This window comes from Citrobacter sp. S46_ASV_140, assembly GCF_018919545.1.
GTDB lineage: Bacteria > Pseudomonadota > Gammaproteobacteria > Enterobacterales > Enterobacteriaceae > Citrobacter > Citrobacter braakii.
Map to the genome: position 1 here is coordinate 54,607 of NZ_JAHLRC010000001.1, position 57,671 is coordinate 112,277.

55 protein-coding genes (2 of these 55 only partly in view) are annotated in these 57,671 nt (G+C 52.4%); 35 read left to right on the plus strand and 20 right to left on the minus strand.

Annotation, left to right across the window (positions count from 1 at the left end; genetic code table 11):
* Positions 1-710, plus strand: partial view of an alpha,alpha-trehalose-phosphate synthase gene (gene otsA, locus KQJ19_RS00350; RefSeq protein ID WP_216403211.1) — the 3' portion only. The gene continues 712 nt to the left of window position 1, outside the view; the window shows 710 of its 1,422 coding nt (coding positions 713-1,422); its start codon lies off the left edge, out of view; it ends in the stop codon at positions 708-710.
* 17 nt (positions 711-727) lie between these two features.
* On the opposite strand, the gene uspC is transcribed toward otsA, so the two are convergent.
* Positions 728-1,156, minus strand: a complete 429-nt coding sequence (gene uspC, locus KQJ19_RS00355) for a universal stress protein UspC (protein ID WP_016153445.1) — start codon at positions 1,154-1,156, stop codon at positions 728-730.
* 792 nt (positions 1,157-1,948) lie between these two features.
* Here uspC and flhD point away from each other — a divergent pair.
* From flhD to cheW, 6 genes are all read left to right on the plus strand, one after another.
* A complete protein-coding gene (flhD, locus tag KQJ19_RS00360) occupies positions 1,949-2,290 on the plus strand; it encodes a flagellar transcriptional regulator FlhD (protein ID WP_016153444.1) in 342 nt (113 codons plus the stop codon).
* Positions 2,287-2,871 (plus strand): flagellar transcriptional regulator FlhC, encoded by a 585-nt coding sequence (gene flhC, locus KQJ19_RS00365; RefSeq protein WP_085951062.1) that lies wholly within the window; start codon positions 2,287-2,289, stop codon positions 2,869-2,871. The genes flhD and flhC overlap by 4 nt, the downstream gene beginning before the upstream one ends.
* Positions 2,872-2,995: 124 nt before the next feature.
* Positions 2,996-3,883: a flagellar motor stator protein MotA gene (gene motA, locus KQJ19_RS00370; RefSeq protein WP_016153442.1), complete on the plus strand. Its 888-nt coding sequence runs from the start codon at positions 2,996-2,998 to the stop codon at positions 3,881-3,883.
* Positions 3,880-4,809, plus strand: a complete 930-nt coding sequence (gene motB, locus KQJ19_RS00375; protein ID WP_016153441.1) for a flagellar motor protein MotB — start codon at positions 3,880-3,882, stop codon at positions 4,807-4,809. The genes motA and motB overlap by 4 nt, the downstream gene beginning before the upstream one ends.
* 4 nt (positions 4,810-4,813) lie before the next feature.
* Positions 4,814-6,880 (plus strand): chemotaxis protein CheA, encoded by a 2,067-nt coding sequence (cheA, locus tag KQJ19_RS00380; RefSeq protein ID WP_153690267.1) that lies wholly within the window; start codon positions 4,814-4,816, stop codon positions 6,878-6,880.
* 20 nt (positions 6,881-6,900) lie between these two features.
* On the plus strand, positions 6,901-7,404 hold the full coding sequence (gene cheW, locus KQJ19_RS00385; RefSeq protein WP_003034638.1) for a chemotaxis protein CheW: 504 nt from the start codon (positions 6,901-6,903) through the stop codon (positions 7,402-7,404).
* A gap of 75 nt (positions 7,405-7,479) precedes the next feature.
* Here cheW and KQJ19_RS00390 read toward each other — a convergent pair whose 3' ends face one another.
* Positions 7,480-8,739, minus strand: a complete 1,260-nt coding sequence (locus tag KQJ19_RS00390) for a dicarboxylate/amino acid:cation symporter (RefSeq protein WP_049283066.1) — start codon at positions 8,737-8,739, stop codon at positions 7,480-7,482.
* Between the two features lie 406 nt (positions 8,740-9,145).
* Between KQJ19_RS00390 and tar the strand changes: the two genes are divergently transcribed.
* Genes tar through cheZ form a run of 6 tightly spaced genes read left to right on the plus strand, consistent with a single transcriptional unit; the run spans position 9,146 to position 15,450 of the window.
* The gene (tar, locus tag KQJ19_RS00395) at positions 9,146-10,801 is read left to right on the plus strand and encodes a methyl-accepting chemotaxis protein II (RefSeq protein WP_046275660.1); all 1,656 of its coding nucleotides are present in this window, start codon (positions 9,146-9,148) and stop codon (positions 10,799-10,801) included.
* Between the two features lie 43 nt (positions 10,802-10,844).
* Positions 10,845-12,446: a methyl-accepting chemotaxis protein IV gene (tap, locus tag KQJ19_RS00400; protein ID WP_181221643.1), complete on the plus strand. Its 1,602-nt coding sequence runs from the start codon at positions 10,845-10,847 to the stop codon at positions 12,444-12,446.
* Positions 12,447-12,465: 19 nt separating this feature from the next.
* On the plus strand, positions 12,466-13,338 hold the full coding sequence (gene cheR, locus KQJ19_RS00405) for a protein-glutamate O-methyltransferase CheR (RefSeq protein ID WP_016153436.1): 873 nt from the start codon (positions 12,466-12,468) through the stop codon (positions 13,336-13,338).
* Positions 13,335-14,384, plus strand: coding sequence for a chemotaxis response regulator protein-glutamate methylesterase (locus KQJ19_RS00410; protein ID WP_016153435.1), 1,050 nt, complete (start codon positions 13,335-13,337; stop codon positions 14,382-14,384). Before cheR ends, KQJ19_RS00410 begins: the two co-directional genes overlap by 4 nt.
* An 18-nt stretch (positions 14,385-14,402) precedes the next feature.
* A complete protein-coding gene (cheY, locus tag KQJ19_RS00415) occupies positions 14,403-14,792 on the plus strand; it encodes a chemotaxis response regulator CheY (protein WP_016153434.1) in 390 nt (129 codons plus the stop codon).
* Positions 14,793-14,805: 13 nt separating this feature from the next.
* Positions 14,806-15,450, plus strand: coding sequence for a protein phosphatase CheZ (cheZ, locus tag KQJ19_RS00420; protein ID WP_029139578.1), 645 nt, complete (start codon positions 14,806-14,808; stop codon positions 15,448-15,450).
* A gap of 103 nt (positions 15,451-15,553) precedes the next feature.
* Here cheZ and KQJ19_RS00425 read toward each other — a convergent pair whose 3' ends face one another.
* The 4 genes from KQJ19_RS00425 to KQJ19_RS00440 form a co-directional block, all read right to left on the minus strand.
* Positions 15,554-16,705: a fimbrial protein gene (locus KQJ19_RS00425; RefSeq protein ID WP_047502118.1), complete on the minus strand. Its 1,152-nt coding sequence runs from the start codon at positions 16,703-16,705 to the stop codon at positions 15,554-15,556.
* Positions 16,692-19,247, minus strand: coding sequence for a fimbria/pilus outer membrane usher protein (locus tag KQJ19_RS00430; RefSeq protein ID WP_216403213.1), 2,556 nt, complete (start codon positions 19,245-19,247; stop codon positions 16,692-16,694). Before KQJ19_RS00430 ends, KQJ19_RS00425 begins: the two co-directional genes overlap by 14 nt.
* A 5-nt stretch (positions 19,248-19,252) precedes the next feature.
* Positions 19,253-19,960 carry a molecular chaperone gene (locus KQJ19_RS00435; protein ID WP_047502122.1) on the minus strand — a complete coding sequence of 236 codons (708 nt, stop codon included), beginning with the start codon at positions 19,958-19,960 and terminating at the stop codon, positions 19,253-19,255.
* Between the two features lie 96 nt (positions 19,961-20,056).
* Positions 20,057-20,659 (minus strand): fimbrial protein, encoded by a 603-nt coding sequence (locus tag KQJ19_RS00440; protein ID WP_103766425.1) that lies wholly within the window; start codon positions 20,657-20,659, stop codon positions 20,057-20,059.
* A gap of 600 nt (positions 20,660-21,259) precedes the next feature.
* Here KQJ19_RS00440 and KQJ19_RS00445 point away from each other — a divergent pair.
* From KQJ19_RS00445 to KQJ19_RS00480, 8 genes are all read left to right on the plus strand, one after another.
* The gene (locus KQJ19_RS00445) at positions 21,260-22,111 is read left to right on the plus strand and encodes a helix-turn-helix domain-containing protein (protein WP_016153432.1); all 852 of its coding nucleotides are present in this window, start codon (positions 21,260-21,262) and stop codon (positions 22,109-22,111) included.
* 106 nt (positions 22,112-22,217) lie between these two features.
* Positions 22,218-23,519, plus strand: coding sequence for an MFS transporter (locus KQJ19_RS00450; protein ID WP_141875333.1), 1,302 nt, complete (start codon positions 22,218-22,220; stop codon positions 23,517-23,519).
* A 24-nt stretch (positions 23,520-23,543) separates the two neighbouring features.
* Entirely contained in the window at positions 23,544-26,210 is a 2,667-nt protein-coding gene (locus KQJ19_RS00455; RefSeq protein ID WP_216403215.1) for an alpha-L-rhamnosidase, read from the plus strand.
* 140 nt (positions 26,211-26,350) lie between these two features.
* On the plus strand, positions 26,351-27,502 hold the full coding sequence (gene flhB / locus KQJ19_RS00460; RefSeq protein ID WP_016153429.1) for a flagellar biosynthesis protein FlhB: 1,152 nt from the start codon (positions 26,351-26,353) through the stop codon (positions 27,500-27,502).
* Positions 27,495-29,573: a flagellar biosynthesis protein FlhA gene (flhA, locus tag KQJ19_RS00465; protein ID WP_016153428.1), complete on the plus strand. Its 2,079-nt coding sequence runs from the start codon at positions 27,495-27,497 to the stop codon at positions 29,571-29,573. Before flhB ends, flhA begins: the two co-directional genes overlap by 8 nt.
* The gene (gene flhe, locus KQJ19_RS00470; protein ID WP_216403216.1) at positions 29,573-29,965 is read left to right on the plus strand and encodes a flagellar protein FlhE; all 393 of its coding nucleotides are present in this window, start codon (positions 29,573-29,575) and stop codon (positions 29,963-29,965) included. The genes flhA and flhe overlap by 1 nt, the downstream gene beginning before the upstream one ends.
* Before the next feature lie 262 nt (positions 29,966-30,227).
* Complete coding sequence (locus KQJ19_RS00475; RefSeq protein ID WP_016153426.1) at positions 30,228-31,814, plus strand: MFS transporter; 1,587 nt, start codon at positions 30,228-30,230, stop codon at positions 31,812-31,814.
* Positions 31,815-32,954, plus strand: a complete 1,140-nt coding sequence (locus KQJ19_RS00480; protein WP_103283734.1) for a glycoside hydrolase family 105 protein — start codon at positions 31,815-31,817, stop codon at positions 32,952-32,954.
* Here the strand turns inward: KQJ19_RS00480 and mrdA are convergent.
* Positions 32,926-34,845: a penicillin-binding protein 2 gene (gene mrdA / locus KQJ19_RS00485; RefSeq protein ID WP_047502134.1), complete on the minus strand. Its 1,920-nt coding sequence runs from the start codon at positions 34,843-34,845 to the stop codon at positions 32,926-32,928. The genes KQJ19_RS00480 and mrdA overlap by 29 nt on opposite strands.
* Before the next feature lie 183 nt (positions 34,846-35,028).
* Entirely contained in the window at positions 35,029-36,762 is a 1,734-nt protein-coding gene (argS, locus tag KQJ19_RS00490; protein WP_016153423.1) for an arginine--tRNA ligase, read from the minus strand.
* Positions 36,763-37,000: 238 nt separating this feature from the next.
* Between argS and KQJ19_RS00495 the strand changes: the two genes are divergently transcribed.
* Both KQJ19_RS00495 and cutC read left to right on the plus strand, forming a co-directional pair.
* Positions 37,001-37,567, plus strand: a complete 567-nt coding sequence (locus KQJ19_RS00495; protein ID WP_047502136.1) for a VOC family protein — start codon at positions 37,001-37,003, stop codon at positions 37,565-37,567.
* Positions 37,568-37,569: 2 nt separating this feature from the next.
* A complete protein-coding gene (cutC, locus tag KQJ19_RS00500) occupies positions 37,570-38,316 on the plus strand; it encodes a copper homeostasis protein CutC (protein ID WP_216403218.1) in 747 nt (248 codons plus the stop codon).
* A 167-nt stretch (positions 38,317-38,483) separates the two neighbouring features.
* Here the strand turns inward: cutC and cmoB are convergent, their stop codons facing one another.
* The 5 genes from cmoB to KQJ19_RS00525 are packed head-to-tail and all read right to left on the minus strand — an operon-like array spanning position 38,484 to position 42,062.
* Positions 38,484-39,452, minus strand: coding sequence for a tRNA 5-methoxyuridine(34)/uridine 5-oxyacetic acid(34) synthase CmoB (cmoB, locus tag KQJ19_RS00505; RefSeq protein ID WP_016153420.1), 969 nt, complete (start codon positions 39,450-39,452; stop codon positions 38,484-38,486).
* Entirely contained in the window at positions 39,449-40,192 is a 744-nt protein-coding gene (gene cmoA, locus KQJ19_RS00510) for a carboxy-S-adenosyl-L-methionine synthase CmoA (protein ID WP_047416592.1), read from the minus strand. The genes cmoB and cmoA overlap by 4 nt, the downstream gene beginning before the upstream one ends.
* Before the next feature lie 40 nt (positions 40,193-40,232).
* Positions 40,233-40,628 (minus strand): MAPEG family protein, encoded by a 396-nt coding sequence (locus KQJ19_RS00515; protein ID WP_016153418.1) that lies wholly within the window; start codon positions 40,626-40,628, stop codon positions 40,233-40,235.
* A gap of 52 nt (positions 40,629-40,680) precedes the next feature.
* Complete coding sequence (locus KQJ19_RS00520; protein ID WP_216403220.1) at positions 40,681-41,499, minus strand: DUF72 domain-containing protein; 819 nt, start codon at positions 41,497-41,499, stop codon at positions 40,681-40,683.
* Positions 41,496-42,062, minus strand: coding sequence for a hydrolase (locus tag KQJ19_RS00525; RefSeq protein ID WP_169330028.1), 567 nt, complete (start codon positions 42,060-42,062; stop codon positions 41,496-41,498). Before KQJ19_RS00525 ends, KQJ19_RS00520 begins: the two co-directional genes overlap by 4 nt.
* A 264-nt stretch (positions 42,063-42,326) precedes the next feature.
* Between KQJ19_RS00525 and aspS the strand changes: the two genes are divergently transcribed.
* The 6 genes from aspS to ruvB all read left to right on the plus strand — a co-directional run bounded on the left by aspS (position 42,327) and on the right by ruvB (position 47,583).
* Positions 42,327-44,099, plus strand: coding sequence for an aspartate--tRNA ligase (gene aspS / locus KQJ19_RS00530; protein WP_016153415.1), 1,773 nt, complete (start codon positions 42,327-42,329; stop codon positions 44,097-44,099).
* Between the two features lies 1 nt (position 44,100).
* Positions 44,101-44,544 carry a dihydroneopterin triphosphate diphosphatase gene (nudB, locus tag KQJ19_RS00535; protein ID WP_016153414.1) on the plus strand — a complete coding sequence of 148 codons (444 nt, stop codon included), beginning with the start codon at positions 44,101-44,103 and terminating at the stop codon, positions 44,542-44,544.
* A 28-nt stretch (positions 44,545-44,572) separates the two neighbouring features.
* Positions 44,573-45,316, plus strand: a complete 744-nt coding sequence (locus KQJ19_RS00540; RefSeq protein ID WP_016153413.1) for a YebC/PmpR family DNA-binding transcriptional regulator — start codon at positions 44,573-44,575, stop codon at positions 45,314-45,316.
* A gap of 34 nt (positions 45,317-45,350) precedes the next feature.
* The gene (ruvC, locus tag KQJ19_RS00545; RefSeq protein ID WP_003034867.1) at positions 45,351-45,872 is read left to right on the plus strand and encodes a crossover junction endodeoxyribonuclease RuvC; all 522 of its coding nucleotides are present in this window, start codon (positions 45,351-45,353) and stop codon (positions 45,870-45,872) included.
* Between the two features lie 80 nt (positions 45,873-45,952).
* On the plus strand, positions 45,953-46,564 hold the full coding sequence (gene ruvA / locus KQJ19_RS00550; protein WP_016153412.1) for a Holliday junction branch migration protein RuvA: 612 nt from the start codon (positions 45,953-45,955) through the stop codon (positions 46,562-46,564).
* Positions 46,565-46,572: 8 nt separating this feature from the next.
* The gene (ruvB, locus tag KQJ19_RS00555; protein WP_016153411.1) at positions 46,573-47,583 is read left to right on the plus strand and encodes a Holliday junction branch migration DNA helicase RuvB; all 1,011 of its coding nucleotides are present in this window, start codon (positions 46,573-46,575) and stop codon (positions 47,581-47,583) included.
* 74 nt (positions 47,584-47,657) lie between these two features.
* Here the strand turns inward: ruvB and purB are convergent, their stop codons facing one another.
* Genes purB through rluE form a run of 5 tightly spaced genes read right to left on the minus strand, consistent with a single transcriptional unit; the run spans position 47,658 to position 51,966 of the window.
* Positions 47,658-49,028 carry an adenylosuccinate lyase gene (purB, locus tag KQJ19_RS00560; protein ID WP_016153410.1) on the minus strand — a complete coding sequence of 457 codons (1,371 nt, stop codon included), beginning with the start codon at positions 49,026-49,028 and terminating at the stop codon, positions 47,658-47,660.
* A gap of 3 nt (positions 49,029-49,031) precedes the next feature.
* Positions 49,032-49,673: a high frequency lysogenization protein HflD gene (gene hflD / locus KQJ19_RS00565; RefSeq protein WP_016153409.1), complete on the minus strand. Its 642-nt coding sequence runs from the start codon at positions 49,671-49,673 to the stop codon at positions 49,032-49,034.
* Positions 49,674-49,707: 34 nt separating this feature from the next.
* On the minus strand, positions 49,708-50,814 hold the full coding sequence (gene mnmA, locus KQJ19_RS00570; protein ID WP_003832402.1) for a tRNA 2-thiouridine(34) synthase MnmA: 1,107 nt from the start codon (positions 50,812-50,814) through the stop codon (positions 49,708-49,710).
* A gap of 53 nt (positions 50,815-50,867) precedes the next feature.
* Positions 50,868-51,329, minus strand: coding sequence for an NUDIX hydrolase (locus KQJ19_RS00575; RefSeq protein ID WP_216403221.1), 462 nt, complete (start codon positions 51,327-51,329; stop codon positions 50,868-50,870).
* 13 nt (positions 51,330-51,342) lie between these two features.
* On the minus strand, positions 51,343-51,966 hold the full coding sequence (rluE, locus tag KQJ19_RS00580) for a 23S rRNA pseudouridine(2457) synthase RluE (protein ID WP_047358300.1): 624 nt from the start codon (positions 51,964-51,966) through the stop codon (positions 51,343-51,345).
* Positions 51,967-52,168: 202 nt separating this feature from the next.
* On the opposite strand from rluE, the gene icd reads away from it, so the two are divergent.
* The gene (gene icd / locus KQJ19_RS00585; RefSeq protein WP_003030769.1) at positions 52,169-53,419 is read left to right on the plus strand and encodes an NADP-dependent isocitrate dehydrogenase; all 1,251 of its coding nucleotides are present in this window, start codon (positions 52,169-52,171) and stop codon (positions 53,417-53,419) included.
* 49 nt (positions 53,420-53,468) lie between these two features.
* On the opposite strand, the gene KQJ19_RS00590 is transcribed toward icd, so the two are convergent.
* Positions 53,469-54,842, minus strand: a complete 1,374-nt coding sequence (locus tag KQJ19_RS00590; protein ID WP_137367351.1) for an MFS transporter — start codon at positions 54,840-54,842, stop codon at positions 53,469-53,471.
* 174 nt (positions 54,843-55,016) lie between these two features.
* Here KQJ19_RS00590 and kdgR point away from each other — a divergent pair, with 174 nt between their 5' ends.
* Positions 55,017-55,808: a DNA-binding transcriptional regulator KdgR gene (gene kdgR / locus KQJ19_RS00595; RefSeq protein WP_003833778.1), complete on the plus strand. Its 792-nt coding sequence runs from the start codon at positions 55,017-55,019 to the stop codon at positions 55,806-55,808.
* A gap of 112 nt (positions 55,809-55,920) precedes the next feature.
* Here the strand turns inward: kdgR and KQJ19_RS00600 are convergent, their stop codons facing one another.
* Positions 55,921-56,160 carry a YobH family protein gene (locus KQJ19_RS00600; protein ID WP_016153403.1) on the minus strand — a complete coding sequence of 80 codons (240 nt, stop codon included), beginning with the start codon at positions 56,158-56,160 and terminating at the stop codon, positions 55,921-55,923.
* A 164-nt stretch (positions 56,161-56,324) separates the two neighbouring features.
* Between KQJ19_RS00600 and mgrB the strand changes: the two genes are divergently transcribed.
* The 4 genes from mgrB to cspE form a co-directional block, all read left to right on the plus strand.
* On the plus strand, positions 56,325-56,468 hold the full coding sequence (mgrB, locus tag KQJ19_RS00605) for a PhoP/PhoQ regulator MgrB (protein WP_016153402.1): 144 nt from the start codon (positions 56,325-56,327) through the stop codon (positions 56,466-56,468).
* A gap of 74 nt (positions 56,469-56,542) precedes the next feature.
* Positions 56,543-56,827 (plus strand): YebO family protein, encoded by a 285-nt coding sequence (locus KQJ19_RS00610; protein WP_016156797.1) that lies wholly within the window; start codon positions 56,543-56,545, stop codon positions 56,825-56,827.
* A gap of 636 nt (positions 56,828-57,463) precedes the next feature.
* Positions 57,464-57,607 (plus strand): DUF2627 domain-containing protein, encoded by a 144-nt coding sequence (locus KQJ19_RS00615; RefSeq protein WP_006684179.1) that lies wholly within the window; start codon positions 57,464-57,466, stop codon positions 57,605-57,607.
* 12 nt (positions 57,608-57,619) lie between these two features.
* On the plus strand, positions 57,620-57,671 hold the 5' end (the start) of the coding sequence (cspE, locus tag KQJ19_RS00620; protein WP_001062678.1) for a transcription antiterminator/RNA stability regulator CspE. 158 nt of this gene lie beyond the right edge of the window; only the first 52 of its 210 coding nucleotides appear in the window; it begins with the start codon at positions 57,620-57,622; the stop codon falls past the right edge of the window.

A 57,671-nucleotide genomic window follows, 5' to 3' on the forward strand; every position in this document is an offset into this window, starting at 1 on the left:
GACCTTTGCCGCCGAAGCTGGCGCAACTGAAAGCAGAACTCAAAAATGTGCAGAATATCTTCTCCGTTGAGCGTCTGGATTATTCTAAAGGTTTGCCGGAGCGCTTTCAGGCCTATGAGGCTCTGTTGGAACACTATCCGCAGCACCACGGTAAAATTCGCTACACCCAGATAGCGCCAACTTCGCGTGAAGAGGTGCAGGCCTACCAGGATATTCGGCACCAACTGGAGACTGAAGCGGGGAGGATTAACGGTAAATATGGGCAGTTGGGCTGGACGCCGCTCTATTATCTGAACCAGTACTTTGATCGTAAATTGCTGATGAAAATCTTCCGCTACTCTGATGTAGGGCTGGTGACGCCGCTGCGAGATGGTATGAACCTGGTTGCGAAAGAATTCGTGGCCGCGCAGGATCCTGCCAACCCCGGCGTGCTGGTGTTATCGCAATTTGCCGGGGCCGCGAATGAGCTAACTGCCGCGCTTATTGTTAATCCTTATGACCGCGACGAAGTGGCTGGCGCATTAAACCAGGCTCTGACGATGCCGCTTGCTGAGCGTATCTCCCGCCACGCTGAGATGCTCGAAACTATCATTAAAAACGATATCGACAACTGGCAGGCGAGGTTCATTTGCGATCTGGAAAAAGTTATCTCACGTCAGAGTAAACAGCCATTGCCAGACAACGTTTCTCCCTGCACTAAACTGGCGTAACGCTCAGAAAACGCAGGTCAATCTCCAGCCAGTGGAACCAGCAGAACATCCACGTGGCTGGCACCGATCACGCTTTTTGCTGAGCAGGACGCGCGCGAAAAGAAGCTGTGGTTATGGTTGCCATAAATGACCAGATCGACCGCGTGTTTACGGCATACATCCAGAATATGTTCATTCAGTGCCCCATAGGTAATAAAGGTATGCTCAATGGGGTACTGTGCTTCTTTGCTGAGCTTGTCGATAAAATCCTGAGTCTCCTCTTGCATCACTTCGCGCAGGTCCTCCAGCATAGGTGCTGCAAACTGATTATACAGTTCAGGGTCTGAGACCAGGGTTATCAGGCTAATACGAGCGTTGACAGGGCGAGCGATTGAAACCGCCTTGGCTAACAACTGCTGGCTTTCAGGGGTGGCGGCAACGGCCACAAGAATGTGTGTATAGCTCATAACTCGCTCCTTTTTTCAAGAATTATGAGAGGGTTTCTCAGCATTGCTCGGCTTACTCCATACTGCAACGTTTCCTTCCCGGATAGTGTGAATGTCATCATGCTTATTCATTAATTATTCTTATAAATAGAATAATTGCGTCATATAACTTGTAAATACGTTCAGCTTACTTAAGTAAAACTCACCGCTAATGAAAACAATGTGTTAATTAAAAATTAACAAAAGTTAACATTTAATGGGTTATCACTACCCGGTATTAATTAATCACCCTTAATATTTAAGTCGTTGTTTATAAAGGATTTAATTGAAATGGTGTTTTACATTAAATATGTGATCAAGCTCGCTATTTCATAACGTGATATTAACGTTTGTGAACAAAATACTATTCGCTTTTATTGCAAGAATATTCGTATGTCAGGAATTGAAATGGCGAATTTGAGGTTAAAAAATAAGCAAAGTAAAAGCTGTGCTGATGGATTTATGTTAAGTGTTTAGCTGGTTTATGTGATCTATGTCACATATTCTTCAAATTCGCAGCATAGCTACGTTGTATGTGTAACGGGCGGCGGGTAGAGTTGCGTCGAATTAGGAAAAATCTTAGACATTTGTAAGAATTGATGTGAGCTTGTAAGGGGCGCGGCTTTCTGAAAAGGGAATGTTTAGACAACGCGTAAGTGCCGTCACGCTGCTATGTATTTGACCTTTTGCTTTTTTTTACCGGGCCTTCCCGGCGACATCACGGGGTGCGGTTTCACCGCATGAAAACAATGTTGGTTATTATGGATGCAAATAATGCATACATCCGAGTTGCTGAAACACATCTATGACATCAATTTGTCATATTTATTGCTTGCACAGCGTTTGATCGTTCAGGACAAAGCATCTGCGATGTTTCGCCTTGGTATCAGCGAAGAAATGGCGGACACGTTGGCAACATTAACACTTCCACAAATGGTCAAACTGGCTGAAACAAACCAACTGGTCTGTCATTTCCGTTTCGACGATCACCAGACCGTTACTCGCCTGACGCAAGACTCCCGCGTTGACGATCTTCAGCAAATTCATACCGGTATCATGCTTTCAACGCGACTGTTAAGCGACATCGATGAAGCAGCGCGCAAGAAAAGGGCTTGATGATGAGCGAAAAAAGCATTGTTCAGGAAGCGCGTGATATCCAGCTAGCAATGGAATTAATCACATTGGGCGCCCGTTTGCAAATGCTGGAAAGCGAAACGCAATTAAGCCGTGGCCGACTTATCAAGCTGTATAAAGAATTACGCGGCAGCCCTCCGCCAAAAGGGATGCTGCCTTTCTCCACCGACTGGTTTATGACGTGGGAACAAAACATTCATGCTTCGATGTTTTGCAACGCATGGCAATTCCTGCTCAAAACTGGTTTGTGCAGCGGCGTGGATGCCGTGATCAAAGCGTATCGTTTATATCTTGAGCAGTGCCCGCAGCCAGAAGAAGGGCCACTGCTGGCGTTAACTCGCGCATGGACGTTGGTGCGTTTTGTCGACAGCGGATTGCTGGAGTTGTCCCGATGCAATTGCTGCGGTGGGAATTTTATTACCCACGCTCACCAACCCGCAGGCAGCTTTGCCTGCAGTTTATGCCAACCGCCATCACGCGCCGTAAAAAGACGTAAACTTTCCCAGAATGCTGCCGATATTATTCCACAACTGCTGGATGAACAGATCGAACAGGCTGTTTAACTGATACGGTGTGGACAAACACTCCAGCAGCGGTAAGCGATTACCGCTGCTTTTTTTTGTCCTGACCTCGAGTTAACTGCCCGACTGCGCATCCTGTCATAGTCAATTGCGAAAGGATGATGTCGTGCTTATCTTATTAGGTTACCTGGTTGTTATTGGTACAGTTTTCGGCGGTTACATGATGACCGGCGGACACCTTGGGGCACTCTATCAACCGGCTGAGCTGGTGATTATCGGTGGCGCGGGTATTGGGGCATTCATCGTCGGCAATAACGGGAAAGCCATTAAGGGGACGATGAAAGCCATCCCGATGCTTTTTCGTCGTTCAAAATACACCAAAGCGATGTATATGGATCTGCTGGCGCTGTTGTATCGCCTGATGGCCAAGTCACGTCAACAGGGCATGTTCTCGCTTGAACGCGATATCGAAAACCCCAAAGAGAGTGAAATTTTCGCCAGCTATCCGCGCATTCTTGCTGATGCCGTGATGCTTGATTTCATTGTCGATTATCTGCGACTGATCATCAGCGGCAACATGAACACGTTTGAAATTGAAGCGCTGATGGATGAAGAGATTGAGACGCACGAAAGTGAGGCCGAAGTCCCGGCCAACAGTCTGGCGATGGTGGGGGATTCATTACCGGCGTTCGGGATCGTGGCGGCGGTCATGGGGGTTGTCCATGCGCTGGCTTCTGCCGATCGTCCGGCGGCTGAACTGGGTTCGCTGATTGCACATGCCATGGTAGGGACATTCCTCGGTATTTTACTGGCCTATGGATTTATTTCTCCGCTTGCCAGCGTTCTGCGCCAGAAAAGCGCTGAAACCACCAAAATGATGCAGTGTGTGAAGATAACTCTGCTCTCCAATCTGAATGGTTACGCGCCGCCAATTGCCGTCGAATTTGGTCGTAAGACTCTGTATTCCAGCGAACGTCCATCGTTTATCGAACTGGAAGAGCATGTTCGTGCGGTGAGAAATCCAACTGCGCAGCAGACGACCGAGGACGCATGAAAAATCAGGCCCATCCCATTATCGTTGTAAAGCGACGCAAGCATAAAGGTCACGGTGGTGGGGCGCATGGTTCGTGGAAAATCGCCTACGCCGATTTTATGACCGCGATGATGGCCTTCTTTCTGGTGATGTGGCTCATTTCCATCTCTAGCCCTAAAGAATTGATCCAGATTGCCGAATATTTCCGTACGCCGCTGGCTACTGCGGTAACCGGGGGAAATCGTATTTCGAATAGCCAAAGTCCAATTCCTGGCGGCGGGGATGATTACACCCAGCAGCAGGGAGAGGTGAACAAGCAGCCGAATATCGATGATCTGAGAAAACGCATGGAACAAAGCCGCTTGAGCAAACTTCGCGGCGATCTCGATCAGTTGATTGAATCTGACCCCAAACTGCGTGCGCTGCGCCCGCATTTGAAAATTGATTTAGTTCAGGAAGGGCTGCGGATACAGATTATCGACAGTCAGAATCGCCCGATGTTTAAAACCGGTAGCGCTGAGGTGGAACCGTATATGCGCGATATCCTGCGAGCCATAGCGCCAGTGCTTAACGGCATTCCTAATCGAATCAGCCTTTCCGGCCATACGGATGATTACCCTTACGCCAATGGTGAAAAAGGGTATAGCAACTGGGAGTTGTCCGCCGATCGCGCTAACGCGTCGCGTCGCGAACTGGTTAGCGGCGGTCTGGATGATGGAAAAGTATTACGTGTGGTAGGTATGGCCGCCACGATGCGTCTGAGCGATCGCGGTCCTGAAGACGCTATCAACCGCCGTATTAGCCTGCTGGTTCTCAATAAGCAGGCGGAAGAGGCCATTTTGCATGAAAACGCTGAAAGCCAGAATGAGCCGGTAAGTGTCTTACAACAGCCAGCGGAACTCCCGCCGGCAAGCGTTCCCACATCGCCACCAGCCAATCCGAGGTGATAGCGTGAGCATGGATATAAGCGATTTTTATCAAACATTTTTTGATGAAGCTGACGAACTGTTGGCTGACATGGAGCAACACCTGCTTGATTTGGTTCCTGAAGCCCCGGATTCCGAACAGCTGAATGCAATTTTTCGTGCTGCGCACTCGATAAAAGGCGGGGCGGGCACCTTCGGCTTTACCATTTTGCAGGAAACGACCCATCTGATGGAAAACCTGCTGGATGAAGCGCGGCGTGGCGAGATGCAGCTCAATGCCGACATTATCAACCTGTTTTTGGAAACGAAAGATATTATGCAGGAACAGCTCGACGCCTATAAAAACTCAGAGGAGCCGGATGCCGCCAGCTTTGAGTACATTTGTAATGCGTTACGACAGTTAGCGCTCGAAGCGAAAGGTGAAACCGCACCGGCAGTCGTCAACACCGCAAAACTGAGCGTTGTTGACAGCGCTGCAATGCAGGAAGAGGCGGTTGCACAGCCTGAGTCCGCAAGCGAAGAGAGCAAGAAACGCATTATTCTCACGCGCCTGAAAGCCAATGAAGTGGATTTACTGGAAGAGGAGCTGGGGAACCTGGCGACCTTAACCGATGTGGTGAAAGGGAGCGACACGTTGTCAGCAACGCTTGATGGCAACCTCGCAGAAGATGACATCATCGCGGTACTGTGCTTTGTGATTGAAGCTGATCAGATTGAATTCGAAACCGTCAGCGCAGCGCCCGTAGCCGTTGAAACTGAAACTGAAGCTGAAGCTGAAGCAGAAGCAGAAACGGTAGCCGTTGTCGCGAAGCCGCAGCCGGTTGCCGTTGCGCCAGCGGCGAAAGCCGCCGCCAGCGAAGCGCCAAACGGACGTGCGGAACGCGACAAACCCGCCCGCGCCAGCGAGTCAACCAGCATCCGCGTAGCGGTTGAGAAGGTCGATCAGCTCATTAACCTGGTCGGTGAGTTGGTCATCACCCAGTCTATGCTGGCACAACGTTCTAACGAACTGGATCCCGTCAATCATGGCGATCTCATCACCAGTATGGGTCAGTTACAACGTAACGCCCGCGACTTGCAAGAGTCGGTGATGTCGATTCGTATGATGCCCATGGAGTATGTGTTCAGTCGTTTTCCGCGTCTGGTGCGTGACCTGGCCGGTAAGCTGGGTAAACAGGTCGAACTGACACAGGTGGGAAGCTCAACCGAACTCGACAAGAGCCTGATTGAACGCATCATCGATCCGTTGACGCACCTGGTGCGTAACAGCCTCGATCACGGTATTGAACTGCCGGAAAAACGCCTTGAAGCCGGGAAAAGCCCAATCGGGAATCTGACGCTTTCCGCGGAGCACCAGGGCGGGAATATCTGTATTGAAGTCACTGATGATGGCGCCGGTCTGAACCGTGAACGAATCCTCGCCAAAGCTATCTCCCAGGGGATGCCGATCCACGAAAACATGAGCGATGACGAAGTCGGTATGCTGATCTTCGCCCCGGGCTTCTCGACCGCTGAACAGGTGACGGATGTCTCTGGCCGCGGCGTGGGTATGGATGTGGTGAAGCGAAATATCCAGGAGATGGGGGGGCATGTTGAGATCCAGTCCAAACAGGGACAGGGGACGACTATCCGAATTCTGCTGCCGCTGACGCTGGCGATCCTCGACGGCATGTCGGTGCGCGTGGCCGACGAAGTCTTTATTCTGCCGCTGAATGCCGTTATGGAATCACTGCAACCGCGCGAAGAAGATCTCCATCCGCTGGCCGGAGGAGAGCGCGTGCTGGAAGTGCGTGGCGAATATTTACCGCTGGTTGAGCTGTGGAAAGTCTTTGAGGTTGAAGGCGCAAAAACCGAAGCGACTCAAGGTATTGTGGTGATTTTGCAAAGTGCAGGGCGTCGCTACGCGCTGCTGGTTGATCAGTTAATTGGTCAACACCAGGTGGTCGTCAAAAACCTGGAAAGCAACTACCGCAAAGTGCCAGGTATTTCTGCAGCAACGATCCTCGGCGACGGCAGCGTCGCGCTGATTGTTGATGTCTCTGCATTGCAGGGATTAAACCGCGAACAACGTGTGGCGATCACAGCCGCCTGATTGAGTGAGAAGGGAATAATATGACCGGTATGAGTAATGTAACTAAACTGGCCGGCGAACCGTCAGGTCAGGAATTCCTCGTGTTTACGCTGGGGGATGAAGAGTACGGTATCGATATCCTGAAAGTGCAGGAAATCCGTGGGTACGATCAGGTGACGCGTATTGCTAACACGCCTGCGTTTATCAAAGGTGTCACCAATCTGCGCGGTGTGATTGTGCCGATTGTTGATCTGCGCGTGAAGTTTAGCCAGAGCGATGTGGATTACAACGAAAACACCGTGGTGATTGTGCTGAATCTGGGTCAGCGGGTGGTCGGAATTGTGGTGGATGGCGTCTCGGATGTGCTGTCGCTGACAACAGATCAAATCCGTCCGGCACCGGAATTTGCCGTAACGCTGTCGACGGAATACCTGACGGGACTGGGGGCGCTGGGTGACCGGATGCTGATCCTAGTTAACATTGAGAAGCTGCTCAATAGCGAAGAAATGGCGCTGCTGGATATTGCCGCCAGTCACGTCGCGTAACCGCTATACCGTATCCGGCCTACAATGATTGCGGTTGTAGGCCGGACACGCGTAGCACATCCGGCAGATTTCCCCTTACGCTTCCCGCTCAACCAGCTCCGGTTCTTCTTCCAGTAAACCTTCATCTTGTGCCAGCATCGCCGTTGCAATCCCGTTACCTAATACGTTGATTGCTGAACGTCCCATATCCAGGAAGTGGTCAATACCCATCAGTAACAGAATCCCGGCAACCGGAATATTAAAGCTCGGAATGGTTGCTGCCAGCACCACCAGCGCAGAACGCGGCACGCCGGCAATCCCTTTTGACGCCAGCATCAGCGTCAGCATCAGGACGGTGATTTCTGCAAAGGAGAGGTGAATGTTATAGGCCTGCGCGATAAACATCGAGGCAAATGAACAGTAAACCATCGAGCCGACCAGGTTAAATGAATAACCGATAGGCAATACAAATGACACGATGTTAGGCGAGCAACCAAATTTGGTTAATTGCTCCAGCGTTTTTGGATAGGCGGCTTCCGAGCTGCTGGTAGTAAATGCGACCAGAACCGGATCTTTCAGCATGCTTACCAGACGAAAAACCTCTTTTTTCAGCATGACATAACCGACCGCCAGCAGAACCAGGCAGGTCAGCAAAATAGCCACATAGTAGCCGCCGATGAACGACGCATAGTTAAGCAGGATCCCCAAACCCTGGGTGGAGATAACGGAGGAAATGGCGGCGAAAATGGCCAGCGGCGCAACGTACATCACGTAGCCAGTCACCTTAAGCATAATGTGGGAGACCACATCCAGCGCGGCAACCAGCGGGGCATTGAACTTCTCACCAAGGGATGCGCCACCAATACCGAAGAACATCGAGAACACCACAATTTGCAGGATCTCATTGTTGGCCATCGCCTCGGCTATGCTGGTTGGGATGGTGTGAGTCAGAAAACCTTTCAGGCTCATGCCGCTCACGGCCAGGCCGGTATCAGTGGCTTCCAGCGGGATCGCCAGGTTCAGCCCGCTGCCGGGTTGCTCAAGAGAAACCACAAACAGACCGACCAGAATAGACAGTATGGAAGAGCTGATAAACCAGATCATCGCTTTGCCGCCTACGCGCCCGATGGTGGACGTTTCCCCCAGGCGCATAATACCGACGGTCAGGGTGCTGAATACTAAAGGTGCGATCACCATTTTAATCAGGCGCAAAAAGATGTCGGTGAGAAGCGTAATATTATCGGCCCAGGCGGTCACTACGCTGGGGGCGGCATAAGAGTGGATCACCGCCCCTGACAGGATCCCCGCCAGCATGAAGATCACGATAAACAACGTGAGTTTGTTTGCATTTGCCACTAAAAAGCCCTCAGTAAGGATTTAACATTTATTGTTCGGTTACTCATTTTTTATATTTATTAATTGGTAACTAAATATTCATCATATAAATTGAATTAAAGCGCCAGCTGATACAACTTTTTTTAATTTTTTATCCATTTTGTTGTGGTGCAGAGGATATGTATTTGTGATCCTGGTCACGAAATAATGACTATTTCATCCAATATGACCGCGTCCACAGATAAATTTGAATGTTATTCACATGATAATTGTGACGTTTTTATGTGAATGATTTGTGGTTGCCGTACACCCGTCTTCCCCTCCTTCCGCGAGGCTTCACGTCCCTTCAGGATTTCCTTTTCGCAAACGTAAAGTTATCTCAGCGACTGCCGATAACGTTGATAACTCGTTTTCAGGAAGGTGCCTTATGTTTAACCGTATCCGCGTTGTCACAATGCTGATGATGGTGCTGGGGGTTTTCGCACTGCTACAGCTTGTTTCCGGTGGTCTGTTGTTTTCTTCATTGCAGCAGAATCAGCAAAGTTTTGTTATTTCTAACGATCTTCGACAGCAGCAAAGTGAACTCACCTCAACATGGGATCTGATGCTGCAAACACGTATCAATTTAAGCCGTTCTTCTGCACGCATGATGATGGACGCGTCCAACCAGCAAAGCAGCGCGAAAAACGATCTGCTGAAGAATGCGAAAGCATCGTTGGCGCAGGCCGAAACACATTACGCAAAATTTAAAAACATCACACCGTTACCCGAGATGGCCGAAGCCAGCGGTAACGTTGAGGAGAAATATCAGCAGTACCATGCGGCCTTAACAGAACTGGTTCAGTTTCTGGAGAACGGCAATATGGACGCCTATTTCGCGCAACCGACTCAGGGAATGCAAAACGCGCTCGGTGAGGCGCTGGGCAAGTACGCCAGCGTTAGCGAAAAGCTTTACGCTCAGGCATTCGATAAAAGTGCGCGGGATTACCACTTCGCCCAATGGCAGCTTGGCGTGCTGGCCGTAGTGCTGGTGCTGATTCTGGTGGTGGTGTGGTACGGCATCCGCCATACCCTGCTTAATCCTCTGTCTCGCGTCATTGCCCATATTCGGGAAATCGCCAGCGGTAACCTGACCGCGACCCTGGCTGTCAGCGGTCGTAATGAAATCGGCGAGCTGGCCAGTACGGTTGATCATATGCAGCGCTCGCTGACGGAAACCGTCACCCTGGTACGTGAAGGTTCTGATGCGATTTATTCCGGGACCAGCGAAATTGCCAGCGGGAACACCGACCTTTCATCTCGTACTGAACAGCAGGCCTCTGCGCTGGAAGAGACCGCAGCCAGCATGGAACAGTTGACCGCAACCGTGAAGCAAAATGCGGACAACGCGCGTCAGGCCTCGCAACTGGCGAAAAGCGCCTCCGATACCGCACAGCATGGCGGCAAAGTGGTTGATAGCGTGGTGAACACCATGCACGAAATCGCCGATAGCTCGAAGAAAATCGCCGACATCATCAGCGTTATTGATGGTATTGCTTTTCAGACCAACATTCTCGCACTGAACGCGGCGGTTGAAGCGGCGCGTGCCGGTGAACAAGGCCGTGGCTTTGCTGTGGTTGCGGGCGAAGTGCGTAATCTGGCAAGTCGCAGTGCGCAGGCGGCGAAAGAGATCAAAGCGTTGATTGAGGATTCGGTTTCCCGAGTGGATACCGGGTCCGTATTGGTAGAAAGCGCAGGCGAAACGATGAACGACATCGTAAATGCCGTAACGCGGGTGACCGACATTATGGGCGAGATTGCCTCGGCCTCCGACGAGCAAAGCCGGGGGATTGATCAGGTGGCGCTCGCGGTATCCGAGATGGATCGCGTTACGCAGCAGAACGCCTCGTTGGTACAGGAATCGGCTGCCGCTGCCGCTGCTCTTGAAGAACAGGCCAGCCGCTTGACGCAGTCGGTGTCGACTTTCCGCCTTGCGTCACGTCCGGCGTCGGCTAAGCCGCGCGATACACGATTACCTGCAACGGCGGCCGCATCCTATCCGCGCCAGAACAATGAGCAAGATACGAACTGGGAAACATTTTGACTGATAGTTAAACCGCGGCCAGTGCCGCCCAATGGGAGCGTTGATGTTTAATCGTATTCGAATTTCGACCACGCTGTTTTTGATTTTAATCCTCTGCGGTGTTTTGCAGATTGGCAGTAATGGCTTGTCCTTCTGGGCATTTCGGGACGGTTTTCAGAACCTGAATCAGGTCGAACGAAGTAATCAGCAACGCGCTGCGCTGGCCCAAACCCGCGCTGTGTTATTACAGGCCAGTACGGCCCTTAATAAGGCAGGGACGCTGACCGCCCTGAGCTATCCGCCAGAGGATATCAACACGCTGATGACCCTCGCACGTGATAGCCTGGCGCAGTCTGAATTGATGTTTAAACGCTTTATGGCGACATCGGATACGACGGCACAAGGAAAGGCGCTGTTTGGCGCAACGGAGAAAAGTTACAGCCAGTGGCACAGCGCTCTCGCGCATCAGGCCACCTGGCTTGAAAACAATCAGTTGTCAGATTTTCTGACCGCGCCGGTGCAGGCTGCTCAGGATGCTTTTGATGCAAATGTGAATGCGTGGCAGAGCAACATCGATCGCGTGTTGCAAACGGCAGGAGAGCAGAGCCAGCGAAATTACCATATGTCGGGGGTGATTTTCGCCACCATGGTGGTACTGGCGGCACTGCTCACCAGCGGTGCGCTGTACTGGTCGCGCAAGATGATTGTCCAGCCGCTGGCTATCGTGGGCAGTCATTTCGACAGCATTGCCGCGGGTAATCTGGCCCGGCCGGTAGCGGTTTATGGGCGCAATGAGATCTCAGCCATTTTTGCCAGTCTGAAGAAGATGCAGCAGGCACTGCGTGAAACGGTAAGCGAAGTACGCCAGGGCAGCTCAGCCATGCATAGCGGTATTTCAGAAATCGCGATGGGTAATAACGATTTGTCTTCGCGCACTGAACAGCAGGCGGCCGCGCTGGCGCAAACGGCAGCCAGCATGGAACAACTGACCGCCACCGTAGGACAGAATGCGGATAACGCGCGCCAGGCGTCAGGAATTGCCAAAAGTGCGGCAGATACAGCGCATAAAGGCGGCGAACAGACGTCCCGGGTCGCCAGCACCATGCATGAGATTTCCGCGAGCTCGCAGAAAATTGGCGACATCATCGGCGTGATTGACAGCATTGCCTTTCAGACCAATATCCTCGCGCTGAATGCTGCGGTTGAGGCCGCTCGCGCGGGTGAGCAGGGGCGTGGTTTTGCCGTGGTTGCGGGCGAAGTGCGCAATCTGGCAAGCCGTAGCGCACAGGCGGCGAAAGAAATTAAGGGGCTCATTGAGGAGTCTGTCACCCGAGTGCATCAGGGCTCGCAGTTAGTTGATATGGCAGCGCGTACCATGACGGAAATTGTCAGCTCGGTTACCCGGGTTAACGACATCATGGGCGAGATTGCCTCTGCGTCTGATGAACAGCGCAGGGGCATCGAGCAGGTGGCGCAGGCCGTCAGCCAGATGGACTCTGTGACGCAGCAAAACGCCGGGCTGGTGGAAGAAGCCGCATCCGCCACCGGACAACTTGCCATGCAGGCCGATAATCTTTCTGCCTGTGTCGCATTTTTTAAGCTTGAAGAGCAAACCGTAGCAAAACAAGAATTGGCGCAGCCGCAGGTTGTGCCCGTTGTATCCTGAATGTGATTGAGAAGGCGCTATGACATCATCTCTGCCCCCTGGGCAAACGTCATTATTGTTACAGATGACACAGCGCCTCGCGCTGTCTGACGCGCATTTTCGTCGGATATGTCAATTAATCTACCAGCGTGCGGGGATCGTACTGGCCGACCATAAGCGGGACATGGTTTATAACCGCCTGGTCCGCCGTCTGCGAACCCTGGGACTGGATGACTTTGGTCGCTATCTCAGCATGCTGGAAGCTAACCAGAACAGTGCTGAGTGGCAGGCTTTTATTAACTCCCTGACTACCAATCTGACCGCGTTTTTTCGCGAAGGGCATCATTTTCCAGTGCTGTCAGATCATGCTCGTCGGCGCAGCGGTGAATACCGTGTCTGGAGCGCGGCGGCGTCAACCGGAGAAGAGCCGTACAGCATTGCGATTACGCTCGCCGATACCTTAGGTATGGCTCCGGGCCGCTGGCGTGTTTTTGCCAGCGACATTGATACCGAAGTTCTGGAAAAAGCCAGAAGCGGCATCTACCGCCTTGATGAGCTAAAGACGCTGTCACCGCAGCAGCTACAGCGTTATTTCATGCGCGGCACCGGACCGCATGAAGGACTGGTACGCGTTCGGCAGGAACTGGCGGGACATGTTGAATTTTCCAGCGTGAATTTACTGGATAAGCAGTACAACGTGCCAGGCCCCTTCGATGCCATATTTTGCCGTAACGTAATGATCTATTTCGACAAAACGACGCAGCAGGACATTTTGCACCGTTTTGTTCCACTTCTTAAACCAGATGGGCTGCTGTTTGCAGGTCATTCAGAAAACTTTAGCAACCTCGTGCGCGAGTTTAGCTTGCGTGGACAGACGGTGTATGCGCATGCGCCAGGTAAGGATAAAGCATGAGTAAAATCAGGGTTTTATCGGTTGATGATTCTGCACTGATGCGTCAAATCATGACCGAAATTATTAACAGCCACAGTGATATGGAAATGGTGGCGACGGCGCCGGATCCGTTGGTTGCCCGGGATTTAATCAAAAAATTCAATCCCGACGTCCTGACGCTGGATGTGGAAATGCCGCGCATGGACGGCCTCGACTTTCTTGAGAAGCTGATGCGACTGCGTCCGATGCCAGTGGTTATGGTCTCTTCGCTGACCGGTAAAGGTTCTGAGGTCACGCTGCGGGCGCTGGAGTTGGGGGCGATTGATTTTGTCACCAAACCACAGTTGGGGATCCGTGAAGGGATGTTGGCCTACAGCGAAATGATCGCTGAGAAGATCCGCACCGCGTCGCGGGCAAAACTGGCGGCCCACAAACCCATGACGGCACAGGTGACCTTGAAAGCGGGGCCGTTACTCAGTTCTGAAAAACTGCTAGCGATTGGCGCCTCAACCGGAGGAACAGAGGCAATTCGCCATGTACTCCAGCCATTGCCGCTTTCAAGTCCCGGTATTCTTATTACCCAGCATATGCCGCCAGGATTTACCCGCTCATTCGCCGAGCGTCTGAACAAACTGTGTCAGATCACCGTGAAAGAGGCTGAGGACGGGGAGCGCGTGCTTCCAGGGCATGCGTATATCGCCCCTGGTGACAAGCATATGGAACTGGCGCGCAGCGGGGCGAACTACCAGATCAAAATTCATGATGGTCCACCGGTTAACCGGCATCGGCCTTCAGTGGATGTGCTGTTCCATTCGGTGGCAAAACATGCGGGGCGTAATGCTGTGGGAGTGATCCTGACGGGTATGGGCAACGATGGCGCCGCCGGAATGTTAGCGATGAACCAGGCGGGTGCCTGGACCATTGCGCAAAACGAAGCAAGTTGTGTGGTGTTCGGCATGCCGCGCGAGGCCATCAATATGGGTGGCGTAAGCGAAGTGGTCGATCTTAGCCAGGTAAGCCAGCAAATGCTGGCGAAAATCAGTGCCGGACAGGCAATACGTATTTGAATCAGGAGTTTATTTTTTATGGCGGATAAAGAGCTTAAGTTTTTGGTTGTGGATGACTTTTCCACCATGCGTCGCATCGTGCGTAACCTGCTCAAAGAACTGGGTTTCAACAATGTTGAAGAGGCCGAAGACGGCGTGGACGCGCTGAATAAGCTGCAGGCTGGGGGATTTGGTTTTGTCATTTCCGACTGGAATATGCCGAACATGGATGGCCTGGAACTGCTGAAAACCATTCGCGCTGATGGCGGAATGTCGGCCCTGCCGGTGCTGATGGTTACGGCGGAAGCGAAGAAAGAGAATATCATTGCGGCGGCACAGGCTGGCGCCAGTGGTTATGTCGTGAAACCGTTCACGGCGGCGACGCTAGAAGAGAAACTCAATAAAATCTTTGAGAAACTGGGCATGTGAGGGTGTGATAATGATGATGCAACCACAAATTAAACCTGCTGACGAACATTCAGCTGGGGACATCATCGCGCGCATCGGCAGTTTGACCCGAATGCTGCGCGACAGCCTGCGTGAACTGGGGCTGGATCAGGCCATTGCCGAAGCGGCAGAAGCGATTCCCGATGCCCGCGATCGTCTTGATTACGTTGTGCAGATGACCGCACAGGCGGCCGAGCGCGCGCTGAACAGCGTGGAAGCTTCGCAGCCGCACCAGGACGCGATGGAAAAAGGGGCCAAAGACCTGACCAAACGCTGGGATGAATGGTTCGAAAATCCGATCGAGCTGTCTGATGCTCGTGAACTGGTCACCGATACCCGCCAGTTCCTGGGTGATGTGCCAGGGCATACCAGCTTTACTAACGCTCAACTGCTGGACATCATGATGGCGCAGGATTTCCAGGACCTCACCGGTCAGGTCATCAAGCGCATGATGGATGTTATCCAGGAGATTGAACGTCAGCTGTTGATGGTTCTGCTGGAAAACATTCCAGAGCAGGGCGCTCGTCCAAAACGTGAAAACGAAAGCTTGCTTAACGGCCCGCAGGTTGACACCTCAAAAGCCGGCGTGGTGGCAAGTCAGGATCAGGTTGACGACCTGCTGGATAGCCTCGGGTTCTGATCCGTAGCGTTTTTATTTGCTGGCCCGGCAGGCGCTCGCCGCCGGGCATTCTAACCGATAACGGCTTGCGCGTTATCCGGCCTACAGATACCTATCGTTCTCTTTACTTAATATCCATTTTTACGGTGACGTTGCCTTCATATTTACCGGCTACCGGTTTCCTCTCGGTGGTGCTCACTGGGGCGGCGGTCATTTTAATTACGCCGTTGCCCTGTTCATCCAGGGTTATCGGGAAGTCAAACGAGCCATCGAGCTTGACGGCTGTATCGTTGTCGTCATACATCCTGACGCCGATATCGTCGCGGCCTAACATTTTGGCAATGTAGCCGTCGCTGCCGCTATTCCCGTGGTCGGCGGTTAGGGTCATTTTGATTTTGTCCTGATTATCTGTGGCGGGATTGTCACAATGGTAAGAGATATCGACCGATTTAATGCCATTAGCAGGCGGAACGCCTGGCGTGGTAAATGCGCTGGTAGTAAGAACCGGAAACTCAACCTCAATCTGACTCCCCGCGTTAATGGTGCAACTGAGCGGGGCGCGGAGAACGCCGCCGAGGCGAATCTCGGACACCTTCTCAGGTACGGTACAGCCGTTAGGATTGTTGCTGGAACCGTAGTACAGGCAAGCATAGTTTTCCACGACGGTTTGTGGCTGGAAAATCTCTTCACCAAACACCGGTTTTTTAAGATAGAAAGTGGCGGCAATGACATTCCACTGAAACTGGCGTTTTACCGTGCTGGCGCCGACAGGCCGGGTTTCATCACTGCATACGGATTGCTGTGATTCCGTGGATTTTGTGTTGGCGTCGGCATATTTCTTCATGGTCCGGTTGGGGGTGTAATCGGTAATGTCGATATTGACCATGTTATTACCATCCTGGTGATTGATGGCATCAGGATATCCTGCCAGCTTAACATCCAGCTTTTCGGTGAGGAAACCAACGCCCTCTCTTGAAGTCCCTGACGGTAATGGACTACCAGCAAAAGATATGGAATAAACAGTGGCCCCGCTGTCGATTGGCATGTTTGATGGGCAGCGACAGTTGGCGGTGATAGGCCCACCCGCAGAGACAATGTGTCCCGCATTGTGTGTCATTCCGGAAAGATTGTTGGCCGCCACGACGTCTTGTTCGATATGGGTCGTATAGATGCCCGGCGAGCTAAAGCAGCTTTGTAGTGGCGTAGCTGCGCAAGATCCTGCGGCGCTGAAGAGTATCAGACCGGCGAGCCCGCGCTTTTGGTTAAGGCTGAGCATGTTTTTTCTCCTGAAGACACTGTGCGCGCGTGTTACGTATTCCCGTTGGGTTGTTACTATCAGAATCGGTTGCCAGAGCCAGCGTTGCACGGCACTGCTGTTCTGGCCCATCGCCCCATTTCACCGTAATGGTCATGCCATCGGTGATACCTGCCAGGTAGAGCACGCCGTTTTCATCGACAATACCGGTTTGTGTTTGCCCATCGACACTAGCAAACGCGCCAAAGGGGACGGGACTGCCGCTTTCACGCCGCAAGGTGACCAGTACACGATAACCAACCCAGGTGCTGAAATGGGCGGTGACGGCTGCGTTGCGGGTGGGAACCACGGTGACGACGGTGGCATTGGTATCGACATCATCCGGCAATGTGGTGGTGTCCAGCACAATGCGATTTTCCTGATAGGCGGAAAGGGATGGAATGATCGCGTTGCCAAAGCTATCGCTCTGCACGCCACGCTGATTCTGAAAGCGCAAGCCGGAAGCCTCATCGGTATCGACGATGGCAAATTCGCTACTTAACGGCTGTGCCAGGGTGACGCCGTGAGGATGCGCCACTACGGCGCCGCTGACGCTGTAGCTGATCTGTCGGGAATCGTCAGACGCATAATAATAGCCGCCGCTTAAGTTGGCGTACTGCGAGCGGTAGGTGCTGTAAATGCTGCTGTTATCCGTGCCGTCATGGTTGGTGTGGCTCTGCTGTAGTGAATAACTCAAGCGCTGGTCGTCAAGTAATGTGCCACCCAGCCCAACATTCTGGTTGGTATCGCCGCGTTGGCTGTTGCTGATGTTATAGCTCGCCCAGCTATTCGGCAGCCAGCGGCTCAGCGGCACACTAAGGCTGAAGGAGACGATTCGATCGCTGTCGCTATCGTCATTTTTGCTGTAGGTATAGGCCAGATGGTAGCTGATGCCGTTGACGGTGGTGCTAAAGCCTGCGGATAAATTACGTTCTTTGCGTGAGGTTCCCCAGTAATCCTGTTGGTAGCCGTTAAGATACAGGCTGCTGGAGAAAATGCTTTGGCTGATGCTGGCCTGAATGCGGTTACGTTTATTGTACTGATAGCGCCAGTCATCATCGCCATTATCATCTATTCTCTGATTGGCATCAGCAAAGCTGTAATAGCCGCTGGTGGAATAACGATAACTGGCCAGTGTGATGTTGGTGTCGGTAGTTTCAATATTTTTGCTGTACAGCAAGCGGTAAGACTGCCCATCGTGCTGTTCACCGTTATCCAGCGTGGTTTTTGCCCAGGTGACATCTGCGGAAACAGATCCAATAGTGCCCAGCGCGATGCCGACGCCGCCAACGCCAGCCTGATAATCCTCCGCAGCCGTTAGCCCACCAAACAACGTGAAAATATTGTTCAGACCATAAATGGCGCTGCCCTGCACAAACATCGGCTCTTTGTCGCCGCTGTTGTTATTGGCACGATAACGGGCGGCAGTGACTTCATATTTTACCCGACCAGGGCGTAGCATGACCGCCACGCTGGAGTAGGGTTGGGTAAAGTGGCGCTCGCTGCCATCGGCTTCTTTAATCGTTACTTCCATGTCACCGCTGTTAGAGGTGGACGAGATATCGTTAATTTCAAACGCCCCTGGCGCGACGTTAGCCTGATAAATCAGGTAGCCATTTTGCCGCACGGAGACTTCAGCATTGCTGTTGGCAATACCGCGAATGGTTGGCGCGAAGCCTCGCTGGCTAAAGGGCAGCATATTCTCGTCGGAAGCGAGGTTAACGCCCTGATATTGCACGCTGTCGAACACCTCACCACGGGTGCTGTTTTCACCAGCGGTGAACTGAGACTTGAGAAATTGTACGTCATGCTGAATATAAGTTTGCAGCGACTGCCAGGACTGCTCATCGTCGTTTTTGTCCCAGGTGGCATAATTACGCAACCGCCAGCCGCCGAGATTTAGCCCACTTTGTAGGTTCAGGTATTGGTTTTTGTCAGTGCCGCCATTGCCGCTGTCATTTTGCGAGCCAGAAAATGCATAGTTGGCAAACAGAACCGGCACGCCGTTGTCCCAGCGCGAAGGATCTACCGAGCCGCGGCTGTGTTCATCCAGCGCCGCCTGCGGCATACTGATACGCAGCATCATGGCGTTAAAATCGAAGATCGCCGTGGCTGCCGTAATGTACTCCCCCAGTGCTTTGGGCAGTGGTTTATCAGTGGGCAGTGCGGCCAGTTCGCTAAAGGCCTCCACGCGTACGCCCCAGTCGCGCAGCATCGCGGGGGTAATCTGCGGCTGTAATTCGCCGCTGGCGTCGTTGAGGTAGTTGATATCCTGCTGTTTTGAACGCTGCTTGTTAATCACAATCGTTGATGAGTAAGTCCCGGGGAGCTGCGCTTTATTGTTGGAAAACAATGATAGATCAACATCCTCGTGCAGCGCCGCATCGCCTTCCAGCCCGGTGGGTGGAAAGTAGTATTCGCGGGCGTACGGCTGAGTTGAGAACAAAAGCAGAACCGCACCTAGCGCTTGTAATAGCGGGTTGAGCCGCCAGTGTGGCTGGGGCTGTGTCAACGTTTTTACCATTCGAATTATCCCTTTGACAGCGAGGTAGTAAAGGGAGGGGTCGCGTTGCCGTAATCGCTAATACAGCGCCAGGTGACCGATTGCCCGTTGGCATTGGCCGGTAGCGGGATCTCCGCGCTGCTTTTTGGTGTCACCATGTCGGCTTTTTTAAGCAGTGTGCCACCCAGCTTCACAGAGTCGAAGATGCTGTGGAAAGCTCCCTCGTTGACCACGCGCAGGACGTTGCCGTTACGGCTAAAACGCAGGTTTTTGCAGTTTTCGCCCGGCGAACCTGCCAGACCTTTGGGGCGAAAGAACAGTTTGAGTCGGGTTTTATAAATCAGCCGGAGGACGTTTTTGTCGATACTGCCATCTTCTTTGGCGACGGCGGGTATCGTACGGACGTTAATGTAAAATAGTGACTCTTTGTCCTGGGCGACGGCTGCGCCTGACCAGGCGATACGCAGGTTTTGCTCTTTTTGCGGGTCAAGGCGAAACAGCGGCGGGGTAATAATAAAGGGGCCACGGGTTTTCCCGTCGCCGGTGTCGGTCCATGACTGAACCAGCCACGGTAATTCGTTATCCTCGTTAGCGAGCGATAATGCGACCTCTTTTTTATTGGCATCGTAAACGACACGGGTGCGACCAATACGAATACCTGCTGCATCGCAGGGAGCCACGGTGCTAATGATAAGAGGCAGCAGCAAAAAAGCAGATGAAATTATTTTACGCATCGCAAATCCCTGCGAAATAGCGAAAGAACCCGTTAAACAGAGCCAATGGCGACTGGCTCTGTTTAATATTAAACAACGGTCTGTATTGCGGTGTGATTAACGATAGACAATATTCACGGTCATATCAGCGTCTGCCGCACCCGCGGTAGTGACCGCTGCGAAGGATTTATAGCGGGCATTAAACTCAGCAATAATGGCATCACCCGCTGTATCGGGCAGGTCGATATAGACCTGGCCTTCGGTGGCGTCCATCGTTAACAATGTCGTATCTGCACCCGCAGGTGAAACGGCAATACCCACACCGGTGGCAACTGGGTTACTGCCGCCAGGGTTTTCAGCCGCGGCGGTAATCGCGCTGACATCCAGTAAGCTGGAGCTGCCTGTTAACGCGTGGGTGCCTTGAAAGGTGAGTTGCACTTGTGGCAGACCTGTGGTGGCAACCGGGCAGTTTTTCAGCACAATAGTAAACGGTTTCAACGGCGACTCGGTACCTACGTTGCCTTCGTTAAACAACGACGTTGGATAAGTCCCTAAAGGAACGGTGCTATCGGTATCTGTATCGCCCTCAATGACACAACTTGGCTCTATCAGTTCACCGGTGAAATGAATCTTTCCGGCATTGGCTTCATCAGCGAATGCACTACTGGTGGTCGCCATCGTGAGAATGACTGCGGATATTAATTTATAACGTAACTTCATGTTAACAAACTCCATCTGTTAATAATATTATTAATCCATTCACTGTAATTCTACTTAAGAGATTGATAATCTTTTAGTGAATAGCGTAACCGGTGTATCAATCCCTGCTATTAGATATAAGCCTTGCTGATTTTTGCGGATTATAATTTGATTTCTTTTTTTATCAATAGCGCATAAGATCTATTTTTAATTGTTTGGTGATATTTATGTGTTAATGTTTATTAATTTGTTTTTAATATGGTGTGGGGTGTGCGTTTATTATAAAATAATAAATGTAAATCCTATGGTGCGTAAACAGTTCGCGTAGAATGATTCACCTATATATATTCCCTTCACTAATAGCCTACGAGAACCGGTTGAATGCCTGGATGAAGTGGGTTCATCTGCACGGCGTATATCCTCTTTTTTATGCCATAACTTGGCGGTTATTTGCCGAAATGATGCTGAGGTCACAGCAGGTTACGCCTGAGTGACAGTGCGATATATAGACTTGTCATAATAATTGCAGTTAAATGGTTATCGGTGCAAGGCAATATATTACGTCAGTAGGTTATTTATCGATATCCCGAGTGTTTTTACTCGAATAGCGGCGGGGGAGATATGCGAATTTTACGTGAGAATGATTTTTTTCATTCAGAGCAACATGCGTTTTGTCTTTTTTCGATGAATAACCAATTAATGGAAGGTGTGCACGGGCATGATTTTGATGAATTGGTGATTGTCCGTAGCGGTAGCGGGTTTCATATTATTAATGACTTGGTTCGTTTTATCTGTCAGGGTGACTTTTTTTTAGTGACCGCTAACGATACCCATAGTTATGTTTCAACTAATAATCTGTCGGTTATTAATATATTGATTCGTCGCCCGCGCAGTTTTCATTTTTTACAGCACATTGATAATTTGCTCGATTGTATAAAAGAAAAACTTCTACAGCCTACCGCGCTGGCGTTAACTCAGGGAGCGCTGGCGCGTATTGAGGTATTGAGCCAGGAGATAATCTCACGTAACGAGAGTAACTATGACGTGCTCTATTTTTCATTGTGTGAAGTCGCTTTGCTGAACATCATCAACACGCTTTGCCAGTGCGACCGCCAAACTGAGGCGCTTAGCCCTGATGAGCGAGGGCGAGCCAACCTGATCCGTATGCTCAAGACCAGTAGCTTGCGTCATTTGGACTGGAATGTGTTGAGTGATGATAACGGTGTCGCCAGGCGCACGATGTATCGCTTAATTAAGCGAGTGACCGGTTATACTCCGGTTAAATTCCAGATGTTGTATCGTGTATTAAAAGCTCAAGAATTACTGCGCACTACGGATAAAACCATCAGTGAAATTGCGGCACGTTGTGGTTTTATGAATGCGATCAGGTTGACTGAATCGTACCGACGGTATTTTCATTATCCTCCAAGCCATGAACGTGAACTTCATTCACGAGTTTTAATAGCGATTTAATTGTTAGGTTAATAACAATAAAAAATTATTACTACCATCCATCGTGACGGGGGTAGGCCATACGCTTATTTCTCGCCATACTGTCTGTAAATTTAAGGGAATCGTTATGTCAAAAAATAAAACACCTAACCCCTGGTATATTGGGGTGGTGTCTGGAATGGCATCATATATTGATTCGGCGGCTATTGTTTCCAGTGGTACAGCCTTAGTCATTTATCAAAAAACAATGGGTATTACTGCACTACAAATTGGCATTTTATCTGGATTATTAACGCTGAGTATTGCCGCTGGGGCTTTTGGTGGCGGTCGTCTTGGAGACCGTATTGGTCGTCGTAATGTTTTTATTATTACGATGGCGATGATTTTTATCGGCACGCTGGCGCTGGCCTTTGGTTTGAACTTCCCGTTCCTGGTGCTGGGCACACTCTTGGTGGGGCTGGCGACAGGGGCTGATTTACCCGTCTCTCTGGCGACTATCTCCGAAGCGGCGAACGATGAAAACCGCGGCAAGATTATCGGCTTGTCCAATTTACTCTGGCTGGTGGGAATTGGCGCCACGATGGGGATCTCCGCTATCGTCGGCGACTGGGGGGTGATTGGCGCGCAAATCATGTATATGCACGTTGGGCTGGTGGCGGTTGTGCTGATGATCCTGCGTTGGTCTATCCCTGAGTCGCCGCTGTGGTTGGCGGCAAAGGATGAACTGCGTCGTGGCATCGCCACCGTGCGGGCGCAGAAAACCGGCTGGCGCGATCTGCTCGAAGGCAAATACCTGTGGCCGTTTATCTCGCTGTGTATCTTTTATACCTTCACCAATCTGGCGGCCAATACCGGCGGGCAGTTTGGGGCTTATGTGGCGGTAAATGTGGTGGGCATTTCGGTCAGCACGCACTCGCTGTGGGGGCTGTTGATTCTGCCAGTGAGCGTGGCGTCTGGGTTGATGTTTATGCGCGTCGTTGATACCTCAAAACGGGTTCCATTCTTTATTTTTGGCGCGGTGATGATGTCCGGTGGTTATTTTGTGCCGGTACTGTTTAATTTCTCGCCACTCTCCTGGTTCTGCTGCCTGCTGTTTACCAATATCGGCACAGGATTTGCCTTCGAAGGCATCATGAAAGTGTGGGCGCAAGAGTCATTCCCCACCATGCTACGCGCCACCGCGCAAGGGGTGATTGTCGGTGTCGCCCGTCTGACCTGCGGCTTGTTGGCGTTCGTCACTCCTGTGCTGTTGAGCGCGGGGCCGGTGGTTCTTTATTGCCTGCTGACGGCGATTGTGGCGATAGGCATGGTTATCGGCTGGCTGTGCTTCCACGGCAAGCAACGTAATGAATTTAATGCAGAAACAGAAATGGTGGCGACGTCTGATAACGGACAGGCGTCGCACGATACTTTGCGGGCCAAAGCCTGAATATGAGCCACTGAGGGAAAAATTATGTTGGCAGTAGAAAAGATTACGCTCAACTATGAAACCACGCTGACGGGCTGCGAAACGCTACCGGTTTTCGGCTGGATAATCACCAGTACCTTGCGCGATGTACAGCAGCGTAGCTGGCGTTTGCAGCTGTCGGCGCAAGAAGATTTTGCCCAATGCCTGTTTGACAGCGGCGAAATGCACGATGACCGCTCCAGTAATATCGAATTGCCCGACGTCGCCTGCCAGCACTCGACGCGCTATTTTGTGCGGGTGCATATTACCGACAACCACGGTGAAGAGAGCGGCTGGAGCCCGGCGGCAACGTTTATTACCGGCCTGCCAGCGCAAGCGTGGCAAGGGGTGTTTATCTCGGCTGAAACGCCGCAGGATAAAGACAACTCAAAAGGCACGTTGTTGCGCCATGCGTTCAGTTTGTCCGATAGTGATGACATTGTTTCGGCGGTGGTACACTCCAGCGCGCTGGGGCTGTACCAACTGTGGATCAACGGCGAAAAAGTCGGGCGTGATGAGTTATCGCCCGGCTGGACGAGCTACCACCACCATCTGTTGTATCAAACCTGGGATGTGACCGAGCACCTGCGAGAAGGCGAAAACGTGATTGGCGCGATGGTGGGGGCGGGTTGGTATAAAGGGGATATGAGCTTCAACCGCTATCGCAACTATTACGGCCAGCAGACGGGGTTTATTTGCCATATGGTGGTGACGCTCCGCGATGGTAGCCAGCGGATAATCGCCACGGATGCACACTGGCAGGGCAGCGATGACGCCATTTTGTTTGCTGAAATTTATGATGGCGAAGTGTATGACGCACGTCGGGAGCAGCGCGGCTGGAGCGAGCCTGCGTTTAGCGCCGGGCATTGGCGTGCGGTGACGACGCTTGCGGCAGAGACGTCGGTGCTGCAACCGCAAACGGCCTGCCCGGTACAAGAAATAGAACGGCTTGCGCCGTGCTCAATCATCACGACGCCAAAAGGCGAGACGGTGCTTGATTTTGGCCAGAACCTCAGCGGCTGGGTGGAGTTTCGGGTGCGCGGTGCGGCAGGTGAGCGCGTGGCGCTGCGCCATTTTGAAGTGCTGGATGCCGAAGGCAATGTTTATCTGGCGAACCTGCGCACCGCCAAACAGTGCATTGATTACACCTTACGCGGCGATGGCGAAGAATGTTATCACCCGCATTTTACCTTTCAGGGTTTCCGTTATGTGCTGATTGAACGTTGGCCTGGCACGCCGACGCGGGATGATTTTGTCGCGGTCGTGCTGCATTCCGCGATGACGCCGACGGGTCACATTGAAACCTCAAACGCGGATCTCAACCAACTGCATCACAACATCATGTGGGGGCTTAAGGGCAATTTCGTCGATATCCCAACCGACTGCCCGCAGCGCGATGAACGTCTGGGATGGACGGGCGATGCGCAAATTTTCTGCCGCACCGCCAGTTATCTGATGCAGACGCGCACTTTTTTTGCCAAATGGCTGACCGATCTTCAGCATGACCAAACGCCGGAGGGCGGTGTGCCGCACGTCATCCCCGATATCCTCACCGGCAAATGCGACAACGACCGCTTTTTATCCCACGGGCGCACCCATTCCGCCGCCGCCTGGGCCGATGCGGCGGTGATTAACCCGTGGACGCTGTACCTGATGTACGGCGATAAACAGACGCTGGCCCGCCAGTACGACAGCATGAAAGCCTGGGTGGAGTTTATGCATGACAACGCTGTTGAGAACCAGTGGTCGTGGAAACTGCAGTTTGGCGATTGGGTTGCGCTGGATGCCAAAGAGGGCAGCTATTTTGGCGCAACGCCGAATGAACTGACCTGCATGGCCTACTATGCGTTGTCCACGCTGCTGCTGGCGAAATCAGCCAAAGCACTGGGAAATGACGTTGATCACACCCATTATCAGGCGCTGCATACCGCGATTGTCGAAAGCTTCCGCAATGAGTTTTTTACCGCCACCGGGCGGCTGGCGGCGCGCACGCAAACGGCGCATATTCTGGCGCTTTACTTCCAGTTAGTGCCGGACGCGCACCGCGAGCGCACCGTGCAAACGCTGCTGGAACTGCTGGCGGAAAATGACGGTCATCTGGTGACGGGGTTTGTCGGCACCCCCTATTTCTGTCACGCATTGAGCGAAAACGGGCAGGCCGACGCGGCGTGGCAATTACTGATGAAAGAGGACTTCCCAAGCTGGCTGTATCAGGTAAAGGCCGGGGCGACGACGATTTGGGAACACTGGGATGGCGTGAAACCGGATGGCACAATGTGGAGCCCGGACATGAACTCCTTCAACCATTATGCCTATGGGGCGATCGGTGAATGGCTGTATCGCGTGGCGGCGGGAATAAATACCGAAGAACACGCGCCGGGCTTTAAATCTTCGGTACTGCGGCCTATTCCGGGCGGTGGCCTGACATGGCTGAAAGCGCGATACGGCTCGGTATATGGTGATATTGCCGTCCACTGGACGCAGGAACCGGCGCGCGATGGCTTACAGTCCATCACCCTTGAGGTAGATATTCCGCCGAATACTCACTCAATGGTGATCCTCGATGGCGCACAAACGCTGCTCGATACCGATGGCCTCGACTTCGCGCCAGTAGACGGCGGCTATGGCGCGCAGGTGGGATCGGGCCATTATCGCGTTATCTGGCAGCGCTAACCGCGTGATTGTCACGGCAGCGTTCGCGCTGTCGTGGCAAACGAACGCTCGAATTCCTCTGTTTTCGTTTCGCTATTCGACGCATTGGCAATGGTTGCGGTCGCGATAATACTCGTGACCGTGACGACGAGAGTAATGCCGTGGCAGAAGAAAGCGACGACGACAAAACAGAAGCCCCCACACCCCACCGACTTGAAAAAGCACGGGAAGAAGGGCAGGTCCCCCGATCCAAAGAACTGACCTCACTGCTTATTTTGCTGGTGGGCGTGTGCATTATCTGGATTGGCGGGGAGTCGCTTGCCCGCAGACTGGCCGGTATGCTGTCGGCCGGATTACGTTTTGACCACAGTATGGTCAATGACCCTAACCTGATCCTCAGCCAAATCATCCTGCTGATTAAAGACGCGATGATTGCGCTGTTACCGTTGATTACCGGCGTCGTTCTGGTGGCATTAATCTCCCCGGTGATGCTTGGCGGCTTGATTTTCAGCGGTAAATCTCTGCAGCCCAAGTTCTCTAAGCTGAATCCGTTGCCGGGCATTAAACGCATGTTTTCAGCGCAAACCGGAGCGGAACTGCTCAAAGCGATACTGAAATCCACGCTGGTGGGGAGCGTGGCCGGATTTTATCTCTGGCATAACTGGCCGGCGATGATGCGTTTGATGGCGGAATCGCCGATTACGGCGATGGGCAACGCCCTGGATTTAGTTGGCATGTGCGCGCTGTTGGTGGTGCTTGGCGTTATTCCGATGGTGGGGTTCGACGTTTTTTTCCAGATTTACAGCCATCTGAAAAAGCTGCGCATGTCGCGTCAGGATATCCGTGACGAATTTAAGCAAAGCGAAGGCGACCCGCACGTTAAGGGCAAAATACGCCAAATGCAGCGCGCGGCCGCGCAGCGTCGCATGATGGCGGATGTGCCGAAAGCGGACGTGATTGTTACCAACCCCACGCACTATTCGGTGGCGTTGAAGTATGACGAGAACAAAATGAGCGCGCCGAAAGTTGTTGCCAAAGGCGCGGGGCTGGTGGCGCTGCGCATTCGGGAGATTGGCGCTGAACATCGAGTCCCTACGTTAGAAGCGCCACCGCTGGCGCGTGCGCTATACCGTCATGCTGAGATTGGTCAACAAATACCGGGTCAATTATATGCCGCCGTTGCCGAAGTGCTGGCATGGGTATGGCAGCTAAAACGCTGGCGTCTCGCCGGCGGCAAGCGTCCACCACAACCTGAAAACCTTCCGGTGCCTGAAGCACTGGATTTCATGAACGAGAAGAATACTGATGGCTAATCTGGTCGCGATGTTGCGTTTGCCCAGCAACCTGAAATCCACGCAACTGCAAATCCTTGCCGGACCGATCCTTATCCTGCTGATCCTGTCGATGATGGTGTTGCCGTTGCCGGCTTTCGTCCTCGATTTGCTGTTCACGTTTAACATTGCGCTGTCGATCATGGTGCTGCTGGTGGCGATGTTCACCCAGCGTACGCTGGAGTTTGCCGCATTCCCGACGATTTTGCTGTTTACCACATTATTACGCCTCGCCCTGAACGTTGCGTCGACGCGTATCATTTTAATGGAAGGGCATACCGGCGCGGCGGCGGCGGGAAAGGTGGTTGAAGCTTTTGGTCACTTCCTGGTGGGCGGTAACTTTGCGATCGGTATCGTGGTCTTCGTTATTCTCGTCATTATCAACTTTATGGTTATCACCAAAGGTGCCGGGCGTATCGCCGAGGTTGGCGCGCGCTTCGTGCTGGATGGTATGCCCGGCAAGCAGATGGCGATTGATGCGGATTTGAATGCGGGTCTGATTGGCGAAGATGAAGCCAAAAAACGACGCTCGGAGGTGACGCAGGAAGCGGATTTCTACGGCTCTATGGACGGTGCGAGTAAATTCGTACGTGGAGATGCCATCGCCGGTATTTTGATCATGGTGATCAACGTGGTCGGCGGTCTGTTAGTCGGGGTGTTGCAGCATGGTATGAGCATGGGTAGCGCAGCGGAAAGTTATACCCTGCTGACCATCGGTGACGGGCTGGTGGCGCAAATTCCTGCGCTGGTAATCTCCACCGCGGCGGGGGTTATCGTGACCCGCGTGAGTACCGACCAGGACGTAGGCGAACAGATGGTGACCCAACTGTTCAGTAATCCTAGTGTCATGCTGCTTAGTGCGGCGGTGCTTGGTCTTTTGGGTCTGGTTCCGGGCATGCCGAACCTGGTGTTTTTGATGTTTACCGCCGCGTTACTGGGTCTGGCCTGGTGGATGCGTGGTCGTGAGCAAAAAGCCCCGGATGAGCCGCAGCCGGTGAAAATGCCGGAAAACAACTCCGTGGTGGAAGCAACATGGAATGATGTACAGCTGGAGGATTCCCTGGGGATGGAGGTAGGCTACCGCCTGATCCCAATGGTGGACTTTCAGCAAGATGGCGAGTTGCTGGGGCGAATTCGCAGTATTCGTAAGAAATTTGCCCAGGATATGGGCTTTCTGCCGCCGGTGGTACATATCCGCGACAATATGGATCTGCAGCCAGCCCGCTATCGTATTTTGATGAAAGGGGTGGAAATTGGCAGCGGTGACGCCTATCCGGGACGCTGGCTGGCCATTAACCCTGGTACTGCCGCCGGGTCACTGCCGGGCGAGAAAACGGTCGATCCGGCTTTCGGTCTGGACGCTATCTGGATTGAAAGCGCATTGAAGGAACAGGCGCAGATTCAGGGCTTTACGGTTGTTGAAGCCAGTACCGTTGTCGCAACGCACCTTAATCATCTGATTGGGCAGTTCGCTGCTGAGCTGTTTGGCCGTCAGGAGGCGCAACAGCTACTGGACCGCGTTTCGCAGGAGATGCCAAAACTGACAGAAGACCTGGTTCCGGGCGTCGTGACGCTCACTACGCTGCATAAAGTGCTGCAGAACTTACTGGATGAGAAAGTACCGATTCGCGATATGCGCACCATTCTCGAAACGCTGGCTGAACATGCACCGCTGCAAAACGATCCGCATGAGCTTACCGCGGTGGTACGTGTTGCGTTGGGACGCGCCATCACTCAGCAGTGGTTCCCGGGTAATGAAGAGGTTCAGGTTATCGGCCTTGATACCCCGCTCGAACGTTTGCTTCTGCAGGCGCTGCAGGGCGGCGGCGGTCTGGAGCCGGGTCTTGCAGACCGACTGCTGGCCCAGACTCAGGAAGCGCTGTCCCGTCAGGAAATGTTGGGTGCGCCGCCGGTCTTGCTGGTCAACCACGCGTTGCGTCCGTTACTGGCACGCTTTTTACGTCGCAGCATTCCGCAACTGGTGGTGTTATCGAACATGGAGCTGTCTGACAACCGCCATATCCGTATGACGGCGACTATTGGAGGTAAGTAATGCGTAAATTACTGTGGTTGTTGTTTTTTCCTCTGGTAGCGCAGGCTGCCGGAGAAGGCGCCTGGCAGGCCAGCGGTATGGGGATTACTTTAAATCACCGCGGCCAGTCAGCCTCGTCTGCACCTCTGACGCCCAGCCAGCCGGTCTCGGGGTTGATGACGCTGGTGGCCTGGCGCTATGAGCTCAATGGCCCAACGCCTGCGGGTTTACGGGTACGTTTATGTTCTCAGTCCCGCTGTGTTGAGCTGGACGGGCAAAGCGGGACCACCAACGGATTCAATAATGTTCCCGCCATCGAACCGATGCATTTTGTCTGGGAAGTACCCGGTGGCGGTCGCCTGATCCCCGCCTTACAGGTTCTGAGCAATCAGGTGATTGTGAACTATCGTTAACGCCTCCCTTCATTCCGGCCAGCAGCAGAAACTGCTGGCTGCTTCGCAATTCTAGTCCGCCTCTTTGATTAAATAGAAACGCTGTTTTATAAAATAGGTGACATACGTTGCCGGACTCTTTGTGCTGTTGCCATTTCACGAATACCCCTGGCAAAAATAGAAAGGTTTCACTTGCTGTTAGCTTTTACTGTGGCCGTGTAAGGAGGCCCAATGTCAAAGCGAGGATTGCGGGGCCTCCCAATAATGTGCAGGGGTAACGGCAATGAATACACGTAAAATTGGGTTGGTTAACTATTTCGCCTACGGTTCGGGGGATTTTTTAGGCGCAGGCACCACGGCGTTAACCGCGGCCTGGCTACTCTATTTTTACACGACGTTCTGTGGCCTGACGCCAATCGAAGCAACCTTTATCTTCGCTACCGCCAGGGTGTTGGATGCTGTTGTTAGCCCATTAATGGGTTTTTTAACCGATAACTTTGGCTCCACCTGGCTCGGCAAACGCTTTGGGCGACGCAAGTTTTTTATTTTGTTGGGGATCCCCTGTGTCTTTAGCTACTCACTAATGTGGGTGGGTGATATGGGGTTCTGGTACTACCTGCTCACCTATCTGATTTTTGACGTGGTCTACACCATGATTCTGGTGCCATACGAAACGCTGGTACCCGAAATGACCGATGACTTTAAACAGAAAACCAAATTCTCCGGCGCGCGCATTTCGATGGCGCAAATGTCTGCCATTCTGGCCTCATTCTTACCTGGCGTTCTGCTGACGCTGTTTGGCAAGGACAACCCCGTCTCTTTTTTCTACGCCAGCCTGGTGTTTTCTGTGCTGTGTGCACTGATGCTGACCTTCGTCTGGTTCTTTACCTGGGAACGCCCACGGGAAGAGTGGACTGAGGCGGCGCTGCGAGCCGAAGAAGAGAAGAAAAGCCTGACCTTAAGTCAGAGTATGAACCGTTTATTTGTGGAACTGAGTTCAACACTGCGCATCCGTATCTTTCGCCAGCATTTAGGAATGTATCTTGGCGGCTATATTGCCCAGGACGTCTTTAACGCCGTCTTTACTTACTATGTGGTGTTTGTGCTGATGCAGGAAGCATCGATGGCGTCAAACCTGCTGGGTACGATGGCTATCTTCCAGTTTATTGCCGTTATCGCCATGATCCCATTGTGCATCCGTTTCGGACCTGCGCCGTCTTATCGCATGGTGGTCGTCCTGTTTGGCCTCAGTTCACTCTCCTATGCGGGGCTGTATTACGCCGGATTAAGCGATGTTTATTCTCTGTTGCTATTGGTTTCCGCCGTTGCGGGTTTGGGACGCGGTGGTATCAACTACGTTCCCTGGAATATCTACACCTATATTGCCGACGTTGACGAAGTGATCACCGGTCAGCGTCGGGAAGGGATCTTCGCCGGCATTATGACGTTAACGCGTAAAGCGTCGCAGGCGGGAGCGGTGATGCTGGTGGGGATTGTGATGCAGTTGTCTGGTTTTGTCTCCGGTCAGAGCGCACAGCCCGCGGCGGTCAGCCATACCATCCTGTTAATTCTGAGCTGCGGAACGCTGATTGTTCTGGCGCTGGGTTTCCTGGTTTCCTTGCGCTTCAAACTGAACCTGCAAACGCACAGCACCCTGCGCGAAGAGACAGCAAAAATGCGTGAGTCCGGGCAACCCGTGCTGGAAGGACTTTCCGCTAAAGGACGCGCGACCGTAGAGATGCTATCGGGCATGCCTTATGAATCACTTTGGGGTAACAACAATATTGGTTACCTGAATCGTAATAAACCAGCGGCACCGAAACTGGAAAAGGGTGCTGTATTGAATTCGACATTGACAGAGGTTAAGTAAATGATTGTTTATCCGGTTAAACACAGCCCATTGTTGCGCCAGCCAGAACATTTTATTGCCAGGGATGAATTAAAAGCGTTGATCAAAAAGGTGACGCATAACCTGGTCAATATTCATGACGAGACCGGCGAGTTCTTGCTACGTCTGGATGACGGACGCGTTATTGATACCAAAGGCTGGGCGGGATGGGAGTGGACGCACGGCATCGGCTTGTACGGGATGTATCAGTATTATCAGCAAACCGGCGATGCCACGATGCGCGATATTATCGACAACTGGTTTGCCGATCGCTTTGCGGAAGGTGCAACGACTAAAAACGTTAACACCATGGCGCCGTTTTTAACGCTGGCATATCGCTATGAAGAGACGCGTAATCCCGCGTATCTGCCGTGGCTCGACAGCTGGGCTGAGTGGGCAATGCATGATATGCCGCGTACCCAATTCGGCGGTATGCAGCACATTACGCTGGCGGAAGAAAATCACCAGCAGATGTGGGATGACACGTTGATGATGACGGTCTTACCGCTGGCGAAGATTGGCAAGTTGCTCAACCGTCCCGAGTATATTGAAGAGGCAACCTATCAGTTCCTGCTGCACGTGCAAAACCTGATGGATAAAGAAACGGGGCTGTGGTTCCACGGCTGGAGCTATGAAGGACAGCATAACTTCGCCAACGCTCGCTGGGCGCGTGGCAACAGCTGGTTAACTATAGTCATCCCGGATTTCCTCGAATTAGTTGATTTGCCGGAAAACAATGCAGTGCACCGCTATCTGGTGCAAGTTTTGAACGCGCAAATCGCGGCGCTGGCGAAGTGCCAGGATGAAAGCGGACTGTGGCACACCTTGCTGGACGACCCGCAGTCGTATCTTGAAGCCTCGGCAACCGCCGGATTTGCCTATGGGATCCTCAAAGCGGTACGTAAACGCTATGTCGGACAAGACTATGCGGCTGTAGCCGAAAAAGCGATCAGAGGCATTGTGCAACATATTTCGCCGGAAGGTGAATTGCTGCATACCTCGTTTGGTACCGGGATGGGCCACAATCTCGATTTCTACCGCAACATCCCCCGGACCTCCATGCCTTACGGTCAGGCGATGGCGATGCTGTGCCTTACCGAATACTTGCGTAAGTATTTTTGATACCGGTGTCCGATGGCGTTGCGGCTATCGGACCCGCTTGTGCGTCGTCGTCCTGCGCAGCAAACAGATGATCCATGATTTGACGCATGACTGGTGCGGCGGTGACGCCATCGCTGCCGCCGTTTTCCAGAATTAACGCTATGGCGACTTTTGGGTTCTTATATGGCGCAAATGCGGTATAGAACACGTGGTCGCGCAGACGTACGGGGATCATTTTCGCATCGTAGGTCTGATTTTCTTTCAGGCTAAAGACCTGTGATGTGCCACTTTTCGCTGCAATGCCGTAAGGCGCGGTGTGAAAGAACTTATAACCGGTACCGTTTGGCTCATTCGCCATGCCGAACATCGCTTGACGCACCAGTCCCCAGTAGGGGGACGAAGCAGAGGCAATTTGTGACGGTGCTTCGGGAGCCTGGTACGGCGTGATGACTTTTCCGCTCTCTTCATCACGTAGCAGGTGAGGGGCGATAACCTTGCCATTGTTAATCAGCGCGACCATGGCTTTTACCATCTGGATCGGCGTGGCAATCCAGTAGCCCTGGCCGATGCCAACCGAAATGGTATCTCCCTGATACCAGGCTTTTTTATGCACTTTCTGCTTCCATTCGCGGCTCGGGAGCAGGCCGTTATACTCCTCACCAAGATCGATGCCGGTCGGCTTGCCATAGCCAAACTGGCTGAGCATGCTGTTAATACGGTCAATCCCCATCATATATGCCACCTGATAAAAGAACGTGTCGGCAGATTCTTCAATTGCTTTGGTGACATCCAGCATACCGTGGCCCGTTTTTTTCCAGTCACGATAATGTCGCTCCGTGCCGGGGAGCGTCCAGGTGGGGGCGCCGAAGAAACGGGTCTGCGGCGTGATCACGCCGTCCAGTAATGCTGACATCGCCATATACGGTTTGACCGTGGAGGCGGGAGGATACAACCCTTGCGTGACGCGGTTGATTAACGGCAGATCCTTATCCTGAAGCAGCTTGTTATAGTCCTGATAGCTGATACCTTTGACAAACGGGTTGGGGTCATAGCTGGGGTTCGAAACCATTGCCAGCACGGAACCGTCATGCGGATCCTCAACCAAAACGGCGGCCCGCTGGCCCACCAACAGACTCTCAATATATTGCTGTAAATGGAGGTCCAGCGTCAGATGGATATCTTTTCCGGCAACGGGCGGCACATCTTTGATCAGGCGTACGATGCGTCCGTGGTTATCAACTTCGACCTCCTGATAACCGGTTTTCCCATGCAGTTCATTTTCATAGTAGTGCTCGATACCCTGCTTACCGATGTTGTGATCGGCGGCGTAGTTCTCTGTCAGGCCTTTTTGATCCAGCGCTTTCAGGTCGTTGTCATTGATTTTTGACACATAGCCAAGGACATGTGCCAGCGCTGCGCCATAAGGGTACTGGCGGTCTTCATAGCTATTGATATTGACGCCGCTGAAATGAAACTGGTTAACCGAGAAGCGGGCGATTTCCACATCGGTCAGCGCATTTTTTAGCACGACCGGGCGATAGCGGCTGCTGGCTTTCAGCGCATGGCGAAACTGGTCAATGTCATCAGGAGTGAGGTCAATGATAGGCGTGAGCTGCCTGATCAGGGCATTCATATCACTGATTTTATAAGGTGTAACGGAAATGTCGTACCAGGTTACGTTGCGCACCAGCGGGATGCCGTTGCGATCGTAAATCATGCCGCGCGTCGGGGCCACGGGCAGCATTTTGATGTCGTTTGCATTCGAGCGGGTGGTGTAATACTGGTGCTGACAGATTTGTAAGTTGTAGAGATTGTAAATCAGGATGCCAAAGCAGATGACCACCAGGCCAAAGGCCACCAATACACGCCGCTGGAAGAGTTTTTCCTCCGCCTCAAAATCTCTGAATGTCATTGACCCGTACCCGATTAATTCGCCGCCTCATGATACGGAGGCTTAAACGGGATGACAGGCAAAAAATGTTCCATATCTCTACGGAAATGTGTCATTCCTTGTGAGTTGTTACAGATGGCCTGTTACAGAAATAAAAAAGGCCTGAGTCCGAATTTCGGAGTCAGGCCTGATAGATGAGCTGATTTACATACGTTCTACGGTTTCGATACCCAGCGTATCCAGACCCAGCTTCAGGGTTTTCGCCGTCAACTGTGCCAGTTTCAGGCGGCTGTTACGAATCTCTTCGTTTTCAGCGCTGAGGATAGGGCAGTGCTCGTAGAAGCCGGAGAACAGACCGGCAACGTCGTACAGGTAAGCACACATCACGTGCGGCGTACCTTCACGTGCAACAACGGTCAACGTTTCTTCAAACTGCAGCAGACGCGCAGCCAGCTGAGCCTCGCGATCTTCACTGATAATCACCTGCGCATTTGCCAGCGCGCTTTCGTCGATATCCGCTTTACGGAACACGGACAGTACGCGGGTGTAGGCGTACTGCATATACGGCGCAGTGTTCCCTTCGAACGCCAGCATATTGTCCCAGTCGAAGATGTAGTCGGTGGTACGGTTTTTGGACAGATCGGCATATTTCACCGCGCCGATACCGACCGCATTCGCCAGTTTTTCCAGCTCGTCGGCAGGCATGTCCGGGTTCTTCTCCGCTACCAGACGGCGTGCGCGTTCCAGCGCTTCATCCAGCAGATCGGCCAGTTTAACCGTGCCACCCGCACGGGTTTTGAACGGCTTGCCGTCTTTACCCAGCATCATACCGAACATGTGGTGTTCCAGCGGCACAGAGTCCGGCACATAACCGGCTTTACGCACGATGGTCCAGGCCTGCATTAAGTGCTGATGCTGACGGGAGTCGATGTAATAAAGTACGCGGTCGGCATGCAGCGTTTCATAACGGTACTTGGCGCAGGCGATGTCGGTCGTGGTGTAGAGATAGCCGCCATCTTTCTTCTGAATGATTACGCCCATCGGTTCACCTTCCTTGTTCTTATACTCATCAAGGAATACGACGGTAGCGCCTTCGCTTTCAACAGCCAGGCCTTTAGCTTTGAGATCGGCCACGATGCCAGGCAGCATCGGGTTGTACAGGCTTTCACCCATGACGTCGTCACGGGTCAGGGTGACGTTCAGGCGATCGTAGGTTAACTGGTTTTGCGACATGGTGATGTCGACCAGTTTGCGCCACATCTCACGGAAGTACTCGTCGCCGCCTTGCAGTTTCACGACATAACTCCGGGCACGTTCCGCGAAGGCTTCATCTTCGTCGTAATGTTTTTTCGCATCACGGTAGAAACCTTCAAGGTCAGCCAGCGCCATCTCGCCAGCATTTTCCTGCTGCTGTTTTTCCAGCCATGCGATGAGCATACCGAACTGAGTACCCCAGTCGCCGACGTGGTTGGCGCGGATAACATTGTGACCGAGGAACTCCAGCGTACGCACCGCAGCGTCACCGATGATGGTGGAACGCAGGTGACCAACGTGCATCTCTTTCGCTACGTTAGGTGCGGAGTAATCAACCACAACGGTTTGTTTAGCCGGTTGGGTGACGCCCAGACGATCGGAAGCCAGCGCCTGCTGAACGTGCTGCGCCAGAAATGCCGGATCGAGAAAAATATTGATAAAGCCCGGGCCTGCAATTTCAACTTTGCTGGCGATCCCGTTGAGATCCAAATGAGTCAGCACCTGCTCAGCCAGTTGTCGCGGCGCCATACCCAGTTTTTTAGCGACAGCCATCATGCCGTTAGCCTGATAGTCGCCGAACTGTACTTTTGCTGACTGACGAACCTGCGGTTCGCAATCTGCAGGCGCGCCTGCAGCAATCATGGCCTGACTGACTTTTTCTGAGAGAAGAGCCTGAATATTCACCGGAATACCTTACATTTATGAAGCGGCTTAAAATGCACCGCACCAGTTTAAGAATTAAGGGCGGGAGTATACTGCAAATGCCCGTTGCCGTCAGCATTGCGAGTATCGCCAGCAGCCTGAAATATAAACATTGTCATTACGTATAATTATTCATATTGCGCTTAAGAAAATCAGCAGTTGGTTGGGGCTGCGCAACAGGGTAAATTAGCGGCTTTGAATATGGATATGAGCTTTCATTATGGCGAACTGGCAAACAGTTGCAGAACTGCATGATATTTCCGCAGATTTACCGCATTTCATTCAGGCGTTAACGGATCTTTCCACTCGCCTTGGGCTGGATGTCTCATCGCTTGAAGCCGATCACATTTCTCTGCGTTGTCATCAAAATACCACCGCAGAGCGCTGGCGTCGTGGGTTTGAACAGTGCGGCGAATTGCTGTCAGAAAATATCATCAATGGCCGACCGATTTGCTTGTTCAAACTCGATGAGCCAGTTTGTGTGCAACACTGGCAATTTACTATCGTAGAACTGCCGTGGCCGGGCGAAAAGCGCTATCCGCATGAAGGCTGGGAGCATGTTGAAATTGTTCTGCCGGGTGAGGTGGAGACGCTGAATGCACGAGCGCTGGCGCTGCTTTCAGATCACGGGCTGAGCCAGCCGGGCATATTTGTAAAAACCAGTTCGCCAAAAGGCGAGCGCGAACGTTTACCGAATCCAACGCTGGCGGTCAGCGATGGCAGTGTGACGATAAAATTCCATCCGTGGTCGATTGAAGCCATTGTGGCAAGCGAACGTCAGGAGTGAGTATGGCATTACTGGAAATCTGCTGTTACAGCATGGAGTGCGCACGCACGGCGCAGCAAAACGGCGCGGATCGCATTGAGCTTTGCTCGGCGCCCAAAGAGGGGGGCTTAACGCCGTCCCTGGGCGTCTTGCGTTCGGTTCGCCAGCAAATCTCGATTCCGGTCAATCCCATTATTCGCCCGCGCGGGGGCGACTTTTGTTACACCGACGGTGAATTCGCTGCAATGCTGGATGATATTGCGATGGTAAGAGAGTTGGGGTTCTCTGGGTTGGTAACCGGCATTTTAGATGCAGAGGGTGATGTCGATATGCCGCGCATGGAGAAAATAATGATCGCGGCGGGACCGCTGCACGTCACTTTTCATCGGGCCTTTGACATGTGCGCTAACCCACTCAATGCGCTAAAAAAATTAGCTGATTTGGGCATCGCCAGAGTGCTGACTTCCGGGCAAAAATCAGATGCGGCGCAAGGTTTAACAAAAATAATGGAACTTATTGCGCAGGGGGATGCTCCAATCATTATGGCCGGAGCGGGGGTTCGCGCCTCGAATTTGTCCCTGTTCCTTGATGCTGGAGTGCAGGAAGTCCACAGTTCTGCCGGAGTATGGCTGGCTTCCCCCATGCGTTATCGCAATTCGGGGTTGTCGATGTCTTCGGATGCACAGGCGGATGAGTATTCACGCTATGCGGTAGACGGGGCGGCGGTTGCGGAAATGAAAGCAATCATTGCACACCACCAGGCCAGCTGATTTTTACCGTTGCATCATGTCGCCCAATATGATGCTTGCTCGTACCAGGCCCCTGCAATTTCAACAGGGGCCTTTTTTTATCCTGCATATTTCAAGCCGCAGCGGAGTTGTCTGCCTTGCTGCAAGTTGAACTATTTTGCAGAAAGTGTGCTATCAGGCAAAAATGATTACGGCTTACGTGCAATCAATACCGCGCGTAATGGGGCCGGGTAGCCTTCCACCGTTTTGCTGTGATCGTTCGGGTCGAGGAAGTCGGCCAGTGATTCGGTTATCATCCACTCGGTGCGGCGCTGCTCTTCGGTGGTGGTGACGCAGACATCAGCGATGCGCACATCAACAAACCCACATTTTTCCAGCCAGTTTTTTAACGCCAGCGCAGAAGGAATAAAGTAAACGTTACGCATCTGCGCGTAGCGATCGCCCGGTACCAGTACGGTATTTTCATCACCTTCGACGACCAGCGTTTCCAGTACCAGTTCGCCATCTTTCACCAACTGATCCTTCAACTGCCACAGGTGTTCCAGCGGTGAACGGCGGTGATAAAGCACTCCCATGGAGAATACGGTATCAAAGGCGTTGAGCGCCGGAAGCTGCTCAATGCCCAGCGGCAGCAGGTGAGCGCGTTGGTCATTGCCCAGCAGTTTACGCACTGCCTCGAACTGGCACAGAAACAGTTGGGTAGGATCGATGCCAACCGCCAGATGCGCCCCCGCGCCAATCATGCGCCACATGTGATATCCACTCCCGCAGCCGACATCAAGAATGGTGCGCCCGGTGAGGTCAGACAAGTGCGGCAGAACGCGATCCCATTTCCAGTCCGAGCGCCACTCGGTATCTATATTGACGCCGTACAACGAGTACGGCCCTTTACGCCATGGCATCAGGTTACGCATCAGGGTGTCGATACGTTTGAGCTGACCGTCGCTGAGCGGCTCATCGCTTTCGGCGGTAACGCTATGCAGTAAGTCCAGGCGATGCGGCGTCAGCTCGGGCAGAAACTCGACCGCATTTGACCACTGCTTAAACAAGCCGTGCTGATCGCGCTGCCAGGTCGCGATTTGCGCCGGGAGCGTTTCCAGCCAATGGGAAAGGTGATTTTTGGCAATCAGTTGATAAAAGTTACCAAAGTCGATCATGCGCTAACCTCGGCTTTCAGTGCCACCAGAGAACCAAAGTTAAAGCACTGGAACCACAATTCGCTGTGTTCAAAGCCTGCCTGATGCAGTCTCGCTTTGTGCGTTTCGACCGAGTCGGTCAGCATCACGTTCTCCAGCATGCTGCGCTTTTGGCTGATTTCCAGCTCGCTATAGCCATTTGCTCGTTTGAAATCGTGGTGCATGTTGAACAGCAGCTCGCCAACGTTAGCGTCTTCGAAACTGAATTTTTCAGACAGTACCAGCGCGCCGCCGGGGTTAAGCCCCTGATAAATCTTATCCAACAATGCCTGGCGCTCAGGTGGCTCAAGGAATTGCAGGGTAAAATTCAGCACCACCATCGAGGCGTTTTCGATAGTAATGTTGCGAATATCGCCTTCGATAACGTCAACCGGTGTCGGCGCTTTATAGGCGTCAATATGACGGCGGCAGCGCTCAACCATGGCTGGGGAGTTATCAACGGCAATAATTTTGCAATTCTCGTGATGAATATTGCGACGCACCGAGAGCGTCGCCGCGCCCAGAGAACAGCCCAGATCGTAGACCTGTGTGTTGGGTTGTACGAAACGTTCGGCCAACATCCCAATCATAGAAATGATATTGGAATAGCCAGGAACGGATCGCTGGATCATATCCGGGAAGACTTCAGCTACCCGTTCATCAAAGGTCCAGTCACCCAGACTGGCGATAGGCGCAGAAAAAAGCGTGTCGCGGTGAGACATAACGTAAAAATCCGGGAAAAATAAAGTGGCGTATTGTGCGCTAATGCAGGGAGAAAACCAACTCCCAGGGCATATACCAAAGATTCGCCAGCACCATTAGCAACAGCGAACACCAGGTCGCGCTCATGCCTGAACGGCGCCAGCGGAAAAGCCGGTGATGGAATCCGTAATAATGCATCAGTCGTCCGGCAATCAAAATCAGCCCGCAAATATGCACCATCCACGTTTCAGCGCCGTTCATTTCCATAAATAACAGCAGCACCAATGCGACGGGAATATATTCCACCGCATTACCGTGAATGCGGATAGCGCTTTGTAGTTCGCTAAAACCTCCGTCACCATATGCAACGCGGTATTGCATGCGCAGGCGAACGACGTCAAAGGAGAACTTAATTAACAATAACGCACCCAATACGGCATAAAGCGCGCTTACCATACAAACTCCCTTTTAAAATGGCTGATGGCATTGACTATGATAGGTGGCATTTTCAGAAAAGAGAAGATTGCTGTGGAATAGACGGAGCTGATCCGATCTCTGGCAGGGCGCTGCGTAAATTTGCCCATAGCGTATCGACAAGCTCCGGGGCCTGCGCGATATCCGGGGTATGTAAAAACAGATACGGCGTTGTGGTTTGTTGCCATTGCGACAGCTTGGTCAGCCAGACGGCAAAAAGCGCGCTGTTTTGTGCCATATTATCGCTGCCGATAAAGCGTACCATCGGATGGTTTGCCGTCACCACCGCATGCACCGGAACCTTTGGCTTCTTGCGCTGGGCGTCACGTATCGCTTCAGTATGTGGTATGGCGGCATGTACCGGTCGACTGTCCAGAATCACCCGATTTACCCCGCGCTCATGTAGGCCTCGATTGAATCGTTGCTCTGTTTCGCCTTTGGCAAAGAAGTCCGGATGGCGAACTTCCACACCGTAGGTAAAGGATTTGGGGAGCGCATCAAGAAACTGCCACAAGGCAGGCAGGTCGAGCGGGCCAAAAGTCGCGGGTAATTGCAGCCAGTATTGTCCAATGCGTGATTCAAGTGGCGACATGCGCGTGAAAAACTCTTGTACCAGGTCATCGCAATTACGCAGCGCGGCCTGATGCGAAATGGTGGCCGGAAACTTAAAACAAAATCGAAACACATCGGTAGTCTGCGCATGCCAGCGGGCCACAATGTCGGCTTTTGGCAGCGCGTACAGCGTGGTATTGCCCTCCACACAGTTAAAGTGGCGGGCATACTCTTCAAGGCTGGTGATCCCCAGACGCACCCATTTGGGATGCGCCCACTGGGGTAAACCGATATAAATCATAGCGCTTGCAGGATCTCATCCACGCTGCGTACGCGTGCGATACGCGGGAAAATATGCGTCATGCTGCCCTGATGTTGCTCAGCGCTGGCGGCACTACAGGCGTTTTCTGCAACGATCAGATTAAAACCCAGCTCCCACGCATTTCGCGCCGTCGACTCCACGCCAATATTTGTGGAGATGCCGCACAGGACGATGGTCTCGATGCCCCGACGACGCAGTTGTAATTCCAGATCGGTGCCGTAGAAAGCTCCCCACTGGCGTTTGGTCACTTCGAGGTCGCTGGCGCATTTACCCAGAGCGCTCGGGTAATTCCACCAGTTTTCGGGTAACGCTTTGGCCGGAGCGTGAGCATCAACTGGCTGTTTCAGCGCTTCGGCATAATCGTCAGACCAGCCGACGCGCACCATTACCACCGGGGAACCGTGGGCACGGAATTTTTCCGCCAACTGCGCGGCGCGGGCAACCACGTCGTTTGCCGAGTGTGGGCCGCCAGCGAAAGGCAGGATACCTTCCTGTAGATCAATAACAACAAGAGCGGTTGTTTTTGCGTTCAGTTCCAGCATGATCACTCCAGTAAAAAAAGAATTCCGTTACACCTTAATCGCGAATCAGTGTGAAAGGGACGACAATTTTTGTTATTTTTTGTGAGATTACGCAATGCCCGTCCAGGAAACAGGCGTACAGTCAGTACCGGACTTATCGTGCGGCAGAATTTCCAGTATAATAGCCGCCTTTTTTCATTCAGTTGTGACATTCAGCTAAAGCTGCGACTTCGTCACCTGCGAGACAGGTGACAATCCGCCTGCGGCAAAGTTAAGGGATATCTCATGCGTACAGAATATTGCGGACAGCTACGTCTGTCCCACGAGGGGCAGCAGGTGACTCTGTGTGGTTGGGTCAACCGTCGTCGTGATCTTGGTAGCCTGATCTTTATCGATATGCGCGACCGCGAAGGTATCGTGCAGGTATTTTTCGATCCGGACCGTGCGGATGCGTTAAAGCTGGCCTCCGAACTGCGTAATGAGTTCTGTATCCAGGTTACGGGCACCGTGCGTGCGCGTGACGCGAAAAACGTCAATGCCGATATGGCGACTGGCGAAATTGAAGTGCTGGCCTCCGATCTGACCATCATCAACCGTTCAGACTCGCTGCCGCTGGACTCTAACCACGTAAACACCGAAGAAGCGCGACTGAAGTATCGCTACCTGGATCTGCGTCGCCCTGAAATGGCGCAGCGCCTGAAAACGCGTGCCAAAATTACCAGCCTGGTGCGTCGTTTTATGGACGATCACGGCTTCCTCGACATCGAAACTCCGATGCTGACCAAAGCTACGCCGGAAGGCGCGCGCGATTACCTGGTTCCTTCTCGTGTTCATAAAGGTAAGTTCTACGCGCTGCCGCAGTCTCCTCAGCTGTTTAAACAGCTGCTGATGATGTCCGGTTTTGACCGCTACTATCAGATCGTAAAATGCTTCCGTGATGAAGACTTACGTGCTGACCGTCAGCCTGAATTTACTCAGATCGACGTTGAGACTTCCTTCATGACCGCGCCGCAGGTGCGTGAAGTGATGGAAGCGCTGGTGCGTAACCTGTGGCTGGAAGTTAAAGGTGTGGATCTGGGTGATTTCCCGATCATGACCTTTGCCGAAGCCGAGCGTCGTTACGGTTCCGATAAACCAGACCTGCGTAACCCGATGGAACTGGTTGACGTTGCCGATCTGGTGAAAGGCGTTGAGTTCGCCGTGTTCTCTGGTCCGGCGAATGATGCGAAAGGCCGCGTAGCTGCCCTGCGTGTACCGGGCGGTGCGAGCTTAAGCCGTAAGCAGATCGACGATTACGGTAACTTTATTAAGATTTACGGCGCGAAAGGTCTGGCTTACATCAAAGTCACCGAGCGTGCGAAAGGCCTGGAAGGCATCACCAGCCCGGTTGCTAAGTTCCTGAACGCAGAAATCGTAGACGCGATTCTGGAGCGTACCGGTGCGCAAGACGGCGACATGATTTTCTTCGGTGCCGACAACAAGAAAGTGGTGGCCGACGCGATGGGTGCGCTGCGTCTGAAACTGGGCAAAGACCTGAACATTACCGACGAAGCCAAATGGGCGCCGCTGTGGGTTATCGACTTCCCGATGTTTGAAGACGATGGTGAAGGCGGGCTGACCGCGATGCACCACCCGTTCACCGCGCCAAAAGACATGACTGCCGCTGAGCTGAAAGCTGCGCCGGAAGACGCGGTTGCCAACGCGTACGATATGGTCATCAACGGCTATGAAGTGGGCGGTGGTTCCGTGCGTATTCACAACGGTGATATGCAGCAGACCGTATTCGGCATTCTGGGCATTAACGAGCAAGAACAGCGCGAGAAGTTCGGCTTCCTGCTGGATGCGCTAAAATACGGTACACCGCCGCATGCGGGCCTGGCGTTTGGTCTGGATCGCTTGACGATGCTGCTGACCGGTACTGACAACATTCGTGACGTTATTGCCTTCCCGAAAACCACCGCTGCAGCGTGTCTGATGACTGAAGCGCCAAGCTTTGCCAACGAAGCTGCGCTGGCGGAACTGAGCATTCAGGTTGTTAAGAAGGCCGAGAATAACTGATATGAGATACAAACAGCCTGTCTCGGTGTTAGTCGTGATTTATGCAAAGGACACCGGGAGAGTGCTGATGTTACAGCGACGCGACGATCCTGATTTCTGGCAGTCGGTCACCGGCAGCCTTGAAGAGGGTGAAACCGCGTCGCAAGCCGCGATGCGCGAAGTAAAGGAAGAGGTCGCCATTGATGTTGCGACTGAGCAACTGACCTTAATTGACTGTCAGCGCACGGTGGAATTTGAGATTTTTAGCCATTTACGTCATCGCTATGCGCCGGGAATTGAGCGTAATACTGAATCCTGGTTTTGCCTGGCACTTCCCTCTGAACGAGAGATCGTGTTCACCGAACATCTGACCTACCGTTGGGTTAATGCGCACGAAGCCGCGCAGTTAACCAAGTCGTGGAGTAACCGGCAGGCGATTGAAGAGTTTGTAATTAACGTCGCCTGAGAAGGCGCGCTTTTTGGAGAGATTATTTATGGCAGGTCATAGTAAATGGGCCAACACCAGACATCGTAAAGCAGCGCAGGATGCTAAACGCGGTAAAATTTTCACCAAAATCATTCGTGAGCTGGTGACGGCAGCCAAACTGGGCGGCGGCGATCCAGATGCTAACCCACGTCTGCGCGCCGCGGTTGATAAAGCGCTGGCAAATAACATGACCCGTGACACCCTGAACCGTGCAATCGCGCGTGGTGTTGGTGGCGACGATGATGCGAACATGGAAACCATCATCTATGAAGGTTACGGTCCTGGCGGAACAGCCGTTATGATTGAGTGTCTGTCTGACAACCGTAACCGTACCGTTGCGGAAGTGCGTCACGCATTCACTAAAACGGGCGGCAACCTCGGTACCGACGGTTCCGTAGCTTACCTGTTCAGCAAAAAAGGCGTGATCTCTTTTGAACAAGGCGACGAAGACGCCATTATGGAAGCGGCACTGGAAGCGGGCGCTGAAGACGTTGTGACCTTCGACGACGGCGCGATTGACGTTTACACCGCGTGGGAAGAGATGGGCAAAGTGCGTGATGCGCTGGAAGCGGCTGGTCTGAAAGCGGACGCGGCTGAAGTGTCTATGATCCCCTCCACCAAAGCGGATATGGATGCAGAAACGGCGCCGAAGCTGATGCGTCTGATCGATATGCTGGAAGACTGCGACGACGTGCAGGAAGTTTACCACAACGGCGAAATCTCCGATGAGGTTGCTGCAACGCTCGAATGATGTGGTTAAGCCATAAACTAACAGGAGATGCGTGATGTCTATCATTCTCGGCATTGATCCGGGGTCGCGCATCACCGGTTATGGCGTAATCCGTCAGGTCGGCAGACAGCTGACCTACCTCGGTAGCGGCTGCATTCGCACCAAAGTCGACGATCTTCCATCACGTCTGAAGTTGATTTATGCGGGCGTGACGGAAATCATCACCCAGTTCCAGCCCGACTATTTTGCCATTGAGCAGGTCTTTATGGCGAAGAATGCTGACTCGGCGCTAAAGCTGGGGCAGGCGCGCGGCGTGGCAATCGTTGCGGCTACCAATCAGGATCTTCCGGTCTTTGAATATGCGGCCCGCCAGGTAAAACAGACCGTGGTAGGTATCGGCAGCGCGGAAAAAAGCCAGGTTCAGCATATGGTGCGCACGCTGCTAAAACTCCCGGCAAATCCGCAGGCGGATGCCGCGGATGCGCTGGCGATTGCTATTACCCATTGCCACGTCAGCCAGAACGCCATGCAAATGAGCGAGTCGCGGCTGAATCTGGCGCGAGGTCGGTTACGTTAGTGACAAATGAGGCTGGATATCTATCCAGCCTTTTTTTATGATAGCGCATTACCTTTTAGCCCTTAACGCAGGAGCGTCACGTGATAGGCAGACTCAGAGGCATCATTCTTGAAAAACAACCCCCGCTGGTCCTTCTGGAAACCGGCGGAGTAGGCTATGAAGTCCATATGCCGATGACCTGTTTCTACGAGTTGCCGGAAGCCGGGCAGGAAGCGATTATCTTCACCCATTTTGTGGTGCGTGAAGACGCTCAACTGCTATATGGTTTTAACAACAAACAAGAACGCACGCTGTTTAAAGAGTTAATCAAAACCAATGGCGTCGGGCCGAAGCTGGCGCTGGCGATCCTCTCCGGTATGTCTGCACAGCAGTTCGTTAATGCCGTTGAGCGCGAAGAACTTGGCGCGCTGGTGAAATTACCGGGTATAGGTAAGAAAACCGCAGAGCGCTTAATTGTGGAAATGAAAGACCGCTTTAAAGGCCTGCATGGCGATCTCTTCACGCCTGCGGCGGATCTGGTCCTGACCTCTCCGGCCAGTCCTGCAACGGATGACGCCGAGCAGGAAGCGGTTGCTGCGCTGGTGGCGTTAGGCTATAAACCACAGGAAGCCAGCCGCATGGTGAGCAAAATTGCTCGCCCTGATGCCAGCAGTGAAACTCTGATTCGTGAAGCGCTTCGCGCGGCATTGTGAGGTAAAGGATGATTGAAGCAGATCGCCTGATTTCGGCTGTCAGCACGACCCCTGAAGATCTGGTGGATCGCGCGATCCGCCCCAAATTGCTGGAAGAGTATATTGGCCAGCCTCAGGTGCGTTCGCAAATGGAGATTTTTATCCAGGCGGCGAAGCTGCGCGGTGAAGCCCTCGATCACCTGCTGATTTTCGGTCCTCCAGGTCTCGGTAAAACCACGCTTGCCAATATTGTTGCCAATGAAATGGGCGTTAATCTGCGCACCACTTCCGGTCCGGTACTGGAAAAAGCGGGCGATCTGGCGGCAATGCTCACCAACCTTGAACCGCACGATGTGCTGTTTATCGATGAAATCCATCGCCTGTCGCCGGTGGTGGAAGAGGTGCTGTATCCGGCGATGGAAGATTATCAGCTGGATATCATGATTGGCGAAGGACCAGCCGCACGTTCGATTAAGATCGATCTGCCGCCGTTTACCCTGATCGGGGCGACGACGCGCGCCGGTTCGTTAACGTCTCCGCTGCGTGACCGCTTCGGTATTGTACAGCGCCTGGAATTCTATCAGGTGGCAGACCTGCAGCACATTGTTGGACGCAGCGCCCGCTTTATGGGGCTGGAAATGAGCGATGAAGGCGCATTGGAAGTGGCACGCCGCGCCCGTGGTACGCCGCGTATCGCCAACCGTTTATTACGCCGGGTACGCGACTTCTCCGAAGTGAAGCATGACGGCACAATTTCAGCAGATATTGCCGCTCAGGCACTGGATATGCTCAATGTGGATGCGGAAGGATTCGATTATATGGACCGTAAGCTGCTGCTGGCGGTTATCGATAAGTTCTTCGGTGGACCGGTAGGACTGGATAACCTGGCGGCGGCGATTGGGGAAGAGCGTGAAACCATTGAGGACGTGCTGGAGCCGTATCTGATTCAGCAAGGTTTTCTGCAGCGAACTCCGCGCGGACGTATGGCAACGGTGCGGGCGTGGAACCACTTTGGCATTACACCGCCGGAAATGCCATAAGATCCAATAATCCCTAATGGCGCTACGCCTGGCAGGCCTACGATATGATGCAGGCCTGACAGGCGTAAAACAGATTACTTCAGTTCATCAACCATGGTGACGGCGCGACCAATGTAATTGGCCGGCGTCATTGCTTTCAGGCGAGTTTTCTCGTCTTCAGGCAGCGCAAGACCGTCGATAAACTGCTTCATACCTTCGGCGTCAACGCGTTTGCCGCGGGTCAGTTCCTTCAGCTTCTCGTATGGTTTTTCAATGCCATAGCGACGCATCACGGTCTGGATCGGCTCTGCCAGCACTTCCCAGTTATGATCCAGTTCATCCAGCAGATGATCGCGGTTCACTTCCAGTTTGCTCACACCTTTCAGCGTGGACTGATAAGCGATCAGCGCATAGCCAATCCCCACGCCCAGGTTACGCAGAACGGTAGAGTCCGTCAGATCGCGCTGCCAGCGGGAGACCGGCAGTTTGCTCGCCAGATGCTGCAGAACCGCGTTAGACAGGCCCAGGTTACCCTCGGAGTTTTCGAAATCGATTGGGTTCACCTTGTGCGGCATGGTGGAGGAGCCAATTTCACCCGCGATGGTTTTCTGTTTGAAATGGTTCAGCGCCACGTAACCCCAGACATCGCGGTCGAAGTCGATCAGGATAGTGTTGAAACGGGCGATGCAATCAAACAGCTCGGCAATGTAGTCGTGCGGCTCAATCTGCGTGGTGTACGGGTTCCACTGGATGCCCAGCGAGGTGACAAATTCTTCGCTGAACTGATGCCAGTCCACTTCCGGATAAGCGGCGATGTGGGCGTTATAGTTACCGACTGCACCGTTGATTTTGCCGAGGATTTCGACCTGATTGAGCTGGCGGTACTGACGCTCCATACGGTAAGCCACGTTAGCCATTTCTTTGCCCAGCGTAGACGGGGTGGCTGGCTGACCGTGGGTACGGGAGAGCAGAGGAATATCGCGATACTGGACGGAAAGATCTTTCACCGCGTCGATAAGCTTGCGCCAGTACGGCAGAACAACTTCGTCACGGGCGGTTTTCAGCATCAGCGCGTGAGACAGGTTGTTGATGTCTTCTGAGGTACACGCGAAGTGGATGAACTCGGAAACAGCGTGCAGTTCCGGGATATCCGCCACTTTCTCTTTCAGGAAATACTCAACTGCCTTCACGTCATGGTTGGTCGTGCGCTCAATGGTTTTGATACGCGCAGCATCTTCTTCATTGAAGTTAGCGACAATCGCATCAAGGAAACCGATTGCGTCGGCAGCAAAAGCAGGAACTTCCTTGATCGCTGCGTGCGCGGCCAGTTTTTGCAGCCAGCGTACTTCAACTTGTACACGGAATTTCAGCAAACCGTATTCGCTGAAAATCCCGCGCAGCGCGCTGACTTTATCGCCGTAGCGTCCATCGACAGGGGAAACGGCGGTCAGTGAGGATAATTCCATAGATCACAACTCCGGGGTTAAATGAGCAAGAATTTGTTTAGCCTGAGTCGTCAGGCGATTACGAGAAAACATGAGTTGCAGACGGCCTCCACCAACCTGATGCCAGAGCACGGCAGCGCGAATGCCAGCCAGCAGGGAAGCGCGTACTTTAGCCTGAACCTGTGGGCTCTGAAGGATGGCCGGGGAGCCCGTAACCTGAATACGTGGGCCGAGTGGGCTGATGACGTCAACATAAATGCCTGCCATCGCACTCATCAACGTTTCTGACTGCAAATCAAAATGGTCCAGTTGGCGCTGCAAGCCGTTGATGCGGTCTCCCAGCGTGTCCATCGCGCCTTTAGCGGCTGACAGCTTACGCTCCAGCACCATCAGGCTTAACGTGTAGCGGGTGAGTTCCGCGTTCAGCCCCTGACGACTGCTGGCGTTGAGCACGCCGAGCATCGTTTCCAGACCTAAACGCAGGTTGGCCTCGCTACCGCCAAACACGCCCAGCGTAGAGCTGGGATTCATGTCGATGACACTGTTCAGTGAAACGTGCAATGCATCGGCATCACAATGCCCCTGGTGCGCCAGTTCCTGCACCAGGCGTGCCGACTGACAAATGCCTGCCAGAGCGAGGGTGATGTCATAATAATTCTTTGCCACGTTCACTGCTTCCTTGTATTAGATGTGTAAGTAATTATACCGGCAGAGGCAATCGTTGTTCGATAATGCCGCCGCCGAGGCACACTTCACCATTGTAAAAGACAGCCGACTGACCCGGCGTTACCGCCGCGACTGGCTCGTCGAAAATGACTTCAATACGCTCAGCATCCAGCGCCTTAACGGTGCACGGAATGTCGGTCTGACGATAGCGGGTTTTCACTGTGCAGCGCATTGTGCCGGTGAACGGTTCGCGATCGACCCAGTGCAGCTGTTGCGCCACCAGGCCAACGGACATCAGACGCGGGTGTTCATGACCCTGAGCAACAACCAGAATGTTGTTCTCGACGTCTTTATCCACCACGTACCACGGATCTTCCGTGCCTTCTTTCGTCCCGCCAATGCCCAGACCTTTACGCTGACCCAGCGTGTGGTACATCAGGCCCTGATGCTGGCCAATCTCTTCGCCATCAACGGTGATGATTTTGCCTGGCTGAGCCGGCAGGTAACGACCGAGAAACTCGCGGAACTTACGTTCGCCGATGAAGCAGATACCGGTTGAGTCTTTTTTCTTGGCCGTAATCAGACCGAGATCTTCGGCAATTTTACGCACCTGCGGTTTTTCCAGTTCGCCGACCGGGAACAGGCTTTGCGCGATTTGTTCATGACCGAGCGTGTAGAGGAAATAGCTCTGGTCTTTATTGCCATCAAGTCCACGCAGCAGGCGGCTTTTGCCGTCGACGTCGGCGCGGCGCACATAGTGACCGGTGGCGATATAATCGGCACCTAAATCTTCGGCGGCAAACTCGAGGAAGGCTTTAAACTTGATTTCTTTATTGCACAGAATATCGGGGTTTGGCGTACGGCCCGCTTTGTACTCTTCAAGGAACAGTTCAAAGACGTTGTCCCAGTATTCTGCAGCAAAGTTGACGGTATGCAGTTCAATGCCGAGTTTGTCACAGACAGCCTGCGCATCCGCAAGATCGGCGGCCGCTGTGCAATATTCCTCGCCATCGTCCTCTTCCCAGTTCTTCATGAACAGGCCTTCTACCTGATAACCCTGTTGTTGCAACAGCCAGGCAGAAACGGAGGAATCGACACCGCCGGACATGCCGACGATCACTTTTTTTGGGCTTTCAGACATAGGAATACTCACGACATTGAACTTCAAGGCGGCATATTCTAGCACGCAGCCCCTTACTTGACACCCTCTGTAAACGGCCAGTTAAATTCGCCGATCATCGCCAGCGGGTAGCGCTGTCCGCTCTGATAGCAACGAATACTCTCCGCAACCAACGGTGAACGCAGATTTGGCGCTGAGAGAATCTCTTCTGCGCTGACCCAGCGACAGCAATCTATATCGCTGTCATGAGGTTCAGTAGCGCACATATTGGCAAGCTCGATAGAAAACAGAAAACGTAAAAAGGGCGTTTTGTCCGGGGCAATCCATTGATGCATCCGGATGAAGTGTTGCGGCTGCGCTTTGATGCCCGTTTCTTCCCACAGTTCGCGAGCGGCGGCTTGCACCAGGGTTTCATCCGCTTCCAGATGTCCTGCAGGTTGATTCCACAGGGCTTTGCCATTGATTGTTTCCTCAACGACTAAGAACTTATCTTCTGCATGCACAATGCAGGCGACCGTGACGTGCGGTTTGAACATACCTGTTCCTTATTCAGTTAGTTGCATCCCGCCATTGACCGTTGGCGAGATTTTCCAGCGTGTAATCTCCCATGGCATAGCGGATGAGGCGCAGCGTCGGGAATCCAACATGCGCTGTCATACGACGAACCTGGCGGTTACGGCCTTCATATAAAGTAACTTTCAGCCAACTGGTGGGGATATTTTTCCGTTCCCGAATAGGCGGGTTTCTCGGCCACAGCCAGGTGGGTTCCTCTACTATTTCAATACCTGCGGGCAGCGTGGGACCATCATTGAGCGTCACCCCGGTACGCAGCGCATCCAGCGCTTCTGCTGTCGGCTCGCCTTCGATCTGGACGTAATAGATTTTCCCCGTGCGCTTGCCGGGTTGCGTTAACCGCGCCTGCAGCGCGCCGTCATTGGTCAGCACCAAAAGTCCTTCGCTGTCCCGGTCGAGTCGGCCCGCAGCATAGATTCCCGGCACGGGAATAAAATCTTTTAACGTGCTTCTGCCCGCCTCGTCAGTAAATTGTGGCAAAACATCGTAGGGTTTATTGAACAAAACCACGCGTTTTGGCTGGTTTTCTTTACGCTGTTTGGTGACTTGTCGTGAGCTGAATCGCTCAACCCGGTGATTTCTAAAAGAAGTTTTTTGCATGGTATTTTCAGATTATATCAATTGCCGCATTATAGCCTAAGAACGAGTGTCTTTCATGGCGACGAACATTAGGGTAGTATTGACATGCTCATTACAAAACATTAACAAAAAATTGCTCTAACGCATTCGTGCAGCAGGACGCAAACGCACATGCAGCGCGATGACAGACGAGCAGAACCAGAAGCGCTCGAAGGAGAGGTGAATGGAAAGCAAAGTAGTTGTTCCGGCGGAAGGTAAGAAGATCACCCTGCAAAACGGCAAACTCAACGTTCCTGAAAATCCGATTATCCCGTTCATTGAAGGCGACGGTATCGGCGTTGATGTAACCCCACCGATGATCAAAGTTGTCGATGCTGCTGTCGAGAAAGCCTATAAAGGCGAGCGTAAAATCTCCTGGATGGAAATCTACACCGGCGAGAAATCCACTCAGGTTTATGGCCAGGACGTCTGGCTGCCTGCTGAAACCCTTGATCTGATTCGTGAATATCGTGTTGCCATCAAAGGCCCACTGACCACCCCAGTTGGCGGCGGTATTCGCTCTCTGAACGTTGCCCTGCGTCAGGAACTTGACCTGTATGTCTGCCTGCGCCCGGTGCGTTATTACCAGGGCACGCCTAGCCCGGTTAAGCACCCTGAACTGACCGACATGGTCATCTTCCGTGAAAACTCCGAAGATATCTACGCAGGTATCGAATGGAAAGCGGACTCTGCAGATGCCGAGAAAGTGATTAAATTCCTGCGCGAAGAGATGGGCGTGAAGAAAATCCGCTTCCCGGAGCATTGCGGTATTGGTATCAAACCGTGTTCTGAAGAAGGGACTAAACGTCTGGTTCGTGCGGCGATCGAATACGCCATCGCTAACGATCGTGATTCTGTTACCCTGGTACACAAAGGTAACATCATGAAATTCACCGAAGGCGCGTTCAAAGACTGGGGTTACCAGTTAGCGCGTGAAGAATTCGGTGGTGAACTGATCGACGGCGGTCCGTGGGTGAAAATCAAGAACCCGAAAACCGGCAAAGAGATCGTGGTTAAGGATGTTATCGCCGATGCGTTCCTGCAACAGATCCTGCTGCGTCCGGCTGAATATGATGTGATTGCCTGTATGAACCTTAACGGCGACTACATCTCCGATGCGCTGGCCGCACAGGTTGGTGGTATTGGTATCGCGCCGGGCGCGAACATCGGTGACGAATGTGCGCTGTTCGAAGCAACCCACGGTACTGCACCGAAGTATGCAGGTCAGGATAAAGTGAACCCAGGTTCCATTATTCTGTCCGCTGAAATGATGCTGCGCCACATGGGTTGGGTTGAAGCGGCTGACCTGATTGTTAAAGGTATGGAAGGCGCGATCAACGCCAAGACCGTAACTTACGATTTCGAACGTCTGATGGACGGCGCTAAATTGCTGAAATGTAGTGAGTTTGGCGACGCAATCATCGAAAACATGTAATCCAGATACTGGGTTGTGTGAAAACGGGAACCGAGAGGTTCCCGTTTTTTTATGCCTGAACTCGCGGTTGCGTAATGCGTAAACCACTCACAATTGCTGCCAGCGAGGCCAGAATGCCTGCGGTTATCAGCGAGACGTGCGTTCCACTGTCGCCAAACTGGTTTAGCATCAGCGCGACCAGCGCGGCCCCGGTACTCTGACCCAGCAAGCGCGCCGTCCCCAGCATACCGCTTGCCCCACCGCTGCGTTCACGCGGCGCGGAGGTGATGATGGTGTGATTATTTGGGGACTGGAACAAGCCAAAGCCTGCGCCGCACAGAATCATCGGCCAGATGATATTAAAATCGGAGGGGGAAACGGGCAGCAGCACCAGCGAAAACAACCCACTTGCCATCAACGCCATGCCCAATGCACCCAACAGCCCGGCGTGAACGCGTTCAATCAGATATCCCGCCAGCGGCGCCATCACCATGGTTGCCAGCGGCCATGGCGTCAACAGCAGGCCTGTTTCGACCTCGCTGCGTCCGAGCACCGTTTGCATAAAGAAGGGCAGGGAAACCAATGCCAGCATTTGTGCGCAGAATGAACATATCGAGGTACAAATCGAGAGTGAAAACAGTGGAATGCGTAACAGGTCAACCGGCAGTAACGGCACCTCCAGCGCGAGCTGGCGTCGGATAAAGAAAAAACCCACCACCATAAGCGCCACAAGCTCGGCACCAATCAGTTTTAGCGACTGTCCTTGTGCAAAGCCGCTGAGCGCCGTAATTAACAAGCCAAACGTTAAGGCATTCATTACCGCACTGGGCAGGTCAAAGCGTGGTTTAGTGCCGCGGGACGCATTGGCTGGCAAAAAACGCATCGCCAGCAACAGGGCAACTATTCCCAGCGGGACGTTAATCAGAAACAGCCATTTCCAGGAGGCAATAGAAAGAATTGCTGCGGCAATGGTCGGACCCGCAGCCGAGGAGACTGCGACGATAAAAGAGTTAATCCCCATCCCCCGCCCAAGCTGACGCTGGGGATAAATAAGTCGGATCAATGCCGTATTCACGCTCATTAGCGCCGCACCGCCAAAACCCTGGGCGACGCGAGCCAGCGTCAGCATGTGCAACGAATCTGACAAGGCACAAAATAGCGATGCAAGCAGGAACACGACCAGGCCACACTTATAAATGCGCCGGTAACCGAACATATCGCCTAAAAAAGAGAGGGACAGGAGCGAAACGACGATCGCGATTTGATAGGCGTTCACAATCCAGATTGAGCTGGCAGGTGAGGCCTGAAGATCGGCGGCGATAGTTGGCAGGGCCACGTTCGCTATTGCACCGTCGAGTACTGCCATAGAAATGCCAATAACAATGGTTAAAATTGCGCCATATCGCTGGGGCAATGGCAGACCATCGGCCTGAATTTTTTCCATAGAAAGTCGATATTTGTGGAATTTATGATGAGAGTAATAATTTTAGCATTGATATTCAGGTGTTAGGTCGCAGATTTGTAACTAAGTGAGCAAAGAGCGATTGCGAGGGTTGGTACGTGAAATTATAATAAAAACCGGTTCTGATTTTTATAAAACACTCGAAAGGGGTGATAAATGGCAATCGCAGATCTGGATAAGCAACCCGATTCTGTATCTTCCGTGCTGAAAGTTTTTGGCATTCTGCAGGCGCTGGGTGAAGAGCGCGAAATTGGTATTACCGAGTTGTCGCAACGCGTCATGATGTCGAAAAGCACCGTTTATCGTTTTTTGCAGACCATGAAAACGCTGGGTTATGTGGCACAGGAAGGGGAGTCTGAGAAATACTCACTGACCCTGAAATTATTCGAGCTGGGCGCGCGCGCGTTGCAAAACGTCGATCTTATCCGTAGCGCTGACATTCAGATGCGCGAACTTTCGCGCCTGACCAAAGAGACTGTACACCTCGGTGCGCTGGATGAAGACAGCATCGTCTACATTCACAAAATCGACTCTATGTACAATCTGCGCATGTATTCCCGCGTTGGTCGTCGTAATCCGCTGTACAGTACGGCTATCGGTAAAGTTCTGCTGGCATGGCGTGACCGCGATGAAGTGAAGCAGATTCTGGATGGCATTGAGTACAAACGCAGCACCGATCGTACCATTACGAATACTGATGAATTACTGGTACTCTTGGATAAAGTACGTGAGCAGGGTTACGGCGAAGATAACGAAGAACAGGAAGAAGGCCTGCGCTGCATCGGCGTACCGGTGTTTGACCGTTTCGGCGTGGTTATTGCGGGGTTGAGTATTTCATTCCCAACGCTGCGTTTCTCAGAAGAGCGTTTACACGAGTATGTGGCAATGCTGCATACGGCAGCGCGCAAGATTTCAGAACAAATGGGCTATAACGACTATCCGTTCTAATCTGACGTAATCGCGAATGTTAAAAACCCCAGGTATTTTGTACCTGGGGTTTTTTATGAACAGTCATAACGTTACCTGGCGTATATAACGTATCGAATGTAATGTTGCATTATTAGCCGTTATCGATAATGACCGTGCTTTTCCTTAACAGGGGACAATCCGACAGGCCAATGATACCGCTACTGGTGTGGACGTACTGTGCCGTGCTGGTTCCACGGGCAGTCAGATATTGGCATTGCAGACCCAGACCGGCAGCATTCTCCTTACTTCCAATCAAAATTCCATAGCCGCTCAATAATAAACCGATCCAAACCAGAGCTAACAACACAATAGCGCGGATAATCAGACGCATTACAACCTCTTATCTTTTCTCATTGTTATTAGATTAGCCTGTACACGGTATGAAACAAGTCAATCATTCCTAAAAAGATTGAATGCCTATACAGTTAACGCTGGGTTTAGGTAACGCATGATAATTTATAGACATAAGATGTGGAGTTGAAGAGTGGAGCTGGAGTGAAAAAAATTCGCTGGGTAGTGCTGATTGTTGTTGTACTGGTATGCATACTGATGTGGGCGCAGGTGTTCAACATCATGTGCGATCAGGACGTACAATTTTTCAGCGGTATTTGTGCCTTCAATAAATTTATTCCCTGGTAAGCGCATTTTCGCAACAGTTGATTACCTTCTTGTGCGGCAGTGGTAAACTACACTGTCTACATTGAGGTGGTAAAATGAACGAAGTTTTGAATTCTGGCGCGTTGAGTTTTGCGTCTTTAGCGGTATCGGTGGTGGTTCTGATTGTTGGGCTTGTTCTTTGGTTTTTTATCAATCGGGCAAGTTCGCGTACTAACGAGCAGATTGAGCTGCTTGAGGCATTGTTAGATCAGCAAAAAAGACAGAACGCTTTGTTACGTCGCCTTTGCGAAGCTAACGAACCCGAGAAAGCAGCAGAGCCTACTGCACTGCCCATTAAGGATGAAGACGATGACATCATCCGCCTGGTAGCTGAGCGGTAAAAAAGGTATGGCAGGATGAGGAACGGCTGTTGTTGTTCTCAGTTGCTTCATCCTGTCGTCAGCGCGTCAGATTATTTTCTTCTGTCCCCGTCGTGTAATTGGCGGCCGGGCAGTCATCTATTCTCAGTATTTTCAGATGCTCCGACTAATTAATATCTTATCCCCAGTCTGATATAAATATAATCTTCCATACGTAAAAAATATGATTATGTCATTTTTGTGATAACGATCGTTTTATTAACAGCGAAACGTTTCTCTTACTTTTTTTGTGCCTTGTCATCATTCTTTCATTATTTTGGTGCAAAACCAGAAGGCGGATCTCATTTTTACGCTTGTGACATTTTATGCATTACTAAGCATAAAAAATGATATCTGGCAGAACCCGTAACAGATAACCTGGAACAACTGAAGCTATTGAGCTATGGTAGAAATATCCCGGCTATGGCGCAAGTCAGGCGGGGATAGGGGAGAGAGGCGAGAATATAATTCTACTCGACCTGGCGCATAACTGTGCAGTTGCTGTTTGATGGACGACGGGATTTGTGCGACCGATCGAGACACGTTTAAAAATGGCTTGCCATTATTAACGTTGTATGTGATAACACGTTTTGGGTTAAACGAGGTACAGTTCTGTTTATGTGTGGCATTTTCAGTAAAGAAGTCCTGAGTAAACACGTTGACGTTGAATACCGCTTCTCTGCCGAACCTTATATTAGTGCCTCAAGCAGTAATGTCTCAGTTTTATCTATGTTATGCCCGCGGGCGAAGAAAATACTCTAAGGAATTTTGCAAATGGCAAAGATTAAAGGTCAAGTTAAGTGGTTCAACGAGTCTAAAGGTTTTG

Coding starts and splice junctions, on each gene's coding strand:
- uspC (WP_016153445.1), bottom strand. CDS start 1,156: ATGAGCTATACACACATTCTTGTGGCCGTTGCCGCCACCCCTGAAAGC.
- flhD (WP_016153444.1), top strand. CDS start 1,949: ATGCATACATCCGAGTTGCTGAAACACATCTATGACATCAATTTGTCA.
- motB (WP_016153441.1), top strand. CDS start 3,880: ATGAAAAATCAGGCCCATCCCATTATCGTTGTAAAGCGACGCAAGCAT.
- cheW (WP_003034638.1), top strand. CDS start 6,901: ATGACCGGTATGAGTAATGTAACTAAACTGGCCGGCGAACCGTCAGGT.
- tar (WP_046275660.1), top strand. CDS start 9,146: ATGTTTAACCGTATCCGCGTTGTCACAATGCTGATGATGGTGCTGGGG.
- tap (WP_181221643.1), top strand. CDS start 10,845: ATGTTTAATCGTATTCGAATTTCGACCACGCTGTTTTTGATTTTAATC.
- cheR (WP_016153436.1), top strand. CDS start 12,466: ATGACATCATCTCTGCCCCCTGGGCAAACGTCATTATTGTTACAGATG.
- KQJ19_RS00410 (WP_016153435.1), top strand. CDS start 13,335: ATGAGTAAAATCAGGGTTTTATCGGTTGATGATTCTGCACTGATGCGT.
- cheY (WP_016153434.1), top strand. CDS start 14,403: ATGGCGGATAAAGAGCTTAAGTTTTTGGTTGTGGATGACTTTTCCACC.
- cheZ (WP_029139578.1), top strand. CDS start 14,806: ATGATGCAACCACAAATTAAACCTGCTGACGAACATTCAGCTGGGGAC.
- KQJ19_RS00425 (WP_047502118.1), bottom strand. CDS start 16,705: ATGCTCAGCCTTAACCAAAAGCGCGGGCTCGCCGGTCTGATACTCTTC.
- KQJ19_RS00430 (WP_216403213.1), bottom strand. CDS start 19,247: ATGGTAAAAACGTTGACACAGCCCCAGCCACACTGGCGGCTCAACCCG.
- KQJ19_RS00435 (WP_047502122.1), bottom strand. CDS start 19,960: ATGCGTAAAATAATTTCATCTGCTTTTTTGCTGCTGCCTCTTATCATT.
- KQJ19_RS00440 (WP_103766425.1), bottom strand. CDS start 20,659: ATGAAGTTACGTTATAAATTAATATCCGCAGTCATTCTCACGATGGCG.
- KQJ19_RS00445 (WP_016153432.1), top strand. CDS start 21,260: ATGCGAATTTTACGTGAGAATGATTTTTTTCATTCAGAGCAACATGCG.
- KQJ19_RS00450 (WP_141875333.1), top strand. CDS start 22,218: ATGTCAAAAAATAAAACACCTAACCCCTGGTATATTGGGGTGGTGTCT.
- KQJ19_RS00455 (WP_216403215.1), top strand. CDS start 23,544: ATGTTGGCAGTAGAAAAGATTACGCTCAACTATGAAACCACGCTGACG.
- flhA (WP_016153428.1), top strand. CDS start 27,495: ATGGCTAATCTGGTCGCGATGTTGCGTTTGCCCAGCAACCTGAAATCC.
- flhe (WP_216403216.1), top strand. CDS start 29,573: ATGCGTAAATTACTGTGGTTGTTGTTTTTTCCTCTGGTAGCGCAGGCT.
- KQJ19_RS00475 (WP_016153426.1), top strand. CDS start 30,228: ATGAATACACGTAAAATTGGGTTGGTTAACTATTTCGCCTACGGTTCG.
- KQJ19_RS00480 (WP_103283734.1), top strand. CDS start 31,815: ATGATTGTTTATCCGGTTAAACACAGCCCATTGTTGCGCCAGCCAGAA.
- mrdA (WP_047502134.1), bottom strand. CDS start 34,845: ATGACATTCAGAGATTTTGAGGCGGAGGAAAAACTCTTCCAGCGGCGT.
- KQJ19_RS00495 (WP_047502136.1), top strand. CDS start 37,001: ATGGCGAACTGGCAAACAGTTGCAGAACTGCATGATATTTCCGCAGAT.
- cutC (WP_216403218.1), top strand. CDS start 37,570: ATGGCATTACTGGAAATCTGCTGTTACAGCATGGAGTGCGCACGCACG.
- cmoB (WP_016153420.1), bottom strand. CDS start 39,452: ATGATCGACTTTGGTAACTTTTATCAACTGATTGCCAAAAATCACCTT.
- cmoA (WP_047416592.1), bottom strand. CDS start 40,192: ATGTCTCACCGCGACACGCTTTTTTCTGCGCCTATCGCCAGTCTGGGT.
- KQJ19_RS00515 (WP_016153418.1), bottom strand. CDS start 40,628: ATGGTAAGCGCGCTTTATGCCGTATTGGGTGCGTTATTGTTAATTAAG.
- KQJ19_RS00520 (WP_216403220.1), bottom strand. CDS start 41,499: ATGATTTATATCGGTTTACCCCAGTGGGCGCATCCCAAATGGGTGCGT.
- KQJ19_RS00525 (WP_169330028.1), bottom strand. CDS start 42,062: ATGCTGGAACTGAACGCAAAAACAACCGCTCTTGTTGTTATTGATCTA.
- aspS (WP_016153415.1), top strand. CDS start 42,327: ATGCGTACAGAATATTGCGGACAGCTACGTCTGTCCCACGAGGGGCAG.
- nudB (WP_016153414.1), top strand. CDS start 44,101: ATGAGATACAAACAGCCTGTCTCGGTGTTAGTCGTGATTTATGCAAAG.
- KQJ19_RS00540 (WP_016153413.1), top strand. CDS start 44,573: ATGGCAGGTCATAGTAAATGGGCCAACACCAGACATCGTAAAGCAGCG.
- ruvC (WP_003034867.1), top strand. CDS start 45,351: ATGTCTATCATTCTCGGCATTGATCCGGGGTCGCGCATCACCGGTTAT.
- ruvB (WP_016153411.1), top strand. CDS start 46,573: ATGATTGAAGCAGATCGCCTGATTTCGGCTGTCAGCACGACCCCTGAA.
- purB (WP_016153410.1), bottom strand. CDS start 49,028: ATGGAATTATCCTCACTGACCGCCGTTTCCCCTGTCGATGGACGCTAC.
- mnmA (WP_003832402.1), bottom strand. CDS start 50,814: ATGTCTGAAAGCCCAAAAAAAGTGATCGTCGGCATGTCCGGCGGTGTC.
- KQJ19_RS00575 (WP_216403221.1), bottom strand. CDS start 51,329: ATGTTCAAACCGCACGTCACGGTCGCCTGCATTGTGCATGCAGAAGAT.
- rluE (WP_047358300.1), bottom strand. CDS start 51,966: ATGCAAAAAACTTCTTTTAGAAATCACCGGGTTGAGCGATTCAGCTCA.
- icd (WP_003030769.1), top strand. CDS start 52,169: ATGGAAAGCAAAGTAGTTGTTCCGGCGGAAGGTAAGAAGATCACCCTG.
- KQJ19_RS00590 (WP_137367351.1), bottom strand. CDS start 54,842: ATGGAAAAAATTCAGGCCGATGGTCTGCCATTGCCCCAGCGATATGGC.
- kdgR (WP_003833778.1), top strand. CDS start 55,017: ATGGCAATCGCAGATCTGGATAAGCAACCCGATTCTGTATCTTCCGTG.
- KQJ19_RS00600 (WP_016153403.1), bottom strand. CDS start 56,160: ATGCGTCTGATTATCCGCGCTATTGTGTTGTTAGCTCTGGTTTGGATC.
- KQJ19_RS00610 (WP_016156797.1), top strand. CDS start 56,543: ATGAACGAAGTTTTGAATTCTGGCGCGTTGAGTTTTGCGTCTTTAGCG.
- KQJ19_RS00615 (WP_006684179.1), top strand. CDS start 57,464: ATGTGTGGCATTTTCAGTAAAGAAGTCCTGAGTAAACACGTTGACGTT.